Source organism: Ruegeria sp. PrR005 (assembly GCF_010500245.1).
GTDB classification, from domain to species: domain Bacteria; phylum Pseudomonadota; class Alphaproteobacteria; order Rhodobacterales; family Rhodobacteraceae; genus Ruegeria_B; species Ruegeria_B marisflavi.
Genome location: NZ_JAAGOX010000054.1, coordinates 1 through 56,922 on the forward strand (window position 1 = coordinate 1; position 56,922 = coordinate 56,922).

At 63.5% G+C, this 56,922-nt stretch carries 53 protein-coding genes, 3 tRNA genes and 1 pseudogene; 21 read left to right on the forward strand and 36 right to left on the reverse strand.

Annotation, left to right across the window (positions count from 1 at the left end; genetic code table 11):
• The first annotated feature begins 80 nt into the window (after positions 1 to 80).
• Positions 81 to 416 (forward strand): alpha/beta hydrolase, encoded by a 336-nt coding sequence (locus tag G0P99_RS25105; RefSeq protein WP_164132282.1) that lies wholly within the window; start codon positions 81 to 83, stop codon positions 414 to 416.
• Positions 417 to 619: 203 nt separating this feature from the next.
• Here G0P99_RS25105 and G0P99_RS20125 read toward each other — a convergent pair.
• Positions 620 to 1,009: pseudogene (locus G0P99_RS20125) on the reverse strand (ATP-binding protein); the annotation flags it as partial.
• A 308-nt stretch (positions 1,010 to 1,317) separates the two neighbouring features.
• Here G0P99_RS20125 and G0P99_RS25110 point away from each other — a divergent pair.
• The gene (locus tag G0P99_RS25110) at positions 1,318 to 1,647 is read left to right on the forward strand and encodes a hypothetical protein (RefSeq protein ID WP_164132485.1); all 330 of its coding nucleotides are present in this window, start codon (positions 1,318 to 1,320) and stop codon (positions 1,645 to 1,647) included.
• A 294-nt stretch (positions 1,648 to 1,941) separates the two neighbouring features.
• Positions 1,942 to 2,616: an ankyrin repeat domain-containing protein gene (locus G0P99_RS20140; RefSeq protein ID WP_164132283.1), complete on the forward strand. Its 675-nt coding sequence runs from the start codon at positions 1,942 to 1,944 to the stop codon at positions 2,614 to 2,616.
• A 27-nt stretch (positions 2,617 to 2,643) separates the two neighbouring features.
• Here the strand turns inward: G0P99_RS20140 and G0P99_RS20145 are convergent, their stop codons facing one another.
• The 8 genes from G0P99_RS20145 to G0P99_RS20180 form a co-directional block, all read right to left on the reverse strand.
• Positions 2,644 to 4,269, reverse strand: a complete 1,626-nt coding sequence (locus G0P99_RS20145; protein ID WP_164132284.1) for a GMC family oxidoreductase — start codon at positions 4,267 to 4,269, stop codon at positions 2,644 to 2,646.
• 7 nt (positions 4,270 to 4,276) lie between these two features.
• Positions 4,277 to 5,569 (reverse strand): FAD-binding oxidoreductase, encoded by a 1,293-nt coding sequence (locus G0P99_RS20150; protein WP_164132285.1) that lies wholly within the window; start codon positions 5,567 to 5,569, stop codon positions 4,277 to 4,279.
• Between the two features lie 100 nt (positions 5,570 to 5,669).
• A complete protein-coding gene (locus tag G0P99_RS20155) occupies positions 5,670 to 6,497 on the reverse strand; it encodes an ABC transporter permease (protein WP_164132286.1) in 828 nt (275 codons plus the stop codon).
• Positions 6,497 to 7,381 carry an ABC transporter permease gene (locus G0P99_RS20160; protein ID WP_164132287.1) on the reverse strand — a complete coding sequence of 295 codons (885 nt, stop codon included), beginning with the start codon at positions 7,379 to 7,381 and terminating at the stop codon, positions 6,497 to 6,499. The genes G0P99_RS20155 and G0P99_RS20160 overlap by 1 nt, the downstream gene beginning before the upstream one ends.
• Position 7,382: 1 nt before the next feature.
• Positions 7,383 to 8,486 (reverse strand): ABC transporter ATP-binding protein, encoded by a 1,104-nt coding sequence (locus G0P99_RS20165; protein WP_164132288.1) that lies wholly within the window; start codon positions 8,484 to 8,486, stop codon positions 7,383 to 7,385.
• A 61-nt stretch (positions 8,487 to 8,547) separates the two neighbouring features.
• Positions 8,548 to 9,588, reverse strand: a complete 1,041-nt coding sequence (locus tag G0P99_RS20170; RefSeq protein ID WP_164132289.1) for an ABC transporter substrate-binding protein — start codon at positions 9,586 to 9,588, stop codon at positions 8,548 to 8,550.
• A gap of 194 nt (positions 9,589 to 9,782) precedes the next feature.
• A complete protein-coding gene (locus G0P99_RS20175) occupies positions 9,783 to 11,090 on the reverse strand; it encodes an FAD-binding oxidoreductase (protein WP_164132290.1) in 1,308 nt (435 codons plus the stop codon).
• Positions 11,091 to 11,215: 125 nt separating this feature from the next.
• Positions 11,216 to 12,691 (reverse strand): PLP-dependent aminotransferase family protein, encoded by a 1,476-nt coding sequence (locus G0P99_RS20180; protein WP_164132291.1) that lies wholly within the window; start codon positions 12,689 to 12,691, stop codon positions 11,216 to 11,218.
• A 119-nt stretch (positions 12,692 to 12,810) separates the two neighbouring features.
• Here G0P99_RS20180 and G0P99_RS20185 point away from each other — a divergent pair, with 119 nt between their 5' ends.
• The gene (locus G0P99_RS20185; protein ID WP_164132292.1) at positions 12,811 to 13,914 is read left to right on the forward strand and encodes a mandelate racemase/muconate lactonizing enzyme family protein; all 1,104 of its coding nucleotides are present in this window, start codon (positions 12,811 to 12,813) and stop codon (positions 13,912 to 13,914) included.
• 6 nt (positions 13,915 to 13,920) lie between these two features.
• On the opposite strand, the gene G0P99_RS20190 is transcribed toward G0P99_RS20185, so the two are convergent.
• The 7 genes from G0P99_RS20190 to G0P99_RS20220 form a co-directional block, all read right to left on the reverse strand.
• A complete protein-coding gene (locus G0P99_RS20190; RefSeq protein WP_164132293.1) occupies positions 13,921 to 15,351 on the reverse strand; it encodes a C69 family dipeptidase in 1,431 nt (476 codons plus the stop codon).
• Positions 15,348 to 16,958, reverse strand: a complete 1,611-nt coding sequence (locus G0P99_RS20195) for an amidohydrolase (protein WP_164132486.1) — start codon at positions 16,956 to 16,958, stop codon at positions 15,348 to 15,350. The genes G0P99_RS20190 and G0P99_RS20195 overlap by 4 nt, the downstream gene beginning before the upstream one ends.
• Positions 16,955 to 17,938 (reverse strand): ABC transporter ATP-binding protein, encoded by a 984-nt coding sequence (locus tag G0P99_RS20200; protein ID WP_164132294.1) that lies wholly within the window; start codon positions 17,936 to 17,938, stop codon positions 16,955 to 16,957. Before G0P99_RS20200 ends, G0P99_RS20195 begins: the two co-directional genes overlap by 4 nt.
• Positions 17,935 to 18,906: an ABC transporter ATP-binding protein gene (locus tag G0P99_RS20205; RefSeq protein ID WP_164132295.1), complete on the reverse strand. Its 972-nt coding sequence runs from the start codon at positions 18,904 to 18,906 to the stop codon at positions 17,935 to 17,937. Before G0P99_RS20205 ends, G0P99_RS20200 begins: the two co-directional genes overlap by 4 nt.
• On the reverse strand, positions 18,906 to 19,784 hold the full coding sequence (locus G0P99_RS20210; protein ID WP_203583188.1) for an ABC transporter permease: 879 nt from the start codon (positions 19,782 to 19,784) through the stop codon (positions 18,906 to 18,908). The genes G0P99_RS20205 and G0P99_RS20210 overlap by 1 nt, the downstream gene beginning before the upstream one ends.
• Before the next feature lie 10 nt (positions 19,785 to 19,794).
• Positions 19,795 to 20,739: an ABC transporter permease gene (locus tag G0P99_RS20215; RefSeq protein WP_164132296.1), complete on the reverse strand. Its 945-nt coding sequence runs from the start codon at positions 20,737 to 20,739 to the stop codon at positions 19,795 to 19,797.
• A gap of 75 nt (positions 20,740 to 20,814) precedes the next feature.
• Positions 20,815 to 22,383: an ABC transporter substrate-binding protein gene (locus tag G0P99_RS20220; protein ID WP_164132297.1), complete on the reverse strand. Its 1,569-nt coding sequence runs from the start codon at positions 22,381 to 22,383 to the stop codon at positions 20,815 to 20,817.
• Between the two features lie 177 nt (positions 22,384 to 22,560).
• On the opposite strand from G0P99_RS20220, the gene G0P99_RS20225 reads away from it, so the two are divergent.
• The gene (locus G0P99_RS20225; protein ID WP_164132298.1) at positions 22,561 to 23,340 is read left to right on the forward strand and encodes a helix-turn-helix transcriptional regulator; all 780 of its coding nucleotides are present in this window, start codon (positions 22,561 to 22,563) and stop codon (positions 23,338 to 23,340) included.
• 104 nt (positions 23,341 to 23,444) lie between these two features.
• On the opposite strand, the gene ribD is transcribed toward G0P99_RS20225, so the two are convergent.
• From ribD to G0P99_RS20290, 13 genes are all read right to left on the reverse strand, one after another.
• Positions 23,445 to 24,539 (reverse strand): bifunctional diaminohydroxyphosphoribosylaminopyrimidine deaminase/5-amino-6-(5-phosphoribosylamino)uracil reductase RibD, encoded by a 1,095-nt coding sequence (gene ribD / locus G0P99_RS20230; protein WP_370462859.1) that lies wholly within the window; start codon positions 24,537 to 24,539, stop codon positions 23,445 to 23,447.
• Positions 24,536 to 25,006 (reverse strand): transcriptional regulator NrdR, encoded by a 471-nt coding sequence (gene nrdR, locus G0P99_RS20235; RefSeq protein WP_093029233.1) that lies wholly within the window; start codon positions 25,004 to 25,006, stop codon positions 24,536 to 24,538. Before nrdR ends, ribD begins: the two co-directional genes overlap by 4 nt.
• Positions 25,007 to 25,176: 170 nt before the next feature.
• Positions 25,177 to 25,587 (reverse strand): secondary thiamine-phosphate synthase enzyme YjbQ, encoded by a 411-nt coding sequence (locus G0P99_RS20240; RefSeq protein WP_164132300.1) that lies wholly within the window; start codon positions 25,585 to 25,587, stop codon positions 25,177 to 25,179.
• Positions 25,588 to 25,605: 18 nt separating this feature from the next.
• Entirely contained in the window at positions 25,606 to 26,019 is a 414-nt protein-coding gene (locus G0P99_RS20245; RefSeq protein WP_164132301.1) for a hypothetical protein, read from the reverse strand.
• A 165-nt stretch (positions 26,020 to 26,184) separates the two neighbouring features.
• Positions 26,185 to 28,170 carry an RNA polymerase sigma factor RpoD gene (rpoD, locus tag G0P99_RS20250; RefSeq protein WP_164132302.1) on the reverse strand — a complete coding sequence of 662 codons (1,986 nt, stop codon included), beginning with the start codon at positions 28,168 to 28,170 and terminating at the stop codon, positions 26,185 to 26,187.
• Positions 28,171 to 28,280: 110 nt separating this feature from the next.
• Positions 28,281 to 30,230 carry a DNA primase gene (gene dnaG / locus G0P99_RS20255; protein WP_164132303.1) on the reverse strand — a complete coding sequence of 650 codons (1,950 nt, stop codon included), beginning with the start codon at positions 30,228 to 30,230 and terminating at the stop codon, positions 28,281 to 28,283.
• Positions 30,231 to 30,312: 82 nt separating this feature from the next.
• Entirely contained in the window at positions 30,313 to 30,609 is a 297-nt protein-coding gene (locus G0P99_RS20260; RefSeq protein ID WP_164132304.1) for a hypothetical protein, read from the reverse strand.
• Between the two features lie 35 nt (positions 30,610 to 30,644).
• Entirely contained in the window at positions 30,645 to 31,190 is a 546-nt protein-coding gene (locus G0P99_RS20265; protein WP_370462860.1) for a sarcosine oxidase subunit gamma, read from the reverse strand.
• Complete coding sequence (locus tag G0P99_RS20270) at positions 31,183 to 34,116, reverse strand: sarcosine oxidase subunit alpha family protein (protein ID WP_164132305.1); 2,934 nt, start codon at positions 34,114 to 34,116, stop codon at positions 31,183 to 31,185. The genes G0P99_RS20265 and G0P99_RS20270 overlap by 8 nt, the downstream gene beginning before the upstream one ends.
• A complete protein-coding gene (locus G0P99_RS20275; RefSeq protein WP_164132306.1) occupies positions 34,113 to 34,376 on the reverse strand; it encodes a sarcosine oxidase subunit delta in 264 nt (87 codons plus the stop codon). Before G0P99_RS20275 ends, G0P99_RS20270 begins: the two co-directional genes overlap by 4 nt.
• Before the next feature lie 54 nt (positions 34,377 to 34,430).
• Positions 34,431 to 35,684, reverse strand: a complete 1,254-nt coding sequence (locus tag G0P99_RS20280; protein ID WP_164132307.1) for a sarcosine oxidase subunit beta family protein — start codon at positions 35,682 to 35,684, stop codon at positions 34,431 to 34,433.
• Between the two features lie 245 nt (positions 35,685 to 35,929).
• Positions 35,930 to 36,829, reverse strand: a complete 900-nt coding sequence (locus tag G0P99_RS20285; protein ID WP_164132308.1) for a hypothetical protein — start codon at positions 36,827 to 36,829, stop codon at positions 35,930 to 35,932.
• Between the two features lie 122 nt (positions 36,830 to 36,951).
• A complete protein-coding gene (locus G0P99_RS20290) occupies positions 36,952 to 38,382 on the reverse strand; it encodes a Glu/Leu/Phe/Val dehydrogenase (RefSeq protein WP_164132309.1) in 1,431 nt (476 codons plus the stop codon).
• Positions 38,383 to 38,793: 411 nt separating this feature from the next.
• On the opposite strand from G0P99_RS20290, the gene G0P99_RS20295 reads away from it, so the two are divergent.
• Genes G0P99_RS20295 through G0P99_RS20305 form a run of 3 tightly spaced genes read left to right on the forward strand, consistent with a single transcriptional unit; the run spans position 38,794 to position 41,454 of the window.
• A complete protein-coding gene (locus tag G0P99_RS20295) occupies positions 38,794 to 40,368 on the forward strand; it encodes a Tad domain-containing protein (protein WP_239059886.1) in 1,575 nt (524 codons plus the stop codon).
• The gene (locus G0P99_RS20300; protein ID WP_164132311.1) at positions 40,365 to 40,898 is read left to right on the forward strand and encodes a TadE/TadG family type IV pilus assembly protein; all 534 of its coding nucleotides are present in this window, start codon (positions 40,365 to 40,367) and stop codon (positions 40,896 to 40,898) included. Before G0P99_RS20295 ends, G0P99_RS20300 begins: the two co-directional genes overlap by 4 nt.
• Before the next feature lie 4 nt (positions 40,899 to 40,902).
• Complete coding sequence (locus tag G0P99_RS20305) at positions 40,903 to 41,454, forward strand: TadE/TadG family type IV pilus assembly protein (RefSeq protein WP_164132312.1); 552 nt, start codon at positions 40,903 to 40,905, stop codon at positions 41,452 to 41,454.
• 3 nt (positions 41,455 to 41,457) lie between these two features.
• Here G0P99_RS20305 and G0P99_RS20310 read toward each other — a convergent pair whose 3' ends face one another.
• Positions 41,458 to 41,943 (reverse strand): hypothetical protein, encoded by a 486-nt coding sequence (locus G0P99_RS20310; RefSeq protein ID WP_164132313.1) that lies wholly within the window; start codon positions 41,941 to 41,943, stop codon positions 41,458 to 41,460.
• Positions 41,944 to 42,040: 97 nt separating this feature from the next.
• On the opposite strand from G0P99_RS20310, the gene G0P99_RS20315 reads away from it, so the two are divergent.
• The gene (locus G0P99_RS20315; protein WP_164132314.1) at positions 42,041 to 43,216 is read left to right on the forward strand and encodes a reductive dehalogenase domain-containing protein; all 1,176 of its coding nucleotides are present in this window, start codon (positions 42,041 to 42,043) and stop codon (positions 43,214 to 43,216) included.
• Here the strand turns inward: G0P99_RS20315 and G0P99_RS20320 are convergent.
• Entirely contained in the window at positions 43,213 to 44,634 is a 1,422-nt protein-coding gene (locus G0P99_RS20320; RefSeq protein WP_164132315.1) for a GMC oxidoreductase, read from the reverse strand. The genes G0P99_RS20315 and G0P99_RS20320 overlap by 4 nt on opposite strands.
• Positions 44,634 to 44,759, reverse strand: a complete 126-nt coding sequence (locus G0P99_RS24965) for a hypothetical protein (RefSeq protein WP_255455803.1) — start codon at positions 44,757 to 44,759, stop codon at positions 44,634 to 44,636. Before G0P99_RS24965 ends, G0P99_RS20320 begins: the two co-directional genes overlap by 1 nt.
• A gap of 251 nt (positions 44,760 to 45,010) precedes the next feature.
• Here G0P99_RS24965 and G0P99_RS20325 point away from each other — a divergent pair, with 251 nt between their 5' ends.
• Positions 45,011 to 45,922 carry a pirin family protein gene (locus tag G0P99_RS20325; RefSeq protein ID WP_164132316.1) on the forward strand — a complete coding sequence of 304 codons (912 nt, stop codon included), beginning with the start codon at positions 45,011 to 45,013 and terminating at the stop codon, positions 45,920 to 45,922.
• Between the two features lie 24 nt (positions 45,923 to 45,946).
• Here the strand turns inward: G0P99_RS20325 and G0P99_RS20330 are convergent, their stop codons facing one another.
• Positions 45,947 to 46,531 (reverse strand): TetR/AcrR family transcriptional regulator, encoded by a 585-nt coding sequence (locus G0P99_RS20330; RefSeq protein ID WP_164132317.1) that lies wholly within the window; start codon positions 46,529 to 46,531, stop codon positions 45,947 to 45,949.
• Between the two features lie 102 nt (positions 46,532 to 46,633).
• Between G0P99_RS20330 and G0P99_RS20335 the strand changes: the two genes are divergently transcribed.
• The 6 genes from G0P99_RS20335 (at position 46,634) to G0P99_RS20360 (ending at position 51,615) form a co-directional block, all read left to right on the forward strand.
• Complete coding sequence (locus tag G0P99_RS20335; protein WP_164132318.1) at positions 46,634 to 46,918, forward strand: hypothetical protein; 285 nt, start codon at positions 46,634 to 46,636, stop codon at positions 46,916 to 46,918.
• 103 nt (positions 46,919 to 47,021) lie between these two features.
• Positions 47,022 to 48,308, forward strand: coding sequence for a homoserine dehydrogenase (locus G0P99_RS20340; protein WP_164132319.1), 1,287 nt, complete (start codon positions 47,022 to 47,024; stop codon positions 48,306 to 48,308).
• Positions 48,309 to 48,398: 90 nt separating this feature from the next.
• Entirely contained in the window at positions 48,399 to 49,361 is a 963-nt protein-coding gene (gene glpX, locus G0P99_RS20345) for a class II fructose-bisphosphatase (protein ID WP_164132320.1), read from the forward strand.
• A gap of 108 nt (positions 49,362 to 49,469) precedes the next feature.
• On the forward strand, positions 49,470 to 51,209 hold the full coding sequence (recJ, locus tag G0P99_RS20350) for a single-stranded-DNA-specific exonuclease RecJ (protein ID WP_164132321.1): 1,740 nt from the start codon (positions 49,470 to 49,472) through the stop codon (positions 51,207 to 51,209).
• 111 nt (positions 51,210 to 51,320) lie between these two features.
• Positions 51,321 to 51,395 (forward strand) — tRNA-Glu (locus tag G0P99_RS20355).
• A gap of 145 nt (positions 51,396 to 51,540) precedes the next feature.
• A tRNA-Glu gene (locus G0P99_RS20360) sits at positions 51,541 to 51,615 on the forward strand.
• A gap of 205 nt (positions 51,616 to 51,820) precedes the next feature.
• Here G0P99_RS20360 and G0P99_RS20365 read toward each other — a convergent pair.
• A tRNA-His gene (locus G0P99_RS20365) sits at positions 51,821 to 51,897 on the reverse strand.
• A gap of 46 nt (positions 51,898 to 51,943) precedes the next feature.
• Positions 51,944 to 52,426 carry a GNAT family N-acetyltransferase gene (locus G0P99_RS20370; protein ID WP_164132322.1) on the reverse strand — a complete coding sequence of 161 codons (483 nt, stop codon included), beginning with the start codon at positions 52,424 to 52,426 and terminating at the stop codon, positions 51,944 to 51,946.
• A 78-nt stretch (positions 52,427 to 52,504) separates the two neighbouring features.
• Between G0P99_RS20370 and G0P99_RS20375 the strand changes: the two genes are divergently transcribed.
• On the forward strand, positions 52,505 to 52,696 hold the full coding sequence (locus G0P99_RS20375; RefSeq protein WP_164132323.1) for a DUF6324 family protein: 192 nt from the start codon (positions 52,505 to 52,507) through the stop codon (positions 52,694 to 52,696).
• A gap of 9 nt (positions 52,697 to 52,705) precedes the next feature.
• Here the strand turns inward: G0P99_RS20375 and G0P99_RS20380 are convergent, their stop codons facing one another.
• Positions 52,706 to 53,158, reverse strand: coding sequence for an MmcB family DNA repair protein (locus G0P99_RS20380; RefSeq protein ID WP_164132324.1), 453 nt, complete (start codon positions 53,156 to 53,158; stop codon positions 52,706 to 52,708).
• A 458-nt stretch (positions 53,159 to 53,616) separates the two neighbouring features.
• On the opposite strand from G0P99_RS20380, the gene G0P99_RS25115 reads away from it, so the two are divergent.
• The 4 genes from G0P99_RS25115 (at position 53,617) to G0P99_RS20400 (ending at position 56,918) form a co-directional block, all read left to right on the forward strand.
• On the forward strand, positions 53,617 to 53,970 hold the full coding sequence (locus G0P99_RS25115; RefSeq protein WP_164132325.1) for a calcium-binding protein: 354 nt from the start codon (positions 53,617 to 53,619) through the stop codon (positions 53,968 to 53,970).
• Positions 53,916 to 54,137 (forward strand): hypothetical protein, encoded by a 222-nt coding sequence (locus G0P99_RS20390; RefSeq protein ID WP_164132281.1) that lies wholly within the window; start codon positions 53,916 to 53,918, stop codon positions 54,135 to 54,137. Before G0P99_RS25115 ends, G0P99_RS20390 begins: the two co-directional genes overlap by 55 nt.
• A 230-nt stretch (positions 54,138 to 54,367) precedes the next feature.
• A complete protein-coding gene (gene ctaD / locus G0P99_RS20395; protein ID WP_164132326.1) occupies positions 54,368 to 56,026 on the forward strand; it encodes a cytochrome c oxidase subunit I in 1,659 nt (552 codons plus the stop codon).
• A 412-nt stretch (positions 56,027 to 56,438) separates the two neighbouring features.
• Positions 56,439 to 56,918, forward strand: coding sequence for a DUF2244 domain-containing protein (locus G0P99_RS20400; protein ID WP_164132327.1), 480 nt, complete (start codon positions 56,439 to 56,441; stop codon positions 56,916 to 56,918).
• Positions 56,919 to 56,922 lie beyond the last annotated feature (4 nt).

A 56,922-nucleotide genomic window follows, 5' to 3' on the forward strand; every position in this document is an offset into this window, starting at 1 on the left:
TGGAACCATCGTCCAGATGGACCAGAGGCCACTAATGCACTAACAATCAAACCGGACCAGTCAGATCAGGCCACCCAGTTTTGGAGATCATCGGACCTCTCGATCCACCGTTAACATTACTCGTCGCACCAGACGATCGTGCTTTGACGATTTCCGCCCGCCTCACCGGATCGCGCAGCAGGCTCGGCAGTCGCGACGTGCAGGATCCACGAGTACAGGCCTTGGCGAAAATCAACGGGATCCGAGTCATAGATACATCTCGCGTAACATCACCAGACGCGACGATGCATAGCCGGTTTGTGGGATTGGTCACGGTGTTCCCCAGAATGCGTGGCGAAAGAGATCCCGTATTGGTCCAGGCCGGAGCTTTCGTTCTCGAGCCTTTAGCTGCCGTACTGAGTCCTGCGCATCCATGATGAGAGTGTCCACCTACCTCAATCAAGCGATGGCGCGAAGCTGCCGATACCGGCAATGCTGCGGCTTTCGCGCCATCCGAGGGAAGGACGGTTGCCAATCACTCGCCTTGGAAGCGCAGTTGGTGAGCAGGCTGTTGATTTCCGCTGTGAAGTGACCCGGTATTTTCAACGAGATTTGGCCCACCCTCCGTAGGCGTCTTTGTTCATGACCTGGTCAATGCAGCGGTCTCCCTTCTTGTCTTCTTTGCGGCCTCGGAACTGGCCTTGAAGCGGTAGATGTCGTTGCCGGTTTCCAAGATGTGGCAGCGGTGAGTGAGCCGGTCCAAGAGCGCGGTTGTCATCTTTGCATCCATTACCCGGCAGGCGATTTGCATGGCAAATCTGCCGAGAGGGGCCGAAGACCTGGGACATTCGGAGAAGCTGAGATTGGTGGTGATTATCACGCTGGTGCGCTTGTAAAGTTTGCTCAGGAGGTGAAACAGCAACGCTCCGCCTGATGAACTGAACGGTAGATAGCCGAGTTCGTCGAGGATGACCAAGTCAACCTTGGTGAGCATCTCGGCCATTCTGCTGGGCTTCGCGCAGATATTTTCTGATGGTGTTGAAAGACGGGCCCGGGTGCCAGGAAATCTCGCGGACTGGCATTTTGTCACGCAATGCCCTGCGTCGGATAACATTCAAAAATCCCATGTCGATCACTCCATATCTCCCCGACCAAACCCGTCGGGGCAGCGTGTTCACATGGGTCAATTCTCAGTGGAAAATTATGAGGCTACCGGATCACTTCTCAGCGGAAATCAACAGGCATGGCTGATAGTCCGGCGGATGTCGCGGGACGAGACAGGATTGGCGATGATGCCGACTTTGGTCATGAGGGCGATCTCCTTTGACCATGACGTAGATCGCGCAAAAGGTCGGCGTCAACAAAAGCACGATCAGCCTCGCCCTGTCCAACTTTAGAGTTCGCCGCGACTCCGGCGTTTTTCCTGCCGAGCACTTTCTGGCCCACCCCCTCAGCGAAGCGGCCCCGGACCGGACCCGTGACCAGGTCATGCAGCGGCGACAGCTGCTCATCAAATCCGGGGATCCCCGATTTCCCTTGTCGGACCAGGCGCTGGCCCAGCAGCTTGGCCAGACGAGATTGTCCATCTCGCGAAGAACGGTCGCCAAGTATCGGCAGCTTCTAGAGATCCCCGGCGCCTATGATCGCAAAAGGAAAGGTGCGCTGTAGTCCCGGGGCGCGCTCATACGCGTTGTTTCTATTGCGTTACGTTTGCCGTCCGCCCTGGATACCGTGTGCCTCCGCCGAATGCCCCGGCAGTCATGGCCTCGCATCATCCGGCAAGGACGATGGCCGTTCCTGCGCCCTCTCGCAAACAGCCCTGGCCACTGCACATGCTCCGATGACCCACGGTCCACCTGTGCTATCCTTGTGCCCAGAATGCGAATGGCAGATCGCCCGGAGCGTTGGGCGGCCCGGCACATCCGCCCCTGCTGACTGCAAGACACAGACGAAAGGTCTCTCATGTACCGCCTTGCCCTGATCGCCCTTCTTACCTGCCTTGCCGGGCCGCTATCAGCCCAAACCGCGCCTTCTGCGACCGAGGTGGCGGCTTATGACGGCTTGTTCCGCGCCGCACACAGGGGCGATGTTGCCGAGGTCAGGCGGTTGATCGCGGCTGGCGCCGATGTCGGCGCCCGTGACGGCAGAGGCCGGACACCGGCGCATGTGGCGGCGTTTGCGTCCCAAGACGACGCCCTCCGCGCCCTGGCCGAAGCGGGGGCGGACATGAACGCGCTGGAATATCAGGCCTATGATGTCGTGACCATCGCGGCGGTCGCGGATGACCCCAAGCTGATGTCGCTTGCGATAAGGCTTGGCAATGATCCGGGGCTGACGACCAGCCCCTATGACGGCACGGCCCTGATCGCGGCCGCGCATCTGGGCCATGTCGAGGTGGTGCAACACCTGATCGCGGCGGGTGCGCCGCTTGACCATGTCAACAACCTGCACTGGACCGCCGTGATCGAAGCGGTGATCCTGGGCGATGGTGGCCCCGATCACCAGGCCGTGCTCGACGCGCTCTTGTCCGCTGGCGCCGACCGCACTCTGGCCGATCGCGAAGGGGTCACACCGCTGGAACATGCCCGTGCACGCGGCTTCGCCGAGATGGTCGAGCGTCTGCAACAGGAAGACTGAGCGCACCCCGGCCCGATCAGGCAGGGGTCATCCCCCTGCCCCGCAATCCTCCAGGATCATGTCGGCGCCCTTTTCGCCCACCATGATCGCCGGGGCGTTGGTATTGCCCGAGGTCAGCGTGGGAAAGATCGAGGCATCGACCACCCGCAGCCCGGCGATGCCATGCACCCGCAGCCGCGCATCCACCACGTCGCGCGCCGCATCCGGCCCCATCCGGCAGGTGCTGACCGGGTGGAATACGGTTCCGGCCCGGTTGCGGCAATCGGCGATCAGTTCCTCATCCGAGCGGACATCCGGGCCGGGCAGCATCTCGGCCTCGATCAGGCGGGCCAGCGCCGGGGCTGCGGCCAGCCGCCGCAACAGATGCGCGCCTTCCAGCAACTCCTGCCTGTCGAACTCGGTCGACAGGTAATTGGGATGAATCGCCGGATGCTCGGCCGGATCACCCGAGCGGATCTCCAGATGCCCCCGGCTGGTGGGCCGGGTCGGCTGCGCGCTGAGCAGGAAACCGGGGAACGGGTCGGGGTCCATCAGCGGCCGCTTGCCCGGCGGCGCCTTGGTATAGCTGACCGGAGAGAAGAAAAGTTGCATGTTCGGGCGATCAAGACCGGGACGCGAGCGTACAAACCCGCCCGCCTGGTTGACGCCCAGCGACAGCGGCCCGCGCCGGGTCAGAACATAGCGTAGCCCGTGCCACAGCTTGCCATACCACGGGTGCAACTGGGTATTCAGCGTCGGCACGCGCGAGCGGTAGAGATGGTCGATACACAGATGGTCCTGCAAGTTCCGCCCCACCCCGTCCAGCGCATGCACGACCTCGACCCCCTTGTCCCGCAACAGGCGGGCGGGACCGACGCCCGACAGTTGCAACAATTGTGGCGAGTTGATCGCGCCCCCGGACAGGATCACCTCGCGCCGGGCCCGCACGGTCTTGACCTGCCCGTTCCGGCGATACGCCACCCCCACCGCTCGCTTGCCCTCGAACAGCACCCGTTCGGCCAGCGCCCCCGTCTCGACGCGCAGGTTCGCGCGCCGCAGAACGGGACGCAGATAGGCCCGTGCCGCCGACATCCGCATGCCCCCCTTGGCGGTGTTCTGATAGGTGCCCACCCCCTCTTGCGTGGCCCCGTTGAAATCGCGGTTGTGCGGAAACTGAAGCTCCCCGCCCGCCGCGATGAAATCCCGGCAGAGCGGGTGCAGATCACGGTCCATGCTCGCCACATGCAGCGGGCCATTGTCGCCGCGAAAGGCATCGCCGCCCCGGTCATTGGTCTCGGAGCGGCGGAAATAGGGCAGCACATCCGCCCAGCTCCAGCCGGGATTGCCCATCGCCTGCCAGCCGTCGAAATCCTGCGCCTGCCCCCGGATATAGACCATCGCGTTGATCGAGCTTGACCCGCCCAGCACCTTGCCGCGCGGCCAATAGCTGACCCGCCCGTTCAGCGCCGGATCGGGTTCCGTGTGGTACATCCAGTTGACGCTGGGCCGGTAAAAGGTCTTGCCATAGCCGATCGGCATCCAGATCCAGAAGTTCAGATCGCTGCCTCCCGCCTCCAACAGCAGCACCGTGAACCGGCCATTGGCGCTCAGCCGGTTGGCCAGCACGCAACCCGCCGATCCAGCGCCCACGATGATGAAATCATAGTCCGACATGTTGCCCCTACCGGTTTAACCTGTCCAACAGGCGATAGGCCCCGATGGTCAGCGCCACGCCTGCGCTTCTGAGTGAATGAAACGGAATGGGCCGCACCGGCGTGACCGGGAAATCCAGCGCATCCTCGGGCACGCCCAGCGCCCAATCCGCCAGAATGGTGCCCATTACCGTGGCATTGGCCACGCCCCGGCCGTTGAAGCCCAGCCCCGCCATCACGTTCGGGCTCAGCCGGTGCAACCCGGGCAGGCTGTCGACCGTCATCGCCACATCACCGCCCCAGGCATGCACCCAATCCGCCGCGCGCAACTGGGGAAACAGCGCCTCCGCCGCCTGCCTCAGTTCCTGTTGCCTGCGCCGGGTGCCCGCCTCGCCCCGCGCGCCGCGCCCGCCCATGACAAACCGCCCGTCCGCCGTCTTGCGGTAGTACTGGATCAGCCGCCGCGTATCGGTCGGCGCGTGATCCTCGGGCAGGATCCCCCGGATCACATTGTCCGACAGCGGCGCCGTGGCGACCTGCACCGAGGTTACCGGCACCACCGAGCAGCCCAGCGCGCCACCAAAGGGGCCGGTATAGGCATTGGTGCAGACCAGCGCGCGCCGCGTCTTTACCTGGCCTTGCGCGGTGCGCACCGTCACCCCGGTTCCCTCGTCCTCGAACCCGATGGCCCGGCTATGACCATGGAGATCCGCGCCAGCGTGGATCGCCGCCTGCGCCAGTCCCAGCGCATAGTTCAAAGGGTGGATATTGCCGCCGCGCCGGTCGATCACCGCGCCCAGATAAGCCTCGGCCCCGACCAGCCGCGCAGTTTCAGCCGCGTCCAGGTCCTCATAATTGGCACCATGCGCCCGCCACTGGCGCGCGATCTCGCGCAGCATGGCCAGCCCGCGCGTGTTGGTCGCCGTGCGCAGAAACCCGACAGGGCGCGCATCGCAGTCGATCCCGTGCCGCGCGATCAGGTCGAAGACCAGCCGCCCGCCATCGCCCCAGCGTGCCACCATCCGCCGCCCCAGATCCGCGCCGAACCGGGCGACGAGGTCGTCCGGGTCGGGTTTCAGCGCCGGGTTGACCTGACCGCCATTGCGCCCCGATGCGCCCCAGCCCGGCGTCTCGGCCTCCAGCAGCACAACCTGCTGCCCCGCCTCGGCCAGATGCAACGCCGCCGACAGCCCGGTAAAGCCTCCGCCGACGATTACCACATCCGCCTCGGTCGCACCCGCCAACGGCGGGCAGTCCGGAGCGGTATGCGCGGTCGCGGTCCATAGACTGTCGGCCAGCGCCGCGCGTTCGTTTTCGATCATTGCGTCATCCTGCACGAAGAGTGGCCACATCCATCACCGGACGTCGACTCGACGGCCGATGACCGACAGACCTTGCCACGAACCATCACCAACTGACCCATCATTTCGATTTCGTCTTCTGCTGTCCAAACACCTGCGCCAGCACCATCATCCCCGTCGTCACCAGGATCATGATGGTCGAGATCGAGGCAATGGTCGGGTCGATCTGGTCGCGCAGCGCGTTGAACATGTTGCGCGTCAGGGTCGGGTTGTCGCCGCCCGAGACGAACATCGCCACCACCACCTCGTCAAACGAGGTGAGAAAGGACAAGAGCGCGCTCGTCACCACGGCAAAGCGGATCTGCGGCAATGTCACGGTCAGAAACGCCTTCCACCGCGGCGCGCCCAGGCTGCGGGCCGCCTCTTCCTGGCTCATGTCGAAGCTTTTCAGCGCCGAGCCGGTGACAATCACCACCAGCGGCAGTGCCAGCACCGTATGTGCCAGCACCAGCCCGGTTATCGTATAGAGGATCTGAAGCTGCACATAGGCGTAGAAGGCCCCGATCGCGACCAGCACCACCGGCACCATCATCGGCGTGATCATCAGCACGAAAGCCGCGCGGACAAACCGGATTTTCGAGCAATGCAGGCCATAAGCCGCCAGCACGCCAATCGGTGTCGCCACCAGCATCGTCAGGAACGCCGCCTTGAACGAGGTGCGCGTTGCCAGCATCCACTCGGGCGAGCCGAAGTAATGGTCATACCAGCGCGTTGACCAGGTTTCGGGCGGAAACTCCAGATACTGGCTGTCCGAGAATGACATCGGCACGACGATCAACGTGGGTGTCACCAGCAGCACCATGGTGATCACCGCAATGACGTAGAGCCACAGGCGCTGGCCATGGGTGATCTGGGTCTCGGTCGCGGGGCTTTGGAACCAGCGCAGCATCAGTGCCCTCCCCCGGTCATCTTCTCAAGGTTCAAAAAGCGCGAGGCAATCCACAGGATCACCATGGTCGAGACCAGCAGAACCACGCCCAGCGCGCTTGCCGCCCCCCAGTTCACGAACAGCTCGATATTGGACACGATCTTCATCGACACCATGATCACCTTGCCGCCGCCCAGCACCGCCGGGGTAACAAAGAAGCCAAGGCAGAGGATGAACACCATCAACGACCCGGCAAAAAGACCCGGCAGGGTCAGCGGAAAGAACACCGTCCAGAAGGCCCGGCGCGGGCTGGCGCCCAGGTTCGCGGCCGCCTTCATCAGGTCGCGGTCAATCGCCTTCATCGCGCCATAGACCGGCAGGATCAGAAACGGCAGCATGATATGCACCATGCCGATCAGCGTGCCGGTCATGTTGTGCACCATCTTGATCGGCTCGTCCCACAGCCCCAGCGAGATCGCCCATTCATTCACCAGCCCGCGCTTTTGCAACAGCACCAGCCAGGCATAGGTGCGCACCAGAAGCGAGGTCCAGAACGGCAACAGCACCGTGATCAGGCACAGGTTGGCGATCCGGTTGGGCAGGCCCGCGATGAAATAGGCCAGCGGATAGCCGATCAGGATGCACAGGCCCGTGGTCAGGAAACTAACCTCGAACGTGGTCTGAAAGATGCGGGCATAGGATTTCCGCTTCAGCATCCGCTCGTAGTTTTCCAGCGAGAACGTGCCGTCCGCCCCGATGAACGAGACATAGAACAGCCAGCCCACCGGAATGACCAGAATGACAAGGATCAGCAGGATCGCGGGCGAGCCGAGACCAAAAAGCTTCATCCGCTCCAGCCACTCGTCCCGCCTCAACCCCGCCTCGTTGGTGCGTACCGCCTCCATCCTAGGCCTCGCTTCCGTCGATCAGCACCGTATCTTCGGGTGCCAGGCACAGGGTCAGCGCCTCGCCCACCGCTGGCAGGGCGGTGACATTGGCGCCCCGCATGGCGCCGCGCAGCACGATCTGCGCCCCATTGGCCAGCGCCGCATGCAGCAGGAAACTGTCGCCCTGATAGACCACCTCGGTCGCGGTGGCGGCAAAGTTGTTGACCCCCTCGCGCGGCCCCTCGCGCGACAGCACCACCCGTTCCGGGCGGATCATCAACAGCAGGCTGGCCGCCTCGGGCGGCGGGCTGTCATGCAACAGCGGCGTTCCGTCGAACAGGATAGCCGCCCCGTTGCGCGTCACCGGCAAAAAGGTGGATTCCCCGATGAAATCCGCCACGAAGCGGTTGGCGGGCCGCTCGTACAGGTCGCGCGGCGTGGCCAGCTGCATGATCCGCCCATGGTTCACCACCGCGATCCGGTCGGACATGGTCAGCGCCTCGCGCTGGTCATGGGTGACATAGACCGTGGTCATGCCCAGTTTCTCATGCAGGTGCCGCAATTCGATCTGCATCTGGTCGCGCAGCTTCTTGTCCAGCGCCGACAGCGGCTCGTCCATCAACAGGATGCGCGGCTCGAACACGATGGCGCGGGCCACGGCGACACGCTGGCGCTGGCCGCCCGATAGCTGGTCGATCCGCCGCTCGCCAAACCCGCCCAGCTGCACGGTATCCAGCGCCGCCTCGACGCGGGCGGCGATCTCGGATTTGGGCACCTTGCGCAGCTTCAGCGGGTACCCCACATTGCCCGCCACCGTCATATGTGGGAACAGCGCATAGCTCTGAAAGGTCATGCCCACATCGCGCAGATGCGGCGGCGTGCGGATCACCTCGCGCTCGCCGAATTTCAGACTGCCGCAATCGGGCCGGGTGAACCCCGCCAGCACCATCAACAGCGTCGTCTTGCCCGACCCCGACGGGCCCAAAAGCGTCAGGAACTCGCCACTCTGCACCTCAAGCGACACGTCGTTCAGCGCATGTACCGGACCATAGGTCTTGGTCACGTTCCGGACCGAGATCGGCAGGGCTTCGTTGGTTCTGGAGGTCAAGACAAACCCTCGCATTCTTCGTTCGAGAAACAAGCGGGCGCCGCAGCGCCCGCCCTTGAATGGCAGGAAACCCGCCTCACTCGGTCAGCATTTCCTGATACATCTCGGCCGCGATGGTCTCCCACTTGGCATACCAGTCCAGCGAGACCGGCAGCTGCATCGCCGCGTTATCCGGCGACGAGGGCAAGCCGGCCGCCACATCGGCGGTGATCTCACCGGTCTCATAGGCCGCCTTGTTGGTCGGCCCATAGGTGATGTATTTCGGCAGATCGTCCTGATACTCGGGTTTCGAGATCTCGTTCAGGAACATCATCGCCGTATCGCGGTTCGGCGCGCCCTTGGGCACCGCGAAACAGTCGTAGTCGAGCAGCGCCTGGTTGAAGCTATAGGCGACCTTGGCGCCGTCCTTGGCGGCATTGTCGAACCGGCCGTTCCAACCGGTGGTCATGTCGACCTCGCCATCCTTCATCAACTGCGCATGCTGTGCGCCCGAGGTCCAGAAGACCGAGATATGCGGCTTCAGCTCGCGGATCTTGTCGATCGCGCGTTCGATCCCCTCTTCGCTGTCGAGCACGCTATAGACATCGCCGGGCGCGACGCCATCGGCCATCAGCGCCCCTTCCAGCGCGCCCGCCACCTTGCCGCGATAGGCGCGTGTGCCGGGGAACTTCTCGACATCCCAGAAATCGGCCCAGCTCTGCGGTCCGTTCTCGCCATAGGTGTTGGTGTTCCAGGCATAGACGGTCGAGAACACATCGCCGCCGATGCAGTAATCGGTGTAAAGACCGGGATAGAAGGTCGAGACGTCGATCACGTTATAGTCGAGCTTCTCCAGCAGCCCCTCGGCCGCAGCCCGCGCCGCAGAACCCGAACCGCTGGCGACGATATCCAGCGTCACCTGCCCCGAGCTGACCTGAAGCCGCACATCGGACATGCCGCCATAGGTCTCCTGCTTGACCTCGATGCCTGTATTGGCGGCGGCGGGTTCAAACAGCGCCTTGCTCTGCGCCTCCTGATACGAGCCGCCCCAGGACGCGATGGTCACGCTCTTACCCTGCGCAAAGGCACCCGTCGCCATGACAGCGGCCGTGATCGTCAGAATTGTTCTCGTTTTCATTGGCTTCCTCCCTTTGGTGTTTTCCGGGTCCTGCCCTTGTCTCCGGCAGGCAGCGGGCAATTCGCCCAAGTCATCTTTCCCCTACCGCGATGGTGCGGGCACCACTGCGGCAAGTGATCCTCGAATCCCAAACATTGGTTTCGATCCGTTAATACCGGGGCCAGCGCGGCACAGGCGCCGCCCTGCCCGGCGCGTCAGGTCATCTGCAAAGCCTTTCGAAACTGTCGTTGATCCTTCCAGCGATACCAGGCCACCGCCGCAGGCAGGAACCAGGGCTTGCCGCGATAGAAGGGCCGGGTGGGAAAGGGCAGACCGTCGAAACCGGTTTGTCCCTCGGCCAGGCCCAGCACCTTTTGCCCCGCGCGCATGCCCAGATAGGGCGCCATCGACACGCCCGATCCGCAATAGCCCATGGCGTAATGAATACCGTCCTGCACCCCGGTATGGGCCAACTCGTCGAAACTGTAGGCGACCGTGCCGCTCCAGGCATGGCTCAGCGCCACACCCTCAAGCTGGGGAAAGATGCGGCACATGTCCTGCCTGAGCCGGGTCGCCCCGGCCAGCGCCGTGGTTTCCGAGGCCGAGACGCGTCCTCCGAACAGAACCCGCCGCCGGTCGGGCGAGGCGCGATAATAATAGACCACCTTGCAGGTGTCGCTGGCGATCCGGTCGCCGGGGAACAGTTCGTCAATGGTCGCCTCGGGCAGCTCCTCGGTGGCGATGATATAGCTGCCGATCGGGATCACCCGGCGCTGCAACCAGGGCGTCAATGCGGTGGTATAGCCATTGGTGGCCACGATCACGTCCCGCGCCTCGACCACGCCCTTGGCGGTCTCGACCCGGAACTCCGACCCGTTGCGCGATATCCCCTGCACCCGGCACTGGCCCACAACCTGCGCCCCGGCCCCGAGGGCCAGACGCAGCAATTCGCGGTGAAACTTGCCCGGATGCAGCGAGCAATGGGCCGAAAACACGACACCGCCGAAATAGGCATCCGTCCCCAACTGGCGGCGCTGCTCGGCGCGCGGCACGGCAAAGCTCTCGATCCCTTCCTGCTGGCGCAGCGTCTCGGCATCGCGCGCCAACTCCTCGTAATGGCCCGGCGTATGCGCCGCATGAAACCGCCCGACCCGGCGGAAATCGCAATCAAGCCCTTCGCGGGAAACAAACTCGCCGATCCAGCGCAGCGCGTTGGCGCCCTCGGCCCGGATGCCGCGCGCCCGCTCAAACCCGAACTTCGCGGTCAGTTTCTCCAGCGAGGGTTTCACACTGGTGCTGATCTGGCCGCCATTGCGGCTGCTGCATCCGTAACCCGGATCCTCGGCATCGACGACCAGCGTCGAGCGACCGCCGCGCGCCGTGGTCAGCGCCGCGCTCAGCCCGGTATAGCCCGCCCCGACAATCAGCACATCGACCCTGGCCAATGGCCGCTCCTGCAAGGTCGGCATCGGGCCGACCTGATCGTGCCAGAATGGCGTCTGCCTGATGCTCGAAAGTGGCATTTGCTCGACCGCGATGCTCCCTTCAGCCGCGGCAGGACATGCCCCACCCGCTGGCCTCGATGGAAACGCTAGGCCAGTATTGGCACACAATTCATATCCAATATCACAAAAACGTCATACCAATCCTAACGCAGGGCCGGCAGCTCACGGAGGATGCCCATGCCACGCGCGATATCCTCGGGCGCAGCACAGCCAAAGCCAAAGACCAGACCGGATTGCGAAACTGGCGACAGACAATAGCGCCCCAGCGGCGCCAGGGTCACCCCCTGCTCGGCCGCCTGCGCAACCACCTCCGCCTCGTCCACGCTCCGTTCCAGAAATGCGGGCGTGTGAAACCCGCTGGTCGTCTCTTGCAGGCGGATGCTCTCGGGCAGGCCGCGCGCCGCCTCCAGCAAGGCCTCATAACGCGCCTTGTAAAGCTGCCGCATCAGCCGGATATGCGTGGCGAAATGCCCCTCGTCCATGAACTCGGCCACGATCGCCTGTGTCGCGGTCGACGGCCCGCTGGCCCAGGTATTGAACATGCCATCAAAGGCCGCGACCATCCGCTCGGGCACCAGCACGAACCCCAGCCGCAGCGACGGGAACAGCGATTTCGAGAAGGTGCCGACATACAGAACCCGCCCATTGGCGTCGATACTGTGCAGCGCCGGGCGCGGCGCGTTGCCAAAGTAGAACTCGCCGTCGTAATCATCCTCGATGATCAGCGCCTGGGCCTGTTCGGCGGCCTGCAACAGCTCCAGCCGCCGGGGCAGCGACATGACATGGCCCAGCGGCTGCTGGTGCGAGGGCGTGACAAAGGCCAGCCGGAAATGCGGCGCCTTGGCCAGCCCGTCAGACACCACCATGCCCTGCGCATCCACCTCCACCGGCACCAGCTCGGCGCCCTCGGATAACAGCGCATTGCGCGCACCCGAGGCGCCGGGATTCTCCATCCAGACCCGGTCGCCCGGATTGAGCAGCAACCGCCCGATCAGCGAAAACGCATGTTGCGCGCCCGAGGTGATGAACACCTGCTCGGGGTCGCAACGAATGCCCTTGAGCGCGCTCAGATGGGCGGCAATCGCCCGGCGCAGCGCGGCCAGCCCCTTGGGCTGGCCATAGCCCATGACGTCGCCGCGCCCGCCGCGCAGGTGCCGCGCCGACAGCCGCGCCCAATGCGCCATCGGAAAGGCATCGAGCGCCGGCAGCGCGGTGACAAAGGCCCGCGGCTTGTGCGGCAGCCAGGCCCGCCGTGCATAGGCGGGTTCGGCATGGCTGATGACATAAGACAGCCTGGGCTTACGACCGGCACTGACCGCCCCCTGGCTGGGGGCGGTTACGCTCTGGTCCTCCAGCGTCTCGCTGACATAGGTCCCGGCCCCGATGCGCGACACCAGCATGCCTTCGGCCACCAGCCGGTCGATGGCGTCGATCACCGTGGTGCGCGACACACCCACCTCCTTGGCCAGCGTCCGCGTCGCCGGCAGCCGCTCACCCGCGCGCAGCGCGCCGGACAGGATCATGTCGCGCAGCGCCATGTAGAGCTGAACGCTGACACTGCGCCTGAGTGTCCGGTCCAGCCGGATCGAGGACAACAAGGCGCCTGCGGCATGTTTCACGGGCGGCCTCCTTAATTGGTCTGGCGAAAATGTCGAAATGGATATACCTGCCAGCCCGATTTTTCTCCAGCCTTTTTACAACCCCCGTCCGCCCCGGTCGGCCAAACCCGGAAAATCACATGAAGCTTGCCAAACTCGAAACCTTCTCCACCCCATATGTCTGCTTCGTCCGGGCCACCGCCGAGGACGGCGCGCAGGGCTGGGGGCAGGTCGCCCCCTACTACGCCGACATCACCGCGCAGGTGCTGCACCGGCAGGTCGCACCCTACGCGCTTGGGATGGACTGCACCGACATTGACGCCATGCTCGACATCGTGCGCGACCGCGAGCACAAGTTCCCCGGCTCCTACCTGCGCCGGGCGATGGGCGGGGTCGACACAGCGCTCTGGGACATGAACGGGCGGCGCGCGGGCAAACCGGTCTGCGAACTGATCGGCGGCACGCCCGGACCGGTGCGCGCCTATGGCTCGTCAATGAAGCGCGACATCACGCCGGTGGACGAGGCCGCGCGGCTTGCGCGCATCCGCGATGAGCAGGGTTTTGACGCCTTCAAGTTCCGCATCGGCGCCGAGGTCGGCCGCGACCAGGACGAATGGCCCGGCCGCACCGAAGAGATCGTGCCGACCATGCGCCGCGCCATGGGCGACGATGTGGCGCTGCTCGTCGATGCCAATTCCTGCTACTCCCCCGCCCGCGCCATCGAGGTCGGGCGGATGCTGGAACAGCACGGCATCTCGCATTACGAGGAACCCTGCCCCTATTGGGAGTTCGAGCAGACGCGTGAAGTGACCGAGACGCTCGACATCGACGTCACCGGCGGCGAGCAGGACTGCATGATGGAACGCTGGCAGACGATGATCCGCGACCGCGTGGTCGACGTACTCCAGCCCGACATCTGCTACATCGGCGGCATTGCGCGCACCCTGCGCGTGGCCCGCATGGCCGAGGCTTCCGGGATGCCGATTACGCCGCACGCGGCCAACCTGTCGATGGTGACGCTTTTCACCATGCACCTCTTGCGCGCGATCCCCAATGCCGGGAAATACTTGGAGTTTTCGATCGAGGGGCTGGATTACTATCCCTGGCAACAGGGGCTGTTCCTGACCGATCCCTATGTCATCACCGATGGGCAGGCCACGGTGACAGATACCCCCGGCTGGGGGGTCGAGGTCAACCCCGACTGGCTGGCCCGCTCTGCCTATCAGGTCAGCGAAATGCCCTGACCGCGGTCACCAGATCTGCCCGAACCCCGCCGGACGGTCGGGCGCCGGGTGCGGCCCCGCGCCCGTCAGTTGTGCCGCCAGCCCCGCCGCCAGATCGCGCACCAGCGCCAGCGCGGCGCTCAGTTCGCTATTGGCAAAGCTCTCAAGAACCCGCATGGCCTCTGCCGCGCAACCGCCCTGCACAGCCAGTTCCGCCACCTTCAGATGCGCCGCGACCAACGCGTCCAGACGCACCTCGCGGCGGGCAAAGGCGCCGTGCACCGGCGCCAGCGCCCCCTCACCTGTCAACTGCATCAGGTACATCAACCGCTTGCAGTCCTGGAACGCCCCGACCGTGGTCTCATGCCGCTGCGGCACCAGCGACACCGTGTCCCTGCCGCCGCTTACCGCCTTGCGCAGGTCCATGAACCGATGCGACTCGCCCGTGGTCAGATAGCGGTGCGGCCCGTATTCCGCCGGGATACTTTCCTGCCCCAGGAACACCGGCGAAAACGGCGCCGACAGCGCGCCGCAGGCGGCGTGCCACATAGGCACCAGCCCGGGGTTTGCTGCACGCACCAGCGGCACCACCTGCCCGTATCCCGCCGTGTCGCCGGTCAATCTCTCGGTGCGAATGGCCCAGATCATATCCTCCAGCCCGATCTTCTCGGGCCGGGTGGCGCGTGCCTGCATCTCCGCCTCGATCCAGCGGATGCCCTCCCAACGCCCCTTGCCGTCGCCATAGATCGCGTTCGCATCAAACGGCCCCTGATCATACCACCCCTGCTCGCGCGCAAAGCTGACGAAATTCGGCGGGTAAAGGAAATCGGGGTGATCCGGCTCATCCACCGGCACCTCCAACACATAACCCGGGCGCGAGGCGCGTATGCTGTCGGGACCCAGCCGCTCGGCCACCCACAGCCCCTGCCCGCCCGCGAACTGGATCATCACCCAGGCCTCGTCGGCATCGGCAAAGAGATGCGAGTTGCCGCCATAGCTGGCCTCGCCATGCTCGGCGATCAGCGCCGCACAGAGTTCCACCGCTCCACGCGCGCTGGTGGCGCGCTCCAGTACCGCGCGCGCCAGATCGCTATAGGTGAACCCGCGCTGGTCCCGGGGCGTCATCTCGCGCAGTTCGGCCCGCGAGGTCGACCAGACATCGCGCACCGCAACGCCCGCTGCGTTCACCCCGCCATTGGTGATCGGCGCCGGAACGCCCAGGTAGTAAGAATAGCTCACCCGCATATGGCGCAGCGTATGCGCCACCTGCGGCACCGCGATGCGCTGCCCCGGCATGTCGGCGCCCGGCCCGACGCCCACCTCGATGGTCGCGCCCTCGGGGTGATCGGCGGCGGGCACTATCTCCAGCCAGTGCGACGATGGTTCATCGCCGTAGCCTGCCAGCCAGGCATGCCCCGTCCGGCTGTGGTTCCGTCCCACATAGATTGCATAGCTCACGCCGGTTCTCCAACCTTTGGCCGTTGGGACAGATACACCCGCTCCCCCCGCCGCCATGTTTCGCTGACCCCGATCGCACCAATGGTTTCGGGCCGTACCAACGGGTTATCGTCCAGAATGACCAGATCCGCCAGCTTGCCCACCTCGATCGAGCCGCGCTCGTGCTCGCGGAACACCTGCCAGGCGGCGTCGATCGTGTGGGCCCGCAGCGCGGTCATCACATCCACCCGCTGTTCCGGCCCCAGCACCCGGCCCGACCGGGTGCGCCGATTGACCGTCGTCTCGACCAGCCGCAAGGGCCGCGTCGGCGTCACCGAAGCGTCGTTATGGATGGTGAACCGCACCTTTTCGGCCTTGGCCCACCCGGTGGGAGAGATATGCACCGCCCGCGCGGGCCCCAGGATCTCGTCATGATGCTGGTCGCCCCAGACCTCGACATGCGCCGGAAAGAAGCTCACCGTCACGCCCAGCGCGGCACAGCGCGCCATCTGGTCGCGCCGCATCACCTGCCCGTGGATGATCGTGTGCCGGTGATCGGCGCGCGGATGCTCGGCCAGCGCCGCCGCCACCGCATCCAGGAACATGTCCGAGGCCGCATCGCCATTGCAATGGGTATGGATCTGGAACCCCAGCCGGTGCAGTCTGCACACCTCGGCCATCAGGGTATCGCGGTCGATATAGGCCAGCCCGTACTCGTCGCTGCCCAGATACGGCTCGGTCAGAAGCGCGGTGCGCATCAGGAAAGACCCATCCGCCAACAGCTTGCGCGGTCCCAGCGCAATCGCCCCGTTGCCTGGCCACTGCGCGCCCAGCCCTTCACGCGAAAACGCGGGCTCGATCTCGGCCACCGGCAGCAGGATCAGGTCAATCCCCGGATCGCCGCCCGCAGCCACACCGGCAAAAAGCTCCAAGAGCGGTAAAGCAGTCCAGGCATTCTGCGCCAGTGTCACCCCCTGCGCCAGGTACTCCGCCCGCGCCGCCGCGAAACAGCGCGCAAAGGCATCCGCATCCAACAGGAAATGCGTATCCCCCATCTCGCCCATCGCCGACAGGCCCTCGATCCCGCCGGTCAGCCGACCGGACCCGTCGCGCAGGTACCGCCCGCCCTCGGGGTCGGGTGTGCCCTCCCCGATTCCCTGCCGCGCCAGCGCCGCCGAATTGGCCACCCCGCAATGGCCCGAGGCATGGATGACCCAGATCGGGTGGTCGCGCGACACCGTGTCGAGCTCGTCGCGCGTCGGCAACCGCCGCTCGGCCAGCCGGCGTTCGTCCAGCGCCGCGCCCATCACCCAGTCGCCCACCGGTGTCCGCGCCACCCGGGCCGCGAGCCGGTGAAACACCTCCGCCAGATCGACGCTTTCGGACAGATCGGCCCGCAACAGGCGCACCATCGCCGAATCCGGGAAATGCCCGTGCGGATCGATGAACGCCGGCAGCAACGTGCGCCCGGCCAGATCGTGTTGCACCGCCTCGGGCAGGCTGCGGCGCAGCGCCTCCAGCGACCCGGTGGCAACGATCCGGTCGCCCCGGATCGCCACCGCTTCGAGCCGGGTATCGCTGGCATCCATGCTCAGGATCGGGCCACCGGCAAAGATCACCCCGGTCATGACGCGGCCGCCGCTGTGTCCCAGCCCGCCGGGAAATGGCACCGATGCGCCCCGCCCTTCGCCGCCTGCCAGCGCGGCACCTCGGTCGCGCAGCGCGGCTGTGCAAACGGGCAACGGGTGTGAAACTCGCAGCCCTTCGGCCGCCGCAGGATGCTCGGCGGCTCGCCCTGCAACTCGACCCGCATCAGCTGCGCGTCGGGGTCGGGTTCCGGGTTCGCCGCCAACAGCGCCAGCGTATAGGGGTGCTGCGGGGCCGCGAACACCGCCTCGGTCTCGCCCTCCTCGACCAGCTTGCCCAGGTACATGATCCCCACCCGGTCGGTGATATGGCGCACCACGTTCAGGTTGTGGGTGATGATCATGATCGCCAGCCCCAGCTCGTCCTGCAACCGCGCCAGCAGGTTCAGCATCTCGCCCTGGATTGACACATCGAGCCCCGCCGTCGGCTCATCGGCAATGAGCAGCCGGGGGCTCAGCGCCAGCGCCCGCGCCACGCCCACCCGTCGCGCCTGCCCGCCCGAGATCTGATAGGGATAGCGCGCCGCGAATTCCGGCGGCAGGCCGACCATGGCCAGCAATCGCCGTGCCTCCGCATCCAGATCGCGCTCGCGCATCCCCTGGATGCGGAACGGTTCGGTGATCAGAGACTTGACCGACAATCGCGGCGACAGCGAGCCGATCGGATCCTGAAACATCATCACGATCTCGCGCCGCAGCGGCCGGAACGCGCCCTCGACCAGCCCGCGCAACTCCTGCCCGCGATAGAGGATCGAGCCTTCGCTGGCATGGTGCAGCCCCGCCACCGCGCGCGCCAGCGTGGTCTTACCCGAGCCGCTCTCACCAACGATGCCATAGGTCTTGCCCTCCTCGACATCCAGGCTGACGCCCGACACAGCATCGACGCTCCCGGCCGAGGAGAACACGCCGCCCCGGACCCGGAACCGCACCACGACATCGCGGATCTCTAGCAGCGCGCTCATGCGGTTTCCCTTTCCGTGATCAGGTGACAGGCGGCGCGTTGGCCGTCTCCGGCCAGGGCCATCGCAGGGCGCGCGGCACAGGCCGCATGGCGCCTCTCGCAGCGGTCGGCAAAGATGCAGCCGCCCGGCAGGTTGACTAGATCGGGGATGTTGCCGGGAATGGTCGGCAAAACCCGGGTCTTGACCTTGATATGGCCCGGATCGCACTCCAGCAGCGCCCGCGTATAGGGATGCGCCGGGGCATGGAACACATCGCGCACCGATCCGGTCTCCACCACCTCGCCCGCGTACATCACCACCACCTCGTCACAAAGCTCGGCAATCACCCCCAGATGGTGCGAGATGAACAGCACGCCGCATCCGATCTCGTCCTGCAATTCTCGCAGCCGCTTGATGATCTCCACCTCCAGCGTCGCATCCAGTGCCGTGGTCGGCTCATCCGCGATCAATAGCGCCGGTTTCGCCATCAGCGCCATGGCAATGGCGATCCGCTGGCGCATCCCGCCCGAAAACTCGAACGGATACTGGTTCAGCCGCGCCTCAGGGTCTGGAATGCCCACCAGCGCCAGCATCCGTTCGGCGCGCTGCCGCTTCTCCGCCCGGCTCAGCCGCTCGCGGTACTGGATGTCCATCATCTGCCGCCCCACGGTCAGTACAGGGTTGTGGGTCTGCATCGGGTCCTGAAACACCATCGAGATCTGCGTCCCCCGCAGCGCGCGCATCTGCGCCTCGGTCTCGGCCAGCAGGTCACGTCCCTGAAACCGCACCTCGCCCGCGCCGACCCGCGCATTGGGCGCCATCAGCCGGATGATCGCCGAGATCAGCGTGGACTTGCCACAGCCCGACTCCCCCACGATCCCCACGATCTTGCCCTCGGGCACCATCATCGACACGTCGCGCAAGGCCCGCAACTCGCCGCGCGGCGTGCTGTATCCAACCGACAGGCCACGAATGTCCAGAACCGCCATCACTTGCCCCCCTTGCCGCGCAGTTTCGGATCGACCACATCCCGCAGCGCCTCGCCCAGAAAGGTGAAGCCGACCGTGGTCAGAATAAGCGGGATGCCCCCCGCGATGATCAGCCAGGGCGTGTTGCGGATCAGGTTGTAGCCATCGTTCAAGAGCGATCCCCAGGACGGAGTCGGCGGCTTCACCCCCATGCCGAGAAAGGACAGCCCCGCCTCCAGCCCCACCACCGTGGGGATATCCATCGCCGCCAGCACCGCCAGCGGCCCCAGTACGTTGGGCAGCAGATGCACAGCCATGATCCGGGGCGTCGAGGCGCCCAGCGATTTCTCGGCAGTGATGAATTCGGCCTCTTTCAGCGACTGGGTCAGGGTGCGCACCACGCGCCCATAGGTCGGGATCGAGGTCACCATGATCACCAGGATCACCGTGTTCAGGCTGGGCCCGACCAGCGCCACCACCGCCAGCGCGAACATCACGGTGGGAAACGACCGGATGGTGTCGAACAAGAGCACGATCAGATTGTCCAGCCAGCGCGGCCCATAGCCCGCGATCATCCCCAGCAGCAGGCCGAAGAATATCGCCCCGCCGATGGTCGGCAGCGCCACCTGCAAGGCCACGCGCCCGCCCCAGATCACCCGGGAAAACGTGTCGCGCCCCAGCTGGTCGGTGCCCATCAGATGCGCTGCACTCGGCCCCTGCAACCGGTCCGGCACATTGAGCGCAATCGGGTCATAAGGCGCAATCCAGGGCGCCAGCACCGCCGAGGCCAGGATCGCCAGCACGATGATCAGCCCGGCCAGCCCCAGCGGATCGCGCACCAGATGATACAGGATCTCTCCCAACTCGGACCGGGGTTTGGGCAAGCTTGCGTCGGTCATGTCCGGTCCCTCATTTCCCGGCCCGGATCCGCGGATCCAGAATTGCGTTGACGATGTCGGCCAGCGTGGTCGAGGCGACAAAGATCAGGGTGGAAAACAGAACCGATCCCATCACCACCGGGTAGTTGCGCGTGGTGATGCTGTCGATCACCAGCTTGCCCAGCCCGGGGCGCGAGAACACAATCTCGGTGAACACCGCCGCCGACAGCAAAAACCCCATGCCGACCCCGATCACCGTGACCGTGGGCAGGATGGCCAGCCGCAGCGCATAGCCAAAGACGATCTGCCGCTCGGGCAGGCCAAAGGCGCGCGCGGTGCGGATATGCCCCTCGCCCATCACTTCCAGCATCGAGGCCCGGACAAGCCGCGCGATATAGCCGACCCAGCTAAGCCCGATGGCAAGGCTCGGCAGCACCAGATGATGCAGCTGGTCGCCCCAGTTCCCCGCATCCCCCGCCCCGATGGCCGGAAACCATTGCAGCTTCACCGCAAAGATCAGCAGCGAGTAGAGCGACACCACAAAGGCGGGCACCGCGATCACCGAGACCGACAGGATCCCGGTCAGCCGGTCGCCCAGCGAATTCCGATGGATGGCCGAGTAACAGCCCAGCGCGATCCCCAACACCGCCGACCAGGTGATCGAAACCAGGATCAAGACCAGCGTATAGGGCACCTGCCCCAGCACGATTTCGCTCACCGGCCGGTTGGAAAACACATCCATCCCCAGATCGCCGCGCAGCATATTGGCAAAGAACAGCCCGATCTGCACGACCAACGGCTGATCGAGCCCCATCCGCGCCTCAAGTGCCGCGCGCATTTCAGGCGTGGCGCGCGGTCCCAGCATGGTGGACACCGGATCGCCCGGGATCATGTGAACGATCAGGAACAGCGAGGACACGGCCAGAACCGTAATCACCGCCGCCAGACCGATCCGTTTTAAGATGAAGGACAGCATGGGGTACCCCGTCTTTCAGGGAAAAGAAGGGGGCACAGCTCTGACCTGCGCCCCCAAAGGCCTCAGGGAGAGATCTCAGGCCTTGCCGAAATAGCGATAGAGCGGCAGCCCATCGGGCCGCAGCGCCGGGCTGACACTGTCGCGATAGATCACCGGCGTCGCCTCGTGGGTCAGGAACTTGTAGGCGCCGCTTTCCTCCATCAGGTCCTGGGCCCGGGCATACATCGCCGCGCGCGCGGCCGGGTCGCCCTCGGACTGCGCCGCCAGATGCAGCTTGTCGAATTCTTCCGACCGGAACCGCTCCCAGTTCCACACGCCCGCCTGCTCGGTGATGAACCACGAGGTCGCGTAATAGGGGTCGGGCGTCATCGAATAGCGGTTCAGCACCAGTTCCAGATCCTCGTTCGAACCCAGTTCCCAGAAGGTCGCGCCCTCGTGCAGGCGGATTTCCAGCGTGACGCCGATGGCCGCCAGATTGGCCTGGATGATCTGAGCCGCCGTCACGTTGGCCGATTTGTTCAGAACGTCGATGGCCAGCGACACCCCGGCCTCACCGGACTCGGCCATCAGCGCCTGCGCCTTCTCCAGATCCGCCGCCACACCGGTCAGCGGCGCGGCGCGATGCCCGGCCAGACCGGGCGCGATGATCCCTGTCGAGGGTTCCGCCGCCCCGAAATAGGCCGCCGCCATGATCGTCGGCACGTCGATCGCATGCTGGATCGCCTGACGCAGCTTCAGGTTGCCCAGCTTGGGGTTATCGAGGTTCATCCCGACCCAGACATAGTAGAGCGACGGGAACTCCTCCAGCGTCGCCCCCGCGATCGGGTTCGATTTCAGCCGCTCGACACTGTCCAGGCTGACGCGGGTAAAGTCGATCTCGCCCGCCTCGAACGCGATCTCGGCGGCCTTCTCATCGTCGATGTGATAGATCTGGATCTCGTCAAACGCGGCTGGGTCGCCCTTCCAGTCGGGGTTGCGGCGCAGGGTGGTCTTTTGCTTCGGCTCCCAGCCCGCATGCAGATAGGGACCCGAGGTCGCCACCGGCTGCGTGTCGATCTTGCCGCCGACGCTGTCAAACGCCGCCTTCGACACGATATTGCCCGCGATATAGGGCAGCGTGATCGACCACAGCGGCTGGAACGCGTTCTTCAGCACGATGGTGCCAGTCCGCTCGCCCGTCACCTCGATATGGCTGAGCGGCCCCCAGTCGGGCTTGTTGGTCGATTCCAGCGCGTCGTCGATGATCCGCTCGAACGAGAACTTGACGTCCTCGGCGGTCATCGCGCCAAACCCATTGGTGAACCCGATATCGTCGCGCAGGGCAAAGTTGATATGGGTGTCGTCCGCCTGTTCGATCATCGCGGCGGCATCCAGTTGCCAGCCCCATTCGCGACCCGGCTTGTACTGGATCAGCTTGTTATAGATCGCGGCGTGGATTTCCTCGTCCACCACGCCCTGGCTGAAGGCCGGATCCATCGAACGGATATCGGCATAGGTTCGGGTTCTGAGCGTCCCGCCCGCCGCCTGCGCCCGACGCGCGGGCAACAGCCCTGCCGCTGCCAGGCCACCCAGCGCGCTTGCGCCCTTCAGAAAGGACCGGCGGGGCAAACCCACACGTGTCCAGGAAATATTGGCTCCGTTCATTTCTCGTCTCCCTGTCAAGAAATCGCGCCGGACAGGCGCCCCAATTGACAGAAAGCAAAGGCCATGCCGGCCGCCCGTGCAATTGAGCGGACTGGCGCGACATGAAGCTAATTTAAGCTATCCAAACTCAATAAAGCGCCATAATCTGGCGAAATCTTCCTGTTGGAGACTCCCTTTATGGACACGGGCGACTTTGCTTCGAATCTCAAACTCTTGTGTTCGACCCAGGCTTCGGTCTCGGCGCTCTGCCGCCAGATCGGCGTGAACCGGCAACAGTTCAACAAATACCTCAGCGGCGCGGCGCACCCCTCGCCCGCAAACATGCGCAAGATCGCGGTCCATTTCGGCGTCCGCCCCGCCGAGTTCCTGTTGCCCGCAACCGAGTTCGAAGCCCACCCCTCGGTCGCGGGCAAACTGGCCGGAGTGCGGCACCTGCAACCGGGCCGGCCCAGTTTCGAATCCGCCTTTCGCGGCCAGACCCTGGCACTACGCCGCTACCTCGGGTTCTATCTCAGCTACTTCCTGACCGAGAGCTGGGACAACTCCATCATCTGTGCGCTGGTCCGGCTGGACGAGTTCGACGGCATGGTCCGCAGCCGGTCGCTGGAACGGTCGGTCGACCCCGAGGACGGCACCATCTACCTGTCGAAATACGATGGCCGGGCCGCGATCCTCGGCAACCGGATCTTTGTGATGGAGTACCAGACGCTGGCACGCGACGCGCTGGTCGAAACGGTTCTCTACCCGGTCGGGCGCGGCCAATTGCAATATCTGCGCGGCACCACCTTTGGCATCACCAGCCGCCAGCGCACCCCCTTCACCTCGCCGGTCGTCTGGCGTTACCTCAGCGAGACGCCGCCACTGATGGAGGCGATGCGCAAGGTCGGCCGCTACGACATCAACTCGCCAAAGCTGGACCAGCGCGCCAGGTCCATCCTGATGGGCAGCCGGGCCTAGCCACAGGCAGCGCGGGCCTCGGAAACGGGTCGGAATACCCTGTACAAAACGGTCAATCGCCCCTTTCGGGGCGGTACAAAACGGTCAAAACAAAGGACAAACCGTCAGGCGCGGCCCCAGCGGTGCAGAACGTCACCGCCGACGTTTTCCGTCTCGATCAGCCGGAACCGGGGCGCATCCGCCAGGCGTTCCAACCCCATGGCGCCAACCGCAGGCACCCCCTCGGCGCCGATTGCCACCCCGGCGGTGAACCCGATCAGCTCATCCACCAGATCCTCCGCCAGAAGCGACGCGGCCAGCGCCGATCCGCCCTCGCAGAACACCCGCGTCAAACCGCGCGCACCCAATTGCTGGACAAGGTCCAACCCATTGATTTGCATACCGGAAACCGCACAGGGGATCAGCTCGGCGCCGGTGCTTTCCCAGGCTTTGGCGCGGTCGGGATCGACCCCCGGACCATGGCACAGCCAGACCGGTACCTGTCGCGCGGTGCGGGCAAGCTGGCTCATCAACGGCAGGTCCAGATAGCGCGATACGACGATCCGCACCGGCTGCCGCGCGATACCCAGGTCGCGTACCGTCAGCGAGGGATCATCCGCCCGCGCGGTTCCCGCGCCCACCATAACCGCGTCGTGCCGCGCCCGCATAGCATGCACGAGCTTTCGCGCATAAGACCCTGTTATCCATTTACTTTCTCCGGTCGCAGTGGCGCTGCGCCCATCGAAACTCGACGCCATTTTCAGGGTGATCCAGGGCCGTCCCTGTTCGGTTTTCATAAAGAACCCGGCCAGATCCCGCGCCGCCGCATCGGCCAGAACGCCAGTCGTGACCTCGATACCGGCCTCGCGCAACAGCGCAAACCCCTTGCCAGCAACCCGCGGGTCGCTGTCCTCGATGGCCGAGACCACCCGCGCCACCCCCGCCGCGATCAGCGCCTCGGCACAAGGCGGCGTCTTGCCATGATGGGCGCACGGCTCCAGCGTCACATAAGCGACAGCCCCTCGCGCCGCCGCCCCGGCCTGTGCCAGCGCAACGGTCTCTGCATGCGGTCTGCCGCCTTGTTGGGTCCAGCCGCGCCCCACGATCCGGCCTTCGGATACAATCACACAGCCCACCGCCGGGTTCGGCCAGCAGGCGCCTTGCTCTCGCCTGCCAAGGGACAGGGCGAGAGCCATGTAACGTTCGTCAGATCCCGTCACTCTTCGGTTGGCGGGCTGGGGGGACGCAGTTCGTGAACGAATTCCTCGAAATCATCTGCGGCCTGGAAGTTCTTGTAAACACTCGCAAAACGGACATAGGCAACAGTATCGATCCGAGCCAGCGCCTCCATCACGATCTCGCCGATCTTCTTCGACGGGATGTCGGTTTCGCCCATGCTCTCCAGCCGCCGCACAATACCCGAGATCATTTGGTCAATCCGCTCGGGGTCGATCGGGCGCTTCTGCATCGAGATGCGGATCGAGCGTTCCAGCTTGTCGCGGTCGAAATCCTCGCGCTTGCCACTGGTCTTGATCACCACCAGATCACGCAGCTGAACCCGCTCGTAGGTGGTGAACCGTCCGCCGCACGCCGGACAGAACCGCCGCCTGCGAATGGAAACGTGATCTTCTGCCGGACGCGAGTCCTTGACCTGTGTATCGATATTTCCGCAAAACGGGCAGCGCATCCGCCGTCTCCTCGTTCCTTGTTCCGCCTCCACGTGAGCGCTTCGGCTCACTTATCCACAACTATAGGGCCAATGCTAGGATTTGGGTAGCACTGATTTTCGAACGCTAGATGCGGGTCGAACAACAATATCTAGCTTTTGCTTGGCGCGGATAGCCGCAAGCCGGGCGTTCAGCCGAAATGCGCCGCGACCTTGCGATGATGCGGCGCGCGACGGTGTTCGACCAGATAGATACCCTGCCATGTACCCAGCATCGGCACCCCGGCTTGCACCGGAATACTTAATGAAACCTGCATGATAGCGGCCTTGATATGGGCCGGCATATCGTCAGGCCCTTCATAAGTGTGACGCAGATAGGACATGGACGGGTGATCGGAGGACGGCACCAGCCTGTCGAAAAAGGCGGTCAGATCGGTCTGTACCTCGGGGTCGGCGTTCTCCTGGATCAACAAAGAGCAGGAAGTATGCCGCACCATCAGCGTCAGCAGCCCGTCGCCCCGCCCGGCCAGCCAGCGCTTCACCTCTCGGGTGAACTCATAAAGACACGGTCCCCGGGTCGATATGGAGAACTCGGTCAGCATTGGGTTCTGCTCAAAGCGTCAGGGCCGCACGGGGCCGAACTCGCAATAGCTGTTGCCCTGGTTGACGGTCATGTTGTCGCCAACCTTGAGCCCGGTGCGGATGGTGGTCAGCTCGTTTTCCAGCGGCGTCACGCCCACCGCCTCGGGCGTCAACGAGAATTGTACAGCCGTCTTGCGCCCGGTGGTAACACTCGGCCCCCGCCCCCGCACCAGATAAATCCGGTCGTTCCAGCCAGCGCCCAGCTCGCGCCGGGCGTATTCCGAGGCCGCACACCAGAAATCTCCGACCCGCTGCTTGCCGCGCGGGATCACCTCGAACACAGCGTCATTGACCGGCAGCACCCGATCCCCCATCCGCGTGGTCAGGGCATCCGCCTGTGTCGAAAGGCCAGTCAGGGTGAGAGCAGTCAGAAAAAAGGCGTGGCGGAGCATCTGGGAAATCCTTGTCTTATCAAAGGGAATTTAGTGCGCCCAAGCGGCGATCAACAGAGCATTTCACGGATTTCTGACCACGTTGGCGGTTCGTCGCTCAGCCCGGAGCCATTCGGAGGACAATCCCGCGCCAAGAAAAAAGACGCCCCGAAGGGCGTCTTTTGTTCATTCGTCCAGGAAACTGCGCAGCTTGCGCGAGCGGCTGGGATGTTTGAGCTTTCTCAGCGCCTTGGCCTCGATCTGGCGGATCCGTTCGCGGGTCACGCTGAACTGTTGCCCCACCTCTTCCAGCGTATGGTCCGTGTTCATGCCGATGCCGAACCGCATCCGCAGCACGCGTTCCTCGCGCGGGGTGAGGCTGGCCAGAACCCGCGTCGTGGTCTCTTTCAGGTTCTCCTGAATGGCGCTGTCGAGCGGCAGGATGGCGTTCTTGTCCTCGATGAAATCGCCCAGCTGGCTGTCTTCCTCGTCGCCAATCGGGGTTTCGAGGCTGATCGGTTCCTTGGCGATCTTCATCACCTTGCGAACCTTCTCCAGCGGCATTTGCAGCTTTTCGGCCAGTTCCTCGGGCGTCGGTTCGCGGCCGATTTCGTGCAGCATCTGGCGGCTGGTCCGCACCAGCTTGTTGATCGTCTCGATCATGTGCACCGGGATACGGATGGTGCGCGCCTGGTCCGCGATCGAGCGGGTTATGGCCTGACGGATCCACCAGGTCGCATAGGTCGAGAACTTGTAGCCGCGGCGATACTCGAACTTGTCCACGGCCTTCATCAGGCCGATGTTGCCTTCCTGAATGAGATCAAGGAATTGCAAGCCACGGTTGGTGTACTTCTTGGCGATCGAGATCACCAGGCGCAGGTTGGCCTCGACCATTTCCTTTTTCGCCTGACGGGCCTCTTTCTCACCCTTCTGGACCTGCTGCACGATGCGGCGGAACTCAGAGATATCCAGACCCACATACTGGCCCACCTGGGCCATGTCCGCGCGCAACTCCTCGACCTTGTCCGAGGAGCGTTCGATGAACATTTGCCAGCCGCGCCCCGGCTTTTCGGCCATTTCGGCCAGCCAGTTCGGGTCGAGCTCGCGCCCGCGATAGGCATCGATGAACTCGCGGCGGTTGATGCGGGCCTGATCGGCCAGCTTGACCATCGAACTGTCGATCGACATCACCCGTTTGTTGATGCCGTAGAGCTGGTCGATCAGCGCCTCGATCCGGTTGTTGTGCAGATGCAACTCGTTGACAAGCTTGACAATCTCGGAACGCAGCGCCTGGTAGGTGTCTTCGTCCATCGCCGAGAACGAACCGTCCTCGTTCAAGGTCGCCGAAATCCGGCTGTCCTGCATTTCAGACAGTTGCGCATAGTCGGACGAAATCCGCTCGAGCGTGGTCAGAACCTTGTCCTTGAGCGCGGCTTCCATCGCAGCCAGCGACATGTTGGCCTGCTCGTCGTCCTCGTCGTCATCCTCGCGCGAGATCGGATTGCCGTCGGCGTCGTACTCCGGATTCTCGTCGCGCTGCGGTTTGGCGGTCTGCACGGCCGACGGATCGACGACCGGGTCCTCATCCTCTTCATCGTCCAGCTGATTGCCGAACGTAGCCTCCAGGTCGATAACATCGCGCAGCAGGATGTCCTCGGACAGAAGTTCGTCATGCCAGATGGTGATGGCCTGGAAGGTGAGCGGGCTTTCGCAAAGCCCCGCGATCATCGTGTTGCGGCCGGCCTCGATCCGCTTGGCGATGGCAATCTCGCCCTCGCGGCTCAGAAGCTCGACCGAGCCCATTTCGCGCAGATACATGCGCACCGGGTCGTCGGTGCGGTCGAGTTTTTCGGTCTGCGCGCCCGCCAGAGTAACCTCGCGGTTGCTCTCGGTGGCGACCAGTTCGGTAGAGCCCTTCTGCTCTTCCTCCTCGGCCTCTTCGTCCTCGATGATGTTGATGCCCATCTCGCTGAGCATCGACATCACGTCTTCGATCTGTTCCGAGTTCACCTGGTCCGGAGGCAGCACCTGGTTCAGCTGATCGTAGGTGATGTACCCGCGTTCGCGGGCCTCGGCGATCATCTTCTTGACTTGCGCCTGGCTCATGTCGAGCGAGACTTCGTCTTCCTGATCTTCGGTCTTCTGGTCTTCGGCGGTGTCCTTGGCGGCCATTCAGTGCTCCTGCAGGGATGGGCGATTCGTTAAGCCGAATCATTAGTGCTCAGAATTGATTCGGCCACCCGTTTACCTGTTTTATTTTGCCAGTTCCTTAGGAAAACGCCTTATCGGCGTTTCCGGTCAAAGTTGATACCCGCCATGATGGCGGCAAAGGCCTCGCGTTCGTCGCGTTTGATTCGGGCCCCGTTGTCAGCCACTTCGAAGATCGCCTTGTCCTCGTTCTGGCTGCGGCTGGCGCGGTTGCGCTCTTCTGCGGCCCGGCCCACACGGTATGTCAGCGCCTCGTCATCGGTCTCGGCAATATCCTCGCGCGCTTCGTCGACTTCAGCTTCGTGCCCCCGGAGCGCCTTGATTTTCGCGAATTCCTCGGCCAGCGTCATCCGGGCCTTTTCGGCATCGCCAGGTTTGTGCACACAGGGTATGACTGCGACATGGCGTAGGTTCAGGAGGTTTTCAAGGGCCTGCCCCCCCAAACTCCGCTCAATATGATCCTGGAGGTTGTCAGGATCGTCGACGGCGTGACGCAACACCACCTGCCGCAGCATTGCGTGATCGGGGTCGTGGCACTCCATATCTTCCAACTGATGCTCGAACTGCACCACGACCTGCGGGTTGAGGATGGCGATTGCCAGGATGGCCGCCTCGCGCAGCTGGATTTCCGCATTCTGGGTCGAGGCGAGAAACGAGCTGCGGGCGCTGGGGCTGGCGGGAGCGTTTTCGTTTCGCTTTTGGCCACGGGCTTGCCAGCCCGTGGCACGCGACGTTCGCTGCGGCCGGAACAACTGCCAGCGCAGGTCCTTGATCTCCTGCCCGTAATGCGCCCGGATCGAAGGGTCACGGATCAACTTGATCTTTTCGCGCAGGCTTTTGTCCAGAGCGGCCTTGCGCTCGGGGCTATCGAATACCCTGCCTTCGGTCTCGCGCTGCCACAGAAGCTGCACCATGGGCCGGGCCTGATCCAGGACGCTTTGCATGGCTGCCGGTCCATCGGCGCGGATCACGTCGTCGGGGTCTTTACCCTCGGGTATTATCGCAAAGCGCAGCGATTTTCCGGCCTCCAGCAGCGGCAAGGCGAGGTCGATGACCCGCATCGCCGCGCGCAGGCCAGCAGTATCGCCGTCAAGCGCGACGATCGGCTCGTCGGCGATGCGCCACAGCATATGCAGCTGCTCCTCGGTCACCGCCGTGCCCAGAGGCGCCACCGCCGCGCCAAAACCCGCCTCGGAAAGCGCGATCACATCCATGTAACCCTCGGCCACGACAAGCGGCTGCCCCTGCCCCGCGGCCGTACGGGCGGGACCATGGTTGAACAGGCTGCGGCCCTTGTCGAAGAGCAGCGTTTCGGGCGAGTTCAGGTATTTGGCATTGTCCTTGGGGTCCATCGCCCGGCCGCCAAAGGCAATGCAGCGCCCGCGCGCGTCGCGGATCGGGAACATGATCCGGTTTCGGAACGTGTCATAGGGTTTGCCGCCCTTGGTCGAGGGTTTAGCCAAGCCTGCACCGATGATCAGGTCCTCTGCCACGCCCTTGCCACGCAGGTGATCCCACAACCCCTGCCAGCCGTCAGGGGCATACCCGATCTCCCACCGCTCCAGCGCCTGCGCGCCAAGGCCCCGCCGAGCCAGATAGTCGCGCGCCGCGCCGCCGCCGCCCGCATTGAGGTTCAAACGGAAGAACTGCGCCGCCTGCTCCATCACCTCGGCCAGTTGGCTGCGGTGGTCCTGCTTCTCCTGCGCCTTGGGATCCCGAGCGGGCATCGGCATGCCCGCCTCGCGGGCCAGGATCTCGACCGCCTCCATGAAACCGACATTCTCGGTCTCCTGAACGAACTTCAGCGCGTCGCCCTTGGCGTGGCAGCCAAAGCAGTAATAGAACCCCTTGCGGTCATCCACATGGAACGAGGCAGTCTTTTCATGGTGGAACGGGCATGGCGCCCACATGTCGCCCTTGCCCTGGTTCGACTTGCGCATGTCCCACATGACCTTGCGCCCGACAACCTGGGTCAGGCTCAGGCGGCTGCGTAGCTCATCCAGAAATCCGGGGGGTAGTGACATGGGGGTAGGATGGCAGAAACAGAGCGGCGCGCCAAGCGGGCGGCGCGCCTTATCCACAGCGAAGAGCGTTATTGGCGCGGGCCTACTGCTTGAGACAGAGTTCCAGCCAGGCCGCCGATAGGTCCTTGTTACGAATATCGCCCATCTTTTGCTGATAGACCCAGGGCGCGATCAGCGGGATCGCGTTGTTGTAGCTCGCGGGCCAGGTCGGGTTGGTCGCAGCCACGGCAGCGGGCACATCCCGTTCCTTGACCCGGTCAAGCCGCGCCTGCTGGATCGACGCCACCACGTCGGCCTGGTACTGGCAGCTCTGCTGCTTGGTCTCGGCCGCCGCCAGCGGCGAGGCTGCGAGAGCGGCAACAAGGGCATAGCGATACATCGGTGATCTCCCGGATTCGAATTGGTCGACCGAGTTTAACCCCGTGCCGCGACCGCTTCCATGGCCGATTTGAGATCATGCACCAGCGTTTCGGCCATTGAGCGGAAAACCATCAGCCAATAGGCATCTTCGCCGACCCGCGTGACCGAGCCCGACATATGCCCGATCTTGCTGCGCGCGGTGGCGCCCACCGGGAAGGACACCAGCCGGAGATCGACCGGAACGAGACGGGCCAAAACATCCTCGCCCCCCTCCCCTTCGAGGCGCACCACCGCCCAGGCATCGGACTGATCGACCAAGGCCGCGTTCTGGCTCAATCCTTCGTCCGGGACCGCCCCGACCAGCATGGCGCTGGAATGACCGAACCATATCGCCCGGACGTCACCCGATACCCCAGCGCTGTTCGGTGCTGGATAGCCTAGCCCATACCCAGCCTGCATCGCCTTGTTCAAGGCATCGGCCCGGCCCTTGCGCGGCGACAGCATCGTCATCGTGCCCGCATCCACCTCGATCGCGGTGACCCGACCAACTGTCAGTGGCAACAGCCCCGCACAGGGCGATTTCGCAACCAAATTATCCACGCATCCGCCCTCCGTCTGCGTCAAAGAAGACCGGGTTCACAACTTCGCAAAGGGTCGTCACCCCTCGCAACCCGTCGACCATCTTGACGATCTCGCCATACCGCGCCGGGCCGTCAGCCAGGAATGCGAGCCCGATCATGTGGCCCAGCGTCGGCGAATGGCAGACCGAGGTTATGTAGCCCTGATCGTTGGTCCGTTTCGGCTCTGCTTCTTCGCGGTAGATATGCGCGCCTGCCAGCAAGCGCCCGTCGCGTCCAACCGGCTTCAACCCGACCAGACGCTCGCGCCCCGACTCTTCCAGCCCCGGACGCTGCGACATGGTCTTGCCGATGCAGTCCTTCTTGGCCGAGACCATGCCGCCCATGCCGATGTCATAGGCGGTGGTGCGTCCGTGGATTTCGGAATGGGTGATGAACCCTTTCTCGATCCGCAGGACGTTGAGTGCCTCCATGCCGTAGGGGCCGCCGCCCAGCGCCTCGGCCCGTTTGACCAGGATATCGAACAGGCTGGCGCCATAGCGCGCAGGCACCGCGATCTCATAGCCCTGCTCGCCCGAGAACGAGATCCGGAACAGCCGCCCCGCAACCCCCAGAACCGAGACCGCGCCGCAGGACATGAACGGCCACTCCGTGGGATCAAGCGGCGTATCCAGCACCCCGTCCAGAACCTCACGCGCCTTGGGACCGGCCACCGCGAACTGCGCCCATTGCTCGGTCACCGAGGTCAGTGACACATCCCATTCCGGGCGGAGACCTTGAGTGACGAACTCCAGATGCTTCATCACCTCGCCCGCCGCAGCGGTGGTCGTGGTCATGACAAAGTGATCCTCGCCCAGCCTTGCGGTGGTGCCGTCATCCATTACATGGCCGTCTTCGCGCAGCATCAGACCATAGCGGACCCGCCCCACCTTCAGCGTCGAGAACATGTTGGTATAGGCAAAATCCAAGAGTTTCGCCGCATCCGCCCCCTGGATGTCGACCTTACCGAGTGTCGAGACATCGGCCACCCCCACCGCGTTACGCACATAGCCCACCTCGCGGTCGCAGCTTTGCCGCCAGTCGGTTTCGCCGGGCTTGGGAAAATAGCTGGGGCGATACCACAGCCCCGCCTCGATCATCGGTGCGCCCCGCGCCACCGTTGCCTTGTGGGAGGTGGTGAAGCGTTGCGGCTGGAATCCCTTGCCCTCGGCCCCAGCGCCCAGCGCCGCGATGGCAATCGGGCTATAGGGCGGGCGAAAGGTGGTCGTTCCGGTCTCGGGAATACCCCGCCCGGTGGCATCGGCCAGAACGGCCAGCGCGGCCACGTTCGAGTTCTTGCCCTGGTCGGTCGCCATGCCTTGCGTGGTGTAGCGCTTCATATGCTCGACCGAGCGGAAGTTCTCGACCGCCGCCTGCTTGACGTCCTTGACCGTGACATCGTTCTGGAAATCGAGCCAGGCCCGCCCCTTGCCCGGCACCGCCCAGAGCGGCTCCAGAGCGTAAGGCGTATCCTCGGCATCCGGCGTCGCGACCTCCGGCACCTTCATGCCCAGGTCTTCCAGCGCCGCGGCGGCCATGGCGATGCCTTCGCGCAGACAGGCCGCGGTCGAAAACGCGCCGTTGCAGGCCCCCGCCGCGCGCAGGCCCGGAATGGCCCCCGGTACCGGAACAAAAGACGCGATATCGCGCCTCCATTCCGGCCGCCCGTTCATGTGGCAGGTCAGGTGCACACTGGGATTCCAGCCGCCCGACATCGCCAGGCAATCGGTCTGAATGCGTTCTTCGCCACTGGCGCGGCGCACGGTAATCGCCTCCAGCCCCCGGCCGCCCATGCTGCCACAGACCTGACCGCCCCGGATCATGTGTACGCCATCAACCTCGGGCGCATCGTGGCGGCTGTCGATCAGCGCCGCCACATGCACGCCTGCGGCCATCAGGTCGCGCGCGGTGCGATGGGCATCGTCATTGTTGCCGAATACGGTGACGGCCTTGCCCGGCGCCACGCCCCAGCGGTTGAGATAGGCGCGCACAGCGCCTGCGGTCATGATCCCCGGACGATCGTTGTCGCGAAAGGCTACGGGTCGCTCCAGAGCGCCTGCCGCCAGCACACTGCGCCTGGCCACGATCCGCCAGTAGCATTCCAGCGGCGCGCCCGCGCCCCGGTCGGCGCGGTGGTGCGACACCCGCTCCAGCGCGGCATAAGTGCCATGGTCATAGGCGCCCGCCACGGTGGTCCGGGTCATCAGGCGCACATTGTCCATCGCGCGCAGTTCGGCCAGAACCTCCTCGGCCCAGATGTGGCCCGGCTTGCCATCGACCTCGTAGGTCTCGGCCAAGAGACGCCCACCCATCCGCGCGTCCTCGTCGGCCAGGATCACATCCGCGCCCGCCCGACCCGCGACCAGCGCCGCCATCAGCCCCGCAGGCCCCGCCCCGATCACCAGCAGGTCGCAAAAGGCAAAGGCGCGCTCGTAGCGGTCGACATTGTCCTGCCCCGACAGCGCCCCCAGGCCAGCGGCCTTGCGGATCATCGGCTCGTAAAGCTTCTCCCAGAAGGCGCGCGGCCACATGAAGGTCTTGTAGTAGAACCCGGCGCCAAAGAAGGGCGCCGCCAGGTTGTTGACCGACAAGAGGTCGAATTCGAGCGACGGCCAGCGATTCTGGCTACGTGCCTCCAACCCGTCGTAGAGCTCCTGCACGGTGGCCCGCACGTTGGGATCCTGCCGCCCGCCCGACCCGATGGTCACCAGCGCGTTCGGCTCCTCGCTGCCCGCGGTCAGGATGCCGCGCGGCCGGTGATACTTGAACGACCGCGCCACCAGTCGCACGTCATTGGCCAGCAGCGCCGAGGCCAGCGTATCGCCCTCGAACCCCGAATAGCGCACCCCGTCGAAAGTGAAAGACACCCGGTGATCGCGCGCGATCAGCCCCTTGCCCTCGATCCTCATGCCCGCGCCTCCGATGCTGGTTCGGTGCCCAGCACCTTATGCGTCAGCGTGCTGCGTGTGACCACGACCCAGGCGCCGCAGCCGCCCTCGTGATACCAGAGGTCGCGGGTCACCCCGGCCGGGTTCTCTCGCAGGTGCACGTAGTCGTCCCAGGCAGCCTCGCCCGCATCCGCCGCCGGTCGATCCAGCGCCAGCGCGTGGCCCTTGTAATAGAATTCGCGGTGATCCCGCTCGCCGCAATGCGGACAGGTGATCCTCATGACCGCGCCCTCATCTTCATTTCGCCAGAAATACTCATGCCAACCCCTCCACTCTCAGTGCAGGTTGTGTTGAGAGCCCTTGCCCTCTTCGTCGATGATGCTGCGCCCGGTACGGAACCGGTCCAGCCGGTGCCGGGTCGAGGCCGGATGATAGTTCCCGGTCGCGATCAGATGCGCGAACACGCTGCCCGAGCCCGGGACCGCCTTGAACCCGCCGTAGTTCCAGCCGCAGTTCACATAAAGCCCGTCGATATGCGTCTTGTCGATGATGGGCGAGCCGTCGGGGGACATGTCCATGATCCCGCCCCAGCTGCGCAGCACCTTAGCCTTGCCAATCATCGGCATCAGCGCCATGCCCGCCTCCATCACATGCTCGACCGTCGGCAGGTTGCCGCGCGCCGCGTAAGAGGCATAGAAATCCAGGTCGCCACCAAAGACCAGCCCGCCCTTGTCGGATTGGCTAATATAGAAATGACCCATGCCAAAGGTGATCACGTTGTCGATCACCGGCTTCAGCCCCTCGGTGACAAAGGCCTGGAGGATATGGCTTTCGATCGGCAGGCGCATGCCTGCCATCGCCGCCACCTGGCTGGACCGGCCAGCCGCCACCATCGCCACCTTCTTGGCGCGGATCGGGCCGCGCACGGTCTGCACGCCCTTGACCTGGCCGTTCTCGATATCGATGCCGGTGACCTCGCAGTTCTGGATCAGGTCCACGCCGCGCTGGTCGGCCCCTCGGGCATAGCCCCAGGCGACCGCGTCATGCCGGGCGGTGCCGCCGCGCGGGTGATAGAGGCCGCCGTACAAGGGAAACCGAAGGTCGTCGAAGTTGAGGTAGGGCACCATCTTGCGCAGATCTTCGCGCCCCAAGAGGATCGCGTCGTCGCCCTGGCTGATCATCATGTTGCCACGCCGGGCCGCCGCATCGCGTTGCCCATCCGAGTGGAACAGGTTGATGATGCCGCGCTGCGAATGCATCACGTTGTAGTTAAGGTCCTCTTCCAGCCCCTCCCACAGTTTCAGGGAATGCGAATAGAACTCGGAATTGCCTTGCAGGAAGTAGTTGGCGCGCACGATGGTCGTGTTCCGGCCAATGTTGCCGCCGCCGATATAGCCGCGTTCGAGTACCGCGATGTTCTTCAACCCATGGTCGCGCGCCAGGTAATAGGCGGTGCTCAACCCGTGGCCGCCGCCGCCGATGATCACGATGTCATATTCGGGTTTCGGTTCGGGGTCCCGCCAATGTGGCCGCCATCCCTTGTTGCCGGTCAATCCTTCCTTCAACACGCGCAGGCCCGAAAAACGCATCCCTGTCTCCCCTTTCCGGGCACCTGCCCGCTGCTTTAACGACTATCATCCAACCCGCCATTCAGTTGGCCGTAATCGACAACGAATGTCCCATGCGCGACTATTGGTGTCGCTCTTGCGACGGGCGCACATTTACTGTTCTTTCAACAGGGGTCATACCCTGTTGTGCGCGCAACAGGCACAAAGAAATCAGGGTCCAGCCGCCGATTTTCCGAGGGAGTGGCGCGCGTTACGCAGCCTGGTCATCAGAACCGTATTCTGAAGGCGAAACCTGCGACCGGCGCGGCGCCATAGCTTTGCCGGCTGATCTCTGCTCCGGCCGCATTCTCGAGCACCAGTTGCCCGTCCAGCTCGGCTCCCGCAAACACCGTCAAGCGGGTGCCGGGGTTTGGTGCGTATTCCAGCGAAAGCACGACCGGTATGCTGGTTTCCTCACCCATGCCGCCCGGTGCAGGGCCGGTGCCATCAAGTCGAAACCGCACGCTTTCCGATCGGACGCCCAGCGAAAGCTTGATCTCGTCGGACAGCGCGTAGCTCAGCGACAGCCCCGGCCCTTGTGTTGCGCCAAGCCCGGTGCCTGTGCTCAAGGACCAGCGGTCGTCGATCTGCCAGTCGACCAGCAATGCCGGGAACACCTGCGTATCACTGTCCCCCAGTTCCGAAAAAGCGCCGAACGCGGGACCGATCCGCAATCGGTCGTTCACCTGCCAGGCCAGCCCGGCGAACACACCCCATGTGCGCCCGTCTGACGCACTGGCCCCAGCTTCGTAGTTCCATCGCACCTGTGGCGAAAGGAACAGGCTGGCACGCTCCCCGACCGGAAACCGCAACGGCGCGGACACCCGGATGTCACGGATGTCGCCCCAAGGGCGCGCGGCAACGCCACCCGAGAAATCGTAATCCACCTGACCATAGCTGACCAGAACCCCGGCCGAAGCGCCATTCTCCGCCCTGTACAAGGCTCCAGCCCTCAAGAAACTGCGTGTCGCCGAGACCTCTCCGCCGCCAGAAAGATCAGCCGCGCCCTGATACATAACGAGGCCATCCACCACCGGCGTCCAGCCCGGTCGGGGCTGCGCCTGAGCGGCCCCCGCCGTGACGACGATCACGCCGGTAATGGAAAACGCTCGAAGAAATCCTGACATGGCTCGCCCTTTCAACACTGTTTCGTCAAGAATAGTGCCGCGTTCGGACCCGCCCACTGCTACTTGTCCCAAAAACAGGAAAGGGCGCGCCGAAGCGCGCCCTTCCATCGCTCATGTCACGATCAAAGCCCCTTGGCGCGATAGCTCTTGGCGACCCGGTCAATGGACACCAGATAGGCCGCCGTCCGCAGATCCACCGCATCCGCGCGTTCGTGCCAGATCGAGGCCATCGACTGGTATGCCGCCCGCATCGTGTCATCCAGACCCGAGCGCACCAGCTCCAGCTCGTCCGCCCCGCGGAGGTAGTTCTGCTTGAACCCCGGGCTCAGCGTCCAGCCCAGCTCCTTGTCAGCCGACAGCCGCTCCAGTTCGTCCACCAGCATCTGCGTGCGTGTCTCTTCGGCCCGGCGCTGCATGCGGCCGAACCGGATATGGCTGAGGTTCTTGACCCATTCGAAGTAGGACACGGTCACACCACCGGCATTTGCATACATGTCGGGAATGATCACGATTCCCTTGTCGCGCAGCACTTCGTCGGCGCCAGAGGTGATCGGGCCGTTGGCCGCCTCGATGATCAACGGCGCCTTGATCTTCTTGGCGTTGCCAAGATGGATCACGCCCTCCATCGCGGCCGGGATCAGGATGTCACAGGGTTCCTCCAGCACCTTAGTGCCGTCAGCGACATAGGTACCATCCGGATAGCCGGTGACGCCGCCATGCTTGGCGATCCAGTTGCGTACGGCGTCGACATCCAGCCCGTCCTTGCTGACCAGGGCACCGTCGCGTTCGATGATGCCGGTGATCAGCGCGCCGTCCTCTTCGCTCAGGAACTTGGCGGCGTGGTAACCCACGTTGCCCAGGCCCTGGACGATAACCCGCTTGCCGTCGAGCTTGCCGGTCAGACCCGACTTGGCGACACCCTGGCTGTCGCGGAAGAACTCGCGCAGCGCATATTGCACGCCGCGTCCCGTCGCCTCGACCCGGCCGGCGATACCACCGGCATTCAGCGGCTTGCCGGTGACACAGGCGCGCGCGTTGATGTCGGTGGTGTTCATCCGCGCATACTGGTCGGCGATCCAGGCCATCTCGCGTTCGCCGGTGCCCATGTCGGGCGCGGGCACGTTCTGGGACGGGTTGATCAGGTCGCGCTTGGCCAGCTCATAGGCGAAACGGCGGGTGATCTGCTCCAGCTCGTGTTCCTCGTACTGGCGCGGGTCGATGCACAGCCCACCTTTTGAGCCGCCGAACGGGGCCTCGACCAGCGCGCATTTATAGGTCATCAGCGCCGCCAGCGCCTCGACCTCGTCCTGGTTCACGGACATGGCATAGCGGATACCGCCCTTGACCGGTTCCATATGTTCGGAATGCACGGACCGATAACCGACAAAGGTCTGAATCTGGCCTCTGAGCCGGACGCCGAAGCGCACCGTATAGGTGGCGTTGCATACGCGGATCTTCTCTTCCAGCCCCGGTGGCAGATCCATCAGGGCGGCTGCCCTGTTGAACATCATGTCCACACTTTCGCGGAAACTGGGCTCATTCTTGCGGGCCATTAACAAAAAACCTCCATGACCTTGCTTGACTCGGATTATGACACCTTGTCGCAGGCCCCTTATGACGCAACGTTCGCAAACTGCCAATTTTTTAATCGCCCGGAGGCGCCGGAAATGGACCAAACGATGATTCTCTGCGGATTGTAGGAACTCCGGAAACAAACTGGATCGAAACCCGCAAATGTCCCTAACCAATGGTTAACGTTCACTGTTTGGCGCTGATTGCGCCCCAATCCTGCCATCTTTGCGGTGCACTACTGCCCATTGAACTTTGATCTCCGGCTGGGGTTCTGCCGGAAAGGTAGGTGTATGATGATCATGCCGACTGGCTGTCGCGCTGCCGTGACACGTAACGTTCTGAGCCGCGCGAAACGCGGGTGCAGCACCTTCGCAAAAGCCGAAGATGGCGCGATGACCATTCTCGCGCTTTTCCTCTTTCTTGCGATGGTTGGGGCCACGGGCATCGGCGTCGATCTTATGCGTTTCGAACAAAAGCGCGCCGCTCTTCAATACACGCTCGATCGAGCAGTTCTGGCCGCCGCCGACCTTGATCAGACGGTTCCGCCGGAAACCGTCGTCCGCTCCTATCTGGAGAAGGCGGGCCTTCTGGAATACCTGTCCAGCGTGGTTGTCGACGAGGGGCTGGGCTATCGCAAGGTGTCGGCCACCGCGACGGCGGAACTTCCGACCCATTTCATGAAACTTTCGGGCTATGACAGCCTGACCATCCCGGCGGCCAGCACCGCCGAGGAAAGCATCGGCAATGTCGAGATTTCGCTTGTACTCGATGTCTCCAGTTCGATGAGATATGACAGTCGCCTGTACAACCTGAAAATCGCAGCCAAGGAATTCGTAAGCCACATGCTGTCGGCGACCGAAGACGGCGCGGTTTCGATCTCGATCATCCCCTATGCCACCCAGGTCAATGCGGGCGAGGATCTGTTTCAATTCTACAATGTAAGTGATGAACACGAGTACTCATACTGCGTGAACTTCAACGACGACGAATTCAGCCAGCCGGGACTGTCACGCACGACGCCGCTGGAACGGACCATGCATTTCGACCCGTTCACCTATTCCAAGGATCCGATCCAGGCCCCGGTTTGCCCGATACGGGCCAGCACAGCGATCCTGCCGTTCTCGGCCGACCAAACAGTTCTGAACAACTATATCGACGGCCTGACCCCGCTCGGCAACACCTCGATCGACATCGGTGCGAAATGGGGCATTGTCTTGCTTGATCCCGGCACACAGAGCGTCATCAGCGGGCTGATCGACCAGGGAAAGGTGGATGCATCCTTCACCGGTCGCCCGTCCGCCTATGACTCGGGCGATGTGCTGAAGGTCCTGATCGTGATGTCGGACGGTCAAAACACCGACCAGTATATGCTGAACCCATCCCTGCGTACCGGCATGTCGAACGTCTGGTACAACGAAGCCGAAGATGCGATCAGCGGAACACCCGACACCAACCTGAAAAACGCCTTCAGTGTTTATCACGACAACAGTGGGTCAAACTACTACTGGCCGGACAAGGACAAATGGTCAGACCATCCCTATGGCAACGGAACCAGCCCGGTTTGTAGTATCGACTCCAGCGGAGCGGAAACCTGCGCCGACAAGGACGAACCCGGCACCGCTGTGCGGCTGTCCTATGCAGAACTCTTCAACAAGGTGTCTCTGGCTTATAATGCCCGTTACAACTACGAATTTTCCAGCAGCGCCTGGGCGAACTGGTACACCTCTGCGTTTACCAAGAAAGAGGCCTCGGCCAAAGACCAGCGCACCAAGCATGTCTGCGACGCGGCCAAGGACGAGGGTGTGATCGTCTACTCCGTCGGCTTCGAGGCGCCGTCCGACGGCCGCCGCGTCCTCAAGGACTGTGCGAGCTCGGACAGCCATTACTACGACGCCACCGGACTGGAAATCAGTGACGCCTTCACCTCGATCGCATCGTCGATCCGTAAACTGAGGCTGACCCAATGACACGCAAGCTGGCCAAATTTCTACGCCGGTTCCGCAAGAGCGAGGACGGCAACGCCACGGTCGAATTCGTCATCGTCTTTCCGGCCATCGTCGGCGTGATGCTGGCCGCGGTCGAACTGACCTTCATGACGCTCAACCATGCCATGCTGGAACGCGCGGTCGATATTGTGGTGCGCGACCTGCGCCTGAACACCGGCAGCAATCCGGCGCATGACGTGCTGAAAGAGAGGATCTGCGACAAGGCCGTGTTCATCCGCAATTGCAGCACCAATCTCAAGCTGGAGATGGTCCGTCAGGATCCTTACGCCGGTATCACCTTGCCGGCCGTACCGGACTGTACCGACCTGTCCGAAGAAGTCCGGCCCGTGCGGCAGTTCGAGAACGGTCAGGCCAATGAGCTGATGGTTCTGCGCGCCTGCGCGAAGATCAATCCAATCTTTCCTTCGTCAACATTGGGGGCAACCCTGGCAAACGACGAAGGCCAGTACGCCCTGACCGCCATGTCCGTCTTCGTGCAGGAGCCCTCGTAGAGCCATGTTGATAAATCGCATCAAGAAAAGGCTGGCGCAGTTCCGGTCGAACGAAGAAGGGTCCATTGCCGTCGAAGCGCTGTTGACAGTGCCGATCCTGTTCTGGACGTTGATGATGGGCTACACGTATTTCGATGGTTATCGCGAAGCGGCCTCGAACGTGAAAGCCGCCTATACGATCGGCGACCTGATCTCGCGCGAGACGCGGACGATCGACGACAACTACATCGACTCGATGGTCCAGCTTTACGCCCGCATGGTCGGCACACCCAACAATCTGCAAATGCGGATCTCGCTGCTGCGCTATGACAAGAAGCGCGACAGGCACCGGGTGCGCTGGTCCGCCAACCGCGGCTTTCCCACCAGCCTGAGCAATGCAAACGTGGCCGAAGTCAGCCCGAAACTGCCACCCATGTCGGATCAGGACACTCTGATCCTTGTCGAGACCCGGAACACCTATCATGCACCTTTCAAGGTCGGTCTGGACGATACGGTGATGGAAAGCTTCATCTTTACGCGGCCGCGTTTCACCAACGAGATCGCCGGCAGCGTCTGACGCTCAGCGCAACAGGGTTCCATCGCGTTCCGCCATCATGGCCGAGATCATCTCGGCCATGAATTTCGTCTGGGACCCGGGCGTGACCCCACCGACGCCGATGCGGCGGCCGAGCCGCCACCAAAGACCGGGGCGCCAGGTGCGCGCGGCGGGTGTCCGCGTACGGATCAGAAACCCGTTGGACGGCTTGAAGGCAAACGCTCCGCGCTCGATCTGTTCGATATCCTCGATCCGGGCGATCACTTCGCCACTGCCGGTGCGCAATTCGCTGTCGGTCAGTTCAACCCGCCCCGCCGTCGCGGCATACATGCTTTGCGCCATCCAAAGCGAGGCCGCGCCCAGCGCGATCAGGAACACCTGCCACATCAGCGGCGGCGGCGTCATCAGCGCCACGTAGATCAGCAGTCCCCCCAGCGCGACAAGCATCACCAGGGCCAGCCACCGCCGCGGCGCCGAAGCCTCTACAACCGCCAGTACGTCGTCCTGCATGTTCCGATCCTTTTCTGTTCTGCCTCCCATATCCGATCGCAGGCGGCCGGAACAGACCCATTGCCCTACCCACAAACCCCGAGTTAGCGTGCCGGTCATGAGTTATCCAGCCAACCGCCCCGACCCTAGACGGCCAGAAGACGCCGCCGCCGGCATCGATGTGACCGAAGATTTCGAGCGCTTCTCGCAGCGCAATGACGTGTTCACCCGTGCCATGTGGGACGACCGGGTTAAATCTAGACAGACACAGGCCTTTTTCGCGTCCTACCGGATGGAGGCGACCCCGCGCCGCGGCGACGGGTTCTCTCAGCGCGATTTCGCGCTGCGCAACGCATCCTGGCTGATCTCGGACGTGATGACCAACCGGCACGCGGCAGACGGCCGGCGCGAAGGGTTCCAGGCCCCGATCAGCAATGACACGCCGGTTGCGCCGCAACAGATCGACATCGACGACCCTGCCCGCATGAGCACCGAGATCAAGCGTATCGCGCGGTTCTTCGGCGCCGACCTGTGCGGCATCACCGGGATGGACGAGCGCTGGCTCTATACCGCGCGGGTCGATGTGCGCGACATGACCGAGGCGCCGCTGGGCCTGCCCGAGGGCATGACCTCGGTGATCGTTCTGGGCCACGAGATGGAGGCCGACCTTGTCGCCACCTACCCTTCGGCCCTGGCCGGGGCGGCGACGGGGCGCGAATACAGCCACGAGGCGGCGGTGGTGATGCAACTGGCCGCCTATGTCCGCAACCTGGGCTACGAGGCGACGGCCTCGATGAACGATACCGGGCTTGTCATTCCTTATGCCATCCAGGCCGGATTGGGCGAATATGCCCGCAACCAGATGGTGATCACGCCACAATTCGGCCCGCGGCTGCGGTTTTCCAAGATCTTCACCAACCTGCCACTGGCCCATGACGTTGCCCGCCCTCTGGGCGTGCGCGCCTTTTGCGACATCTGCACCAGATGCGCCGATGCCTGCCCGGTCAAGGCCCTGCCCTATGGCCCGCCCTCGACCGAGACCGCCAATGTCTCGGCTATACGGGGTGTGCGCAAATGGACCTCGGACGCCGAGAAATGCTTCTCGTTCTGGGCGAAACTATCGTCGGACTGCGCCATCTGCATGCGCGTCTGCCCCTTCAACCGCGACTATTCCAAACGCCGGCACCGGCTGTGGTTGAAACTGGCGCTGTCGCCTCTGCGCAAATTGGCCTTGCGGTTCGCCAGGACGCACGGGGCGCGAACAAAACCGGCGGATTGGTGGGCAAACGGCTAGACAACCTTCCCAAGGTGATCGGCGAGACGCAGCGCGAATTGAACAATCGCCAAGGTCGGGTTGTTGTAACCTGCCGTGGTGTACAGGGATGATCCTGCCACATAAAGGTTCTCGGCACCAAACACCTTGCAGTTGCCGTCAACCACCCCGTAACGCGGAGTGGACGACATGCGCGTTCCACCCATGTGGTGATACCCGGCCAGAACATCGTCGTCAGGGTATTCGTCCCCCTGATAGACCCAATCGCGCAACTGGAGCCGGCCCAGGTTCTCCCTCAGCATGAAGGCGTTGAACTGCTGGGTCGAGGCCAGCATGGTTTCTCGGTCAATCCGTGCCTTGCGCCAATGCAGTTCCGACTGCGGAACTCCGAAACGGTCTACGGCGCGGTCAGACAGCGCCACCCTGTTTTCACGATTTGGCGCCTGTTCCCAGGCGGCGTGAAACCGATAGGAACAAATCAGCTTCTTGCCCGCCAGATCCGCCGCCCAGGCCCCAATTCCCGGGGCCACACACAGCAAATCCTTGATCAACCTCTTCGTCGTGCTGTCACCTTGTTCTTCGACAACAACACCGCAACCCAAGATGCCCAGGGACTTCTGCATTTTTTCGGTCAGCGCAAAATACAGATTGGCTTGGTCCCAGGACTTGATCAGCGCCTCGCCGATTGTGAAATGGGGGTGTTCCATCCAGTATCGGCCGATTGGCAGATCGCGGTCGAAAAAGCGGGCGCCATGTCGGCGTTCCATCCACAAGAGCTGCCGGGAATTGTCTATCCCGCCCATGGCGAACACCACGGCACTGGCGCGGAGTTCAAGCTCCTGATCGGCATAGTTCCTGAATTTTACAGATCGCACCCGCCTGTCCGCGCCGATCAGGTCGGTGAAATTGCAGTTCAGGAATAGTTCGATGTTCTTCGATCTTTCGATCTCGTCCTGGAACTTCTCCCCGAACCGGACCGGGGGTGAATATTTGAAATCCACCTGGCGCAAGCCAAGCTCTTCGTCCACCAGCCGGTCCTGATAGTCGGAACTGATCTCAACGATATCGCAGGCCTCGGGCAGATAGGGCAGAATGTCGTCATGCGTGATGGGCCACCGAAAGTCGTCACCCAGATATCCCCGGTTGAAATCTACCGGTTCAAATGATCGGCAGTACCCGCCCCAATGATTGGTTGAACCGCCGAAATACCGCAACCGCGCAATGTCCAGATCAAAGTAAGGATCACCGAATGTATGCCCGGCATAGATTTCTTGCGACTCGTCCTCGTAATCCAGCCCGCCGCCTTCGCACAACGCCACGCGCTTGCCCGCGCGCCCCAAACGCAGGGCCAGAGCTATTCCGGCCGCCCCCGCACCGAGAATGCAGACGTCATACTGCCGCTCCGACACAATCGGACTTTTGGCAAAATCGAACAACATCAGACATCCTCGTCCTTGAGGAGCCAACCGTTCTTGATCCGTTGCGGAAAATAGCGCCGGAACAGCGGGACATGGCCCAGCGAAAGCGCCAGAAAGCCCGCGATGGAAAAAAAGCGTCGGTTCATCAATCGTTCTCCTTAACCACCTCAATCAATAACAGATCATCGCAAAACAGGCATGTCCTGACCCTCTTTCGGGGCAGAAACAGAGACAATGGCCTGTTTTGATCCAAATTGTAACATTATCCGCGAGGGCGACCCCGAGCGTCAAACCGACTTTGTTCATTCTTGCACAGGGTCCGTGTCGTTTCACCGGTTTGTTCGGAGGCAACCGCGTCCTATGTTTGCTGAAACATCAACCTGACAGGGGTTTGACCATGTCCATCCGACCGATCCTCGAAACCCGCCGCGCCACGCCAGCACTCGAAGGCGCGGGCGTCAAGTTGCACCGGGCGTTCGGGTTCCAGGACCCCACGGAACTCGACCCGTTCCTGCTGTTTGACGATTTCCGCAATGAGTACCCACAGGACTATCTGCGCGGTTTCCCATGGCACCCGCATCGCGGCATCGAGACCATCACCTATGTGCTGTCGGGCACCGTCGATCACGGCGACTCGCTGGGCAATACCGGCACCTTGGGTGCCGGCGACGTGCAATGGATGACGGCCGGGTCAGGTATCCTGCATCAGGAAATGCCCAAGGGGAACGCGCAGGGCCAGATGCACGGCTTCCAGCTCTGGGGTAACCTGCCGGCAGCACAGAAGATGACCGCACCCCGCTATCAGGACGTGCGCGGCACCGAGATCCCCGAGATCATCGACGACGACGGCACCCGGGTGAAAGTCATCGTGGGCTCATTCTGGGGCAAGACCGGCCCGGTGGATGGGATCGCCGCCGATCCGCAATACCTCGACATCTTCGTTCCGGCGGGGGTCCGAAAGACGTTCCAGATCGACACCTACCGCCGCGCCTTTGCCTATGTGTTCGAGGGGGCGGCCGCCTTTGCTGATGCCTCGACCCCCACGGGCGTGTTGTTGGAAAAGGAGGTCGCGGGGCAAGAGGTCAACATTCGTGACCTGTCCGGCAACCGCACCCTGATCCGGTTCGGAACGGGTGACGAGGTGACGGTACAGGCCGGGCCAGACGGGGTGCGCTTTCTGCTGATCTCGGGTGCACCGATCGCCGAACCCGTCGCCTGGCACGGGCCGATCGTGATGAACACTCAAGAAGAGCTGATGCAGGCGATGCGCGACCTGCGCAATGGAACGTTCATCCGCCCCGCACACTGAGACCCACGCCGCGTGACCTGACGGTTACGCGGCAACCGCCTTGCGCACCATGTCCCAGTAGATGCCCTCAACCTGATCCAACGACAGGCGCCCGCCCGCGCGGTACCAGGTATTGACCCCGTTCAGCATCGCAATCACTGCCAAGGTTGCGATCTTTGTATCTGGCACCTCGAAAAGCCTCTCGGACACCCCTGCCCGCAGAATCGCTTCCAGATCATCCTCGTACCGCTTGCGCAGCGCCTCAATGGTGGCGAAATTCTCGGGCGTCAGGTTGCGCAGTTCCATATAGGCGATGAATACCTCGTCGGGCCGATCCAGATGGAACCGGATGTGAAAGCCGACGAAATCGCGCAACCGGGTCATCGCATCACCACTTGCCCGATCCACCCGGGCACCCAGCAATTCATCCATGTGACGATGCATCAGACCGAAAAGCAGGCTCTGCTTGTCCGGCGTGTAATTATAGAGCGCACCCGCCTGCACCCCCACCTCCCCGGCGATCTGGCGCATCGAGACGGCGGCAAACCCGTGCCGCGCAAACAGCCTGAGCGCCGCGTCCTGGATGCGCGGGCCGGTGATATCGGAATGAGAGCCTTGGGTACGTGCCATGATGCCACGCTATCTGAACATATGTTCAGATAAAAGCCCCACTTGCGCCAACTCCCTGAAAGCGCGACAAGGGCTTAGAAAACAGCAACTCCCGCCGACCGTATGCTCCGCCTCTGCCTCATCTCGCTCTTTCTGATCACGGCCTGCACCCAGGTTCCGGAGCTGGATGAGCGTATCGGACCGGAGTTGCAGGGAAAACCCTTTCCCAAGCTGGTTCCCCTAGAGCAAACGCTGGGCCCGCCCGCCGACCCCGAGGATGAAGCGAAGAAGCTGGCCGCAAACCTCGACGGCCGGCGCGCCGCGCTGGAGGCAAAGGCGCAGCGTCTGCGGCAAGCCGTGCACGACGAGGGCGAAGACACGGATGTGAACGAAACCATCACCGAATAGCGGTGCCACACGTTGCACGGACCCGCCGATCCGGCTAAGGCACGCAATCAGGGTGGCGGCCGGACACGGGCCGCGCCGAGGATGAGCAGAAAGGACTGACAAGATGAAACCGGCATTGCGGCTCGGAATTGCGGGATTGGGAACCGTGGGCGTCGGCGTCGTTCGCATCATCCGTCGGCATGCCGACCTGCTGGAGGCTCGCACCGGCCGCCGTATCGAGATCGTGGCCGTATCGGCCCGCGATGCGGCAAAGGACCGGGGTGTGAACCTGAAATCCTATGCCTGGGAAACCGATCCGGTGGCGCTGGCCCGCCGGGATGACATCGACGTCTATGTCGAACTGATGGGCGGCGAGAATGGGGCCGCCAAGGCCTCGATCGAGGCCGCGCTGGAAACCGGCAAGGATGTTGTGACCGCCAACAAGGCGCTGCTGGCCATCCACGGACAGGCCCTGGCCGAACAGGCCGAGGCCGCCGGTCGCGTGATCCGGTTCGAGGCCGCCGTCGCCGGCGGCATCCCGGTGATCAAGTCGCTGACCGAGGGGTTGGCCGGAAACCAGATCACCCGCGTGATGGGGGTGATGAACGGCACCTGCAACTATATCCTGACCCGCATGGAATCGCAGCGCAAAGGCTATAACGCGCTGTTCGAGGAATGCGCCCAGCTGGGATATCTGGAGGCCGACCCGAACCTTGATGTGGGCGGCATAGACGCGGCGCACAAACTGGCGCTGCTGGCCTCCATCGCCTTTGGCACCCGGCCGCATTTCGAAGGAATCGACATCGAGGGCATCCAGCGGATCAACCTCGAAGACATCACCTATGCCGCCGACATGGGATATCGCATCAAGCTGCTGGGCGTGGCCCAGCGCACCGGCCGTGGGCTGGAACAGCGCATGCGCCCCTGTCTGGTCCCGGCGGATTCGCCCTTGGGCCAGCTCGAAGGCGGCACCAACATGGTGGTGATCGAGGGCGACGCCGTGGAACAGGTGGTTCTGCGCGGCCCCGGCGCCGGAGAAGGACCGACCGCCAGCGCTGTGCTGGGCGACATCTGCGATATCGCGCGCGGTTTCCGCCTGCCGGTCTTTGGCCAACCAGCGACCACGCTGGCAGATGCCAACAGCGCCCAGTCGAACTCGCCCGCGCCCTACTATCTGCGTCTCTTGCTGCCCGACCGCCCGGGCGCGCTGGCCAAGGTCGCGGCCGCACTGGGCGACGCGGGCGTCAGCATCAACCGGATGCGCCAGACCCATCACGAAAGCGCCGAGGCGCCGGTGGTGATCGTCACTCACAAGACCCAACGCGCTGCAATCGACGCTTCCATCGAAGCCATGGTCAACAGCGGCGTTCTGGCCGCCGAACCGGTCGCCCTGCGGATCGAGGCGGTCTGATCCGCCCGCACATCGTTTTCGCAAACATGCTTGTGGACCCCCGCCGCCCTGCGGTAGAGGGTCAATAAGCCCATCTGCAAGGAATTATTCATGTCCTCCAAGCCCGAATTTCATGACCGCATGCTTTCCCTGGGCCTCGCCCGCGTGGCCGAGCAGGCGGCGCTGGCCTCGGCCTCTCTGATCGGTCGCGGCGACGAGAAGGCCGCTGACCAGGCCGCCGTGAACGCCATGCGCGAACAGTTGAACCTGCTGGATATCGCCGGTGTGGTGGTGATCGGCGAAGGCGAGCGCGACGAGGCGCCGATGCTCTACATCGGCGAGGAAGTGGGAACCGGCAACGGTCCGGGCGTCGATATCGCGCTTGACCCGCTGGAAGGCACCACGCTGACCGCCAAGGACATGCCCAACGCGCTGACCGTGATCGCCATGGGCCCGCGCGGCTCGATGCTGCATGCGCCCGACGTCTATATGGAAAAACTGGCCATCGGCCCGGGCTATGCGGACGGCGTGGTCTCGCTCGACATGTCGCCACGTGAACGCGTTGAGGCGCTGGCCAAGGCCAAGGGCTGCAAGCCGTCGGACATCACCGTCTGTATCCTGGAGCGTCCGCGCCACGAGGCGATGATTGCCGAAGTGCGCCAGACGGGTGCCTCGATCCGGCTGATCACCGATGGCGACGTGGCCGGTGTGATGCATTGCGCCGAGGCCGAGACCACCGGCATCGACATGTACATGGGCTCGGGCGGCGCGCCCGAGGGGGTTCTGGCGGCGGCGGCGCTGAAATGCATGGGTGGCCAGATCTTTGGCCGGCTCCTGTTCCGCAACGATGACGAGCGCGGCCGCGCCGCCAAGGCAGGCATAACCGATCTGGACCGCGTCTATACCCGCGACGAGATGGTGACGCAGGACGTGATCTTTGCTGCCACCGGTGTGACCGGCGGATCGCTCTTGCCGCGCATCAAGCGCGAACCGGGCTGGGTGGAAACCACCACCCTGCTGATGCGGTCCAAGACCGGCTCGGTACGGCGGATGAGCTATCGTACCCCGGTCTGAGCCTTTGGCAGGGGATGCGGCTGGCGCCGCAGCCTCCGGCGGGAGTATTTGGGGCGAAATGAAGGGCCGGATCCGCGCAGGGTCCGGCCTTTGCGCATGAGGTGACGGGTGGCATATCTGGGAGTGGACAGTTCGCTGAGTGGTCGCCGCTGGGTCGGTCCGGATATCGAGACCGAACGCGCGGCCGAGATGATGCGGCAACAGAGCGACCTGCCACAGGCGGTCTGCCAGGTGCTGGCGCGGCGCGGCGTGCCGCTGATGGAGGCGCGCGGCTTTCTCGACCCCAAGCTGAAGGAATTGCTGCCTGATCCCCGGGGCATGAAGGATATGGAGATCGCGGCCGCGCGGTTCCTGGAGGCCGTACGCAAGCGGCAACGGATCGCGGTCTTCGCCGACTATGATGTCGATGGCGGCAGTTCCGCGGCGCTGTTGATCCGGTGGTTGCGCGAGATGGGGCTGATGGCGACGCTCTATGTGCCCGACCGGATCGACGAGGGCTATGGCCCCAACGTGCCTGCGATGCGCGATCTGGCGGCCAACCACGACCTGATCGTCTGTGTCGATTGCGGCACGCTGAGCCACGAGCCGATCGCCGCTGCGCGCGGCGCCGATGTCATCGTGCTGGACCACCATCTGGGGGCTGAGACGCTGCCCGACTGCGTCGCGGTGGTGAACCCCAACCGACAGGATGAAAGCGGCGATCTGGGCTATCTCTGCGCCGCGGGCGTGGTGTTTCTGATGCTGGTCGAGGCCGGGCGGCAAATGCGCGAAGCCGGAGCCGCAGGACCCAACTTGATGGACATGCTCGACCTGGTGGCACTGGCGACGGTGGCCGATGTCGCGCCCCTAATCGGGGCCAACCGGGCGCTTGTGCGTCAGGGGCTGAAGGTCATGGCGCAACGGCGGCATCCTGGATTGGTGGCCCTTGCCGACGTCGCCCGGATGGACACCGCCCCAAACACCTATCACCTCGGGTTTCTTTTGGGCCCCCGGGTAAATGCCGGTGGCCGGATCGGACAGGCCGACCTGGGCGCGCGCCTGCTGAGCACCGATAGCCCGTCCGAGGCCCAGGCGCTGGCCGAACGGCTGGACCAGTTGAACTCGGAACGCCGCGAGATCGAAGAAGCCGTACGCGCCGCCGCGCTGGACCAGGCCGAGACGCGCGGGCTCGATGGGCCGCTGGCCTGGGCCGCTGGCGAGGGCTGGCATCCGGGTGTGGTGGGTATCGTTGCCTCGCGCCTCAAGGAGGCCGCCAACCGCCCCGCCATCGTGATCGGCTTCGACGGCGACGAAGGCAAAGGCTCGGGCCGCTCGGTCTCGGGCGTCGATCTGGGCGCCGCGATCCAGCGATTGGCGTCAGAGAGCCTGCTGGTCAAGGGCGGCGGCCACAGGATGGCGGCAGGCCTGACGGTGATGCGCGACAAGCTGGAGGCGGCCATGACGCGCCTGTCAGACCTGCTGGCGAAACAGGGCGCGGGCCAGGGCGGACCGGCGGATCTGAAACTGGACGGCACCCTGATGCCTGGTGCGGCGACCGTCGATCTGTTGGAACAGATCGAGCAGGCAGGTCCCTTTGGGGCCGGCGCCCCTGCCCCGCGCTATGCCCTGCCCGACCTCCAGATCCGCTTTGCCAAACGAGTCGGCGCCTCGCATCTGAAACTGTCATTGGCCGACGGCATGGGGGGCGGGCTGGACGCGATTCTGTTCGGCGCCTTCGATGGCCCGCTCGGACCCCGGCTGGAAAACCACGGCGGCGCGCGCTTTCATTTCGCCGGGCGACTCGAGGTCAATTCCTGGGGCGGAAGGCAGAGCGTGCAACTGCGGATCGAGGACGCGGCAGAGGCTTGAGGCCTTGAAAACAAGAGGTTTTCCACCCTCTGCAAAAAAGTTCTCCAATGCGTGTTTTTCCGCTTGCGAGGGTCAGTGGGACACCGTAAAAGGCCCTCCACAAGCCAGCGTGGCCCGTTCGTCTATCGGTTAGGACGCCAGGTTTTCAACCTGGAAAGAGGGGTTCGATTCCCCTACGGGCTGCCACATCTCCCCTGCATCGCGACCTTACCGGACCCAAGAAGGGTCAACCAGGGTTTTGATTCAAAACGTTTTCGTTGCAGAGAAAAATCTTCTTCCCCCACTTGCGCCCGCGCACGACTCTCCGTAAAAGCCGCTTCACGCCAAGCACGGCCCGTTCGTCTATCGGTTAGGACGCCAGGTTTTCAACCTGGAAAGAGGGGTTCGATTCCCCTACGGGCTGCCATCTTTCCCGCGGCAATCCTTACCAAATCTTTGTCCAAGTTCGCAGGCCGATCCGACGCTCGATTTGAATCGGGGATGTTTCCCACCCCCGGGAAAGCCTGCAATGATCCTGGCTTCCTCAGCGCATTGCCGAAAATGCATCATGCCAAACAGACGACCAGGGAGCCGGCTTTGCCAGCACACGTGTCGACGAACTATCAGGAGAATGGTACCGCCTCCCTGGCTTGAACAGGGGACCTCTGGATCCACAATCCAGCGCTCTAACCAACTGAGCTAAGGCGGCACCGTGAAGGGCGATGTACCCAACCGGGTTTCAGATTGCAAGAGGGTCAGAGGGTAATTTTCCAGGTTTGCTCGACCAGGTCGACACCAAAGGATCGCACCGGTTTGCTGTCGGTCAGATGCCACCCGGCCGAAGCGTAAAGCGCACAGGCCGCGCGGTGGCTTTCGTGGGTCCAGAGCTGCATGTCGCGGTAACCGGTATCCCGGGCAAACCCCATGCAGGCCTCCAGCAACCGCCGCCCCAGCCCCTTGCCGCGCGCCTCGGGCACCAGCAGGAACAGGCGCAGTTTTGCGGTGGTCTCGTCCAGCCGGACGCAGAAGATACTGCCCAGCCGTTGACCGGCCTCCTCGGCGATCCAGCCCCGTTCGCAGGTCGGATCATGATCCGCGACAAAGGCCTCCAGGATCTCGGCCACCAGCGGCGCGAAACTGTCGTCGAACCCCTCTGCCTCGGCATAGAGGGTGCCGTGCCGTTCAACCAGCCAAGGGGCATCATCGGCCCGAAACGGGCGCAGGGTTACACTGTCCATACACCATCTAACCTTGCAACCGACTTGATTCTCAACCCGCACCGGTCTAGTCGAGCCAGAGCATTCCCGGAGGCACACATGGGCATCAACACCGAACGCGACATCGAGGCGAATCTCCAGATCGGCCCAACCGACGCCGGTATGGTGCGCCTCTTCATCGAGGCAACCGGAATCGAGATCCCGATGGATTTCGACCCCGAAGAAGCCGAAGAAATCGCCGACGAGATCCGTGCGGCGGCCCAGGCTGCCCGGAACATGGGCAAGCGCTGAGGCGAAAGATCAATCGAAAGCGAAGATCCCGTGCCCTTCGGGATCGCGCAGCGCCGACAGTCGGCGCGCCGCATGGGTGGCGAATTTCTGGATCAGCACCTTGCGCCGGGCCGGCGCAACCTTCTGTTCGGGCGCCATGCGCAGGATCTCGGCATCATAGGCATCCGCGATGATCAGCCCCGTATCCGCGGGCAGCAGTTCGGTGGGAAACTCGGCGTCGACCGCCCAGAAATACCGGTCGCACCAATCCAGATACCCCTGCCACTTGGCATCCGTGCGGAAATCGGCGCGGCTGGACTTGCACTCGATCACCCAGATCTCGCCCTTCGGTCCCAACCCCATGACATCGACACGCAGGCCGCGCGCCGGGACAAATTCCTCGATCGAAACGAAGCCATGCGCATTCAAATGCCGCGCCACGCCACGCGCCAGTTTCTGTCCGGGTTGCAGATCGAATACCATGCCCCGAACCGTGAACAATAAGTGAACAAAAATCAAGTCCCGATACCCGTGCCGGAGGTCAGGCTCAAGATGACCTATCATCGAAACAAGGAGGCCAGTTTACCTAAGCGACCGGACGTATTGTTTCCGGGGTGGCGCTTAAATCATTGGGAATCGCACCCGTGCATACAGCCCCGACTCCTTCTGTCACTCCTGAAAAGCGAGGTTGAAAGCCTGCGGTTTGATCGTGTTCCAAAGCGTTGAATGAAAACTCGAACCGGGTTTCCATTCCGCCCGACGCAATCCTTGGGTTTCGCGCAACAATTATCCTCTCGATTTTCAGGTAAAAATATGACTGTGTTCAACGGCACCCCGGGCGATGACAGGATCAGTGTGGCAGAATCCGCCACTCGTTCCGAAAACTACGTTGTCTATGGTTTTGGGGCACAGACACTCTGAACGGCGGTGACGGTAACTACTTGATCTTCGGCGGAACAGGGGCGGACGATCTGCGCGATCTGATCTTCGCGGGGTGTGGTGATGATTCCGTCGACGCAGTCGTCGGGAATGACCTCGTCTACGGGCACGAGGGCAATGATACGATTGCGGGCTGCCTTGGCGCCGACGATTTGCGGGGCCGGGGTGGAAACGACGTCCTCACCGGCTCCGCCTTCTACGACCTTATGTTCGGCGTCGCCGTTACGGACAAGTTCCTTCACATAGGTATCGCAGGGCATGGCTCCGGCTGGGTGCAGGATACACTTCGGCCGATGGCGTCGTGCTGCTCTTCGGCAATGCCTCGGCCAGCCGCGACCAGTTCCAGGTCGATTTAGCTCATACCCGGAACGCCGAGGGCGAACGCGCCGGTGACAAAGATGTGCAAGAGGCGTTTGTGATCTATCGCCCGACAGGACAAATCATGTGGGCCTTGGTGGATGGCGAGGAGCAATCCAGCATCAACCCCCAGATCGGAGCCGGGATAGTGGACCATTTGATCTGATGGCATCGGCTGGCAGACAAAAGCCACCTCGTGGAATAGCCGTGGAAAACGCCCCTTGCCCGCCGCAGCACGCAAAAATCCCGTCCTGATTCAAGGGGGGTGCGGCCATTTATCTTGATCCAGATCAAACTCCGCCATTGATGCGGCACGGCTCACATTCTAAAACCAGCGGGAATCCGTGTAGCCCGGAGTTGTCCGGCTGCGCGTAAAATCTGCAAGGAGGCACCTAAATGGCAGACGCAGCCATTCATGGTCACGGGCATGAGGACAACCGCGGTTTCTTTACCCGCTGGTTCATGTCGACCAACCACAAGGACATCGGGATCCTGTACCTGGTCTTTTCGGCCATCGCCGGTCTGATCTCGGTCCTGATGACCGTCTATATGCGGCTCGAGCTGATGCATCCGGGCGTGCAGTACATGTGCATGGAAGGCTTCATGGCCGACCCCTGCACCCCCAACGGGCACCTCTGGAACGTGATGATCACCTATCACGGCGTCCTGATGATGTTCTTCGTGGTGATCCCGGCGCTGTTCGGCGGCTTTGGCAACTTCTTCATGCCGTTGCAGATCGGTGCGCCGGATATGGCCTTCCCGCGCATGAACAACCTCAGCTTCTGGCTCTATGTCGCCGGGACCTCGCTGGGCGTCGCCTCGCTGCTGTCACCGGGCGGTAACGATCAGCTGGGCTCGGGCGTGGGCTGGGTTCTCTACCCGCCGCTCAGCACCACCGAGGGCGGCATGTCGATGGATCTGGCGATCTTTGCCGTGCACCTGTCGGGCGCCTCCTCGATCCTGGGTGCGATCAACATGATCACCACCTTCCTGAACATGCGCGCCCCGGGCATGACTCTGTTCAAGGTGCCGCTGTTCTCGTGGTCGATCTTTGTCACCTCGTGGCTGATCCTGCTGTCGCTGCCGGTTCTGGCCGGCGCAATCACCATGCTGCTGATGGACCGCAACTTCGGCTTCACCTTCTTTGATCCGGCAGGCGGCGGCGACCCGATCCTGTACCAGCACATCCTGTGGTTCTTTGGCCACCCGGAAGTGTACATCGTGATCCTGCCCGGCTTTGGCATCATCTCTCACGTGATCGCTACCTTCTCGCGCAAGCCGGTGTTCGGCTATCTGCCGATGGTCTGGGCGATCATCGCGATCGGCGCACTGGGCTTTGTCGTGTGGGCACACCACATGTACACGGTCGGCATGTCGCTGAACCAGCAGGCCTATTTCATGCTGGCCACGATGGTCATCGCGGTGCCAACAGGTGTGAAGGTGTTCAGCTGGATCGCCACCATGTGGGGCGGTTCGATCGAGTTCAAGACGCCGATGCTCTTCGCCTTCGGCTTCCTGTTCCTGTTCACCGTCGGTGGTGTGACCGGCGTAGTGCTGAGCCAGGCTTCGCTGGACCGTGCCTATCACGACACCTATTACGTGGTTGCGCACTTCCACTACGTGATGAGCCTGGGTGCCGTATTCGCGATCTTTGCCGGGATGTATTTCTACTTCGGCAAGATGTCGGGCCGCCAGTACCCCGAGTTCTGGGGCAAGGTGCACTTCTGGATGTTCTTCATCGGCGCCAACCTGACCTTCTTCCCCCAGCACTTCCTGGGCCGTCAGGGCATGCCGCGTCGTTACATCGACTATCCCGAGGCCTTCGCCTACTGGAACTACATCTCGTCCTGGGGTGCATTCATCTCGTTCGCCTCGTTCCTGCTGTTCTTCGGTATCGTTTTCTACACGCTGACCCGTGGCGCCCGCGTCACCCAGAACAACTACTGGAACGAATACGCCGACACACTGGAATGGACCCTGCCCTGCCCGCCGCCCGAACATACGTTCGAGACGCTGCCCAAGCAGGAAGACTGGGACAAGAGCCACGCGCACTGAGCGGCCGGCTGACAAGAACAAGGAAAACCCCGCCTCGGCGGGGTTTTCTTTTGCCTCGTCGCCGACGGCCCGGCACCCTTTCGGCGACTCGATCCGTCATCTCATGCTCCGCCCACGAAGGCATGCCTATGGTGACGACTTGCAGGTGATCGGCAACGGACCCGTCGACCATTATCAGGCTAACTTCATCCTGCGTGCGGTTCTTCCCGGCTGATGGCACCGGAAACCACCGGGCTGGAGGAGCCGGCCGAGGAGGATCTGGTACAATCCTGGCCGTGTCTTACGACCGAGTCAGCCTGCTGCCCAACAGCCTATGCGCCCGGATGGAGGCATTTGACCTGCGTCAGTATCACGAGGTCGAGAGGCTTGGCTGAGCACTGGACGCCATCCGCGCACGTGATAGATTTTGCCCATGCCCTATGACTGGAAGCAGCGTGCAGACAGCGCGCAGGAACTGCATCTTTGGCCGCATAATTCGCTGCCTCCGCGCGGGGCGGCCGCGTTCATCCTGACACTCTTCGCCTTTGGCTCGATGCCCCTGATCGCCGTACTCGGGTCCAAGCTCTTGTGGGGGTTGCTGCCGTTTCTGTTGATCTCGGTCGCGGGAGTGTGGTTGGCGATCGAGATGAACTATCGCCAGCGCCGCGTTCTGGAGGTGCTGACGCTCGATCCCGAGCGGGCGCATCTGGTGCGGCACAACCCGCGTGGCCCGGCGCAGGAATGGGACTGCAACCGGTACTGGGCGCGCGCCACGATGCACCCACAGGGTGGTCCGGTGCCGCATTACGTGACCCTCCAGGGCGCCGGGCGCGAAGTCGAGATCGGCGCCTTCCTGTCCGAGGACGAGCGGATCGCGCTCTACGACGATCTGCAACGGGCACTGGCACAGTGATTGA

Coding starts and splice junctions, on each gene's coding strand:
- G0P99_RS20140 (WP_164132283.1), top strand. CDS start 1,942: ATGTACCGCCTTGCCCTGATCGCCCTTCTTACCTGCCTTGCCGGGCCG.
- G0P99_RS20145 (WP_164132284.1), bottom strand. CDS start 4,269: ATGTCGGACTATGATTTCATCATCGTGGGCGCTGGATCGGCGGGTTGC.
- G0P99_RS20150 (WP_164132285.1), bottom strand. CDS start 5,569: ATGATCGAAAACGAACGCGCGGCGCTGGCCGACAGTCTATGGACCGCG.
- G0P99_RS20155 (WP_164132286.1), bottom strand. CDS start 6,497: ATGCTGCGCTGGTTCCAAAGCCCCGCGACCGAGACCCAGATCACCCAT.
- G0P99_RS20160 (WP_164132287.1), bottom strand. CDS start 7,381: ATGGAGGCGGTACGCACCAACGAGGCGGGGTTGAGGCGGGACGAGTGG.
- G0P99_RS20165 (WP_164132288.1), bottom strand. CDS start 8,486: ATGCGAGGGTTTGTCTTGACCTCCAGAACCAACGAAGCCCTGCCGATC.
- G0P99_RS20170 (WP_164132289.1), bottom strand. CDS start 9,588: ATGAAAACGAGAACAATTCTGACGATCACGGCCGCTGTCATGGCGACG.
- G0P99_RS20175 (WP_164132290.1), bottom strand. CDS start 11,090: ATGCCACTTTCGAGCATCAGGCAGACGCCATTCTGGCACGATCAGGTC.
- G0P99_RS20185 (WP_164132292.1), top strand. CDS start 12,811: ATGAAGCTTGCCAAACTCGAAACCTTCTCCACCCCATATGTCTGCTTC.
- G0P99_RS20195 (WP_164132486.1), bottom strand. CDS start 16,958: ATGACCGGGGTGATCTTTGCCGGTGGCCCGATCCTGAGCATGGATGCC.
- G0P99_RS20200 (WP_164132294.1), bottom strand. CDS start 17,938: ATGAGCGCGCTGCTAGAGATCCGCGATGTCGTGGTGCGGTTCCGGGTC.
- G0P99_RS20205 (WP_164132295.1), bottom strand. CDS start 18,906: ATGGCGGTTCTGGACATTCGTGGCCTGTCGGTTGGATACAGCACGCCG.
- G0P99_RS20210 (WP_203583188.1), bottom strand. CDS start 19,784: ATGACCGACGCAAGCTTGCCCAAACCCCGGTCCGAGTTGGGAGAGATC.
- G0P99_RS20215 (WP_164132296.1), bottom strand. CDS start 20,739: ATGCTGTCCTTCATCTTAAAACGGATCGGTCTGGCGGCGGTGATTACG.
- G0P99_RS20220 (WP_164132297.1), bottom strand. CDS start 22,383: ATGAACGGAGCCAATATTTCCTGGACACGTGTGGGTTTGCCCCGCCGG.
- G0P99_RS20225 (WP_164132298.1), top strand. CDS start 22,561: ATGGACACGGGCGACTTTGCTTCGAATCTCAAACTCTTGTGTTCGACC.
- nrdR (WP_093029233.1), bottom strand. CDS start 25,006: ATGCGCTGCCCGTTTTGCGGAAATATCGATACACAGGTCAAGGACTCG.
- G0P99_RS20240 (WP_164132300.1), bottom strand. CDS start 25,587: ATGCTGACCGAGTTCTCCATATCGACCCGGGGACCGTGTCTTTATGAG.
- G0P99_RS20245 (WP_164132301.1), bottom strand. CDS start 26,019: ATGCTCCGCCACGCCTTTTTTCTGACTGCTCTCACCCTGACTGGCCTT.
- rpoD (WP_164132302.1), bottom strand. CDS start 28,170: ATGGCCGCCAAGGACACCGCCGAAGACCAGAAGACCGAAGATCAGGAA.
- dnaG (WP_164132303.1), bottom strand. CDS start 30,230: ATGTCACTACCCCCCGGATTTCTGGATGAGCTACGCAGCCGCCTGAGC.
- G0P99_RS20260 (WP_164132304.1), bottom strand. CDS start 30,609: ATGTATCGCTATGCCCTTGTTGCCGCTCTCGCAGCCTCGCCGCTGGCG.
- G0P99_RS20270 (WP_164132305.1), bottom strand. CDS start 34,116: ATGAGGATCGAGGGCAAGGGGCTGATCGCGCGCGATCACCGGGTGTCT.
- G0P99_RS20275 (WP_164132306.1), bottom strand. CDS start 34,376: ATGAGGATCACCTGTCCGCATTGCGGCGAGCGGGATCACCGCGAATTC.
- G0P99_RS20280 (WP_164132307.1), bottom strand. CDS start 35,684: ATGCGTTTTTCGGGCCTGCGCGTGTTGAAGGAAGGATTGACCGGCAAC.
- G0P99_RS20285 (WP_164132308.1), bottom strand. CDS start 36,829: ATGTCAGGATTTCTTCGAGCGTTTTCCATTACCGGCGTGATCGTCGTC.
- G0P99_RS20290 (WP_164132309.1), bottom strand. CDS start 38,382: ATGGCCCGCAAGAATGAGCCCAGTTTCCGCGAAAGTGTGGACATGATG.
- G0P99_RS20295 (WP_239059886.1), top strand. CDS start 38,794: ATGACCATTCTCGCGCTTTTCCTCTTTCTTGCGATGGTTGGGGCCACG.
- G0P99_RS20300 (WP_164132311.1), top strand. CDS start 40,365: ATGACACGCAAGCTGGCCAAATTTCTACGCCGGTTCCGCAAGAGCGAG.
- G0P99_RS20305 (WP_164132312.1), top strand. CDS start 40,903: ATGTTGATAAATCGCATCAAGAAAAGGCTGGCGCAGTTCCGGTCGAAC.
- G0P99_RS20310 (WP_164132313.1), bottom strand. CDS start 41,943: ATGCAGGACGACGTACTGGCGGTTGTAGAGGCTTCGGCGCCGCGGCGG.
- G0P99_RS20315 (WP_164132314.1), top strand. CDS start 42,041: ATGAGTTATCCAGCCAACCGCCCCGACCCTAGACGGCCAGAAGACGCC.
- G0P99_RS20320 (WP_164132315.1), bottom strand. CDS start 44,634: ATGTTGTTCGATTTTGCCAAAAGTCCGATTGTGTCGGAGCGGCAGTAT.
- G0P99_RS24965 (WP_255455803.1), bottom strand. CDS start 44,759: ATGAACCGACGCTTTTTTTCCATCGCGGGCTTTCTGGCGCTTTCGCTG.
- G0P99_RS20325 (WP_164132316.1), top strand. CDS start 45,011: ATGTCCATCCGACCGATCCTCGAAACCCGCCGCGCCACGCCAGCACTC.
- G0P99_RS20330 (WP_164132317.1), bottom strand. CDS start 46,531: ATGGCACGTACCCAAGGCTCTCATTCCGATATCACCGGCCCGCGCATC.
- G0P99_RS20335 (WP_164132318.1), top strand. CDS start 46,634: ATGCTCCGCCTCTGCCTCATCTCGCTCTTTCTGATCACGGCCTGCACC.
- G0P99_RS20340 (WP_164132319.1), top strand. CDS start 47,022: ATGAAACCGGCATTGCGGCTCGGAATTGCGGGATTGGGAACCGTGGGC.
- glpX (WP_164132320.1), top strand. CDS start 48,399: ATGTCCTCCAAGCCCGAATTTCATGACCGCATGCTTTCCCTGGGCCTC.
- G0P99_RS20370 (WP_164132322.1), bottom strand. CDS start 52,426: ATGGACAGTGTAACCCTGCGCCCGTTTCGGGCCGATGATGCCCCTTGG.
- G0P99_RS20375 (WP_164132323.1), top strand. CDS start 52,505: ATGGGCATCAACACCGAACGCGACATCGAGGCGAATCTCCAGATCGGC.
- G0P99_RS20380 (WP_164132324.1), bottom strand. CDS start 53,158: ATGGTATTCGATCTGCAACCCGGACAGAAACTGGCGCGTGGCGTGGCG.
- ctaD (WP_164132326.1), top strand. CDS start 54,368: ATGGCAGACGCAGCCATTCATGGTCACGGGCATGAGGACAACCGCGGT.
- G0P99_RS20400 (WP_164132327.1), top strand. CDS start 56,439: ATGCCCTATGACTGGAAGCAGCGTGCAGACAGCGCGCAGGAACTGCAT.